The sequence below is a fragment of the Cryobacterium sp. TMS1-13-1 genome, from assembly GCF_004403125.1.
Classification (GTDB): domain Bacteria; phylum Actinomycetota; class Actinomycetes; order Actinomycetales; family Microbacteriaceae; genus Cryobacterium; species Cryobacterium levicorallinum.
On record NZ_SOGX01000017.1, the window covers coordinates 1 to 42,315 of the forward strand.

Here is a 42,315-nt window from a genome sequence, read left to right on the forward strand (position 1 = left end):
ATCCTGACCATTCCCGCGACGGCATGGATCAACAAACCGGCCGACGAACTCACCGAGAACGACGGGCTCGAACTAGCCGCCTAAACTCCCACTGGCCTCATTCACCTTGACAAATTCCGCACCGACGTACCAGACGCAAGGGATCTTCAGGCAGATTCTTGGGCGAGGGTGGCGGTATCAAGTGGGGGAGTGCATGAGGAACACCAACTAGTTGCTTTGATAGATGGCGGCATCGCAACCAACTCGGTTATCACAGCAAATGTCGTAGATTCTTGGGAACCAAGATCCCTTTTAGGAACACCAAGAGGGTCGCATGCGACGGAAGTTGCGGGTCTCATCGCCGGAGAAGGAACCTCTGTAAACGGAACCGTTGACCTCCTAGATGTTCGAGTCTTGGACGAGTCTGGACATGGTAGCCCCGAGGACATCGCCGAGGGCATTCGTTGGGCGATTTCAGCGAAGGCAGAGATTCTGGCCCTGAGCCTAGTCCTCCAAAACGATAACGAAATTGTGCGGAACGCCGTGATGGATGCACACAAAGCTGGAATTGTAGTGGTTGCAAGTGCGTCAAACGACCTCACTGAGGTTCCCTCTTACCCCGCAGAATATGCGCACGTTATCGGGGTCACCAGCATGGACAAACAGTTAGAAAGAGCCCCTCTTGCGCGAGCTCGCGGGGCATCTGTTGTCGCACCAGGCCATGAGGTTCAAACCACCAACGCTGCCGGAGACCTCGTCGTAGTGTCCGGCACCAGCATGGCTACTTGAGTATTCGAGCCTCTGAGCCCCACCCGATCGTGCGGGTGAGCCCCACCGGTCGTGCGGAAGAGCACCGGTGGTGGTGTGGCTCAGCACCACCGGTGCTCCCCGTCACGGATTACGCGGTCGCGAGAGCGGTTTGTTCCCTCATGTTGTAGGTGCCGGTGTCGACCCAGGTGGTGTTGTGGATGATGCGGTCCATGATGGCGTCGGCGTGGACGCCGGCGCCGAGGCGCTGGTGCCAGTCCTTCTGCTGATACTGGGTGCAGAACACCGTGGACGTCTCGCCGTAGCGGCGCTCCATCAACTCCAGCAGCATCGTCCGCATCGATTCCGTCGGCTTGTCCAGCAGTCACTCATCGATGACCAAGAGCGTGAAGGCGGCATACTTCCGCAGGAATTTGCCGGCACCGCCGGTTGTATCCTGGGCGGCGATCCAGGCTTCCTCGAGGTCGGGCATCCGGACGTAGTGGGCGCGGATGCGGTGCTCGCAGGCCCGTTTGGCGAGAGCGCATCCCAGATACGACTTCCCCGACCCGGTGAAGCCCTGGAAGACGACGTTCTGCTGCCGGGTGACGAACGAGCAGGTCCCGAGCTGGGTCAGCACCTGCCGGTTGAGACCGCGCTCGTCGAGCAGGTCGATGCGCCGCAGATCCGCGTTCGGGTAACGCAGTCCCGCCCGCCGGATCAGCCCGTCAACCTTGGAATGCATGAATGTCGAGTAGGCGTCGTCGACGACGAGCCGGACTCTTTCCTCGAAGGTCAGGCTGATCGAGAGTATCTCGTCTTGGAGGTCGATGGCCTGCAGGAGCTCGCCGGCGTTCATCTCGCGGAGCTTGCGCTTGGTCTCGCCGTCCAGCGTGCTCAACGGTTTCCCCCGGCGTAGTAAGCGCTGCCACGAACATAACCGCCGGTGTCCGGTTCCGGTTCCGGTTCCGGAACGTTTCCGGTCTTGTCTTGCCCGGTGTCGAGGATCGGCCGCAAATGCGCATAACGCGGGGAGCGGACCGGGCCTCGCAGCGCGAGTGCGCAGGCGGCCTCGACCCGGGCCGACGGGAACCGGCGCGAGAGTTTCAGCACGGCCAGCGCGGCGTCGAAGCCGGCCTCGTCGATGAAGACGGTCTCGAAGATCTTGGCCGTCACGGTGACCGTTGCTGGCCCGATCCGCGCGGCCCATTCCTCGATCCGGGGTCGGTCCCAGGCCTGGAAGCTGCGCCCCTCGGGCAAGTCCGCATCGTTTGTCCGATACTGGTTGGTCGTGCTGGCCGGCAGCAGCAAATGGCTGGCCAGACGCTCGTCGCGCCGATAGACCTCCAGCATCGTCTCGGTGACGCGCAGGTCTACCAGCGCGCCGATGTGGCTGAAGGGAACGGAGTAGAAATTCTTGGCCCAGACCACGTGGGCGTTGGCGTTGACCTTTCGTTTATAGGACCACGTGCTGATCTCGAACGGTGCCGCCGGGAGCGCCTGCAACAACGGCTTCTCCTCGGTGGTGAACACGCTGAGGCGGGACCCGACGCGTTTCTGGAACGGCTCCCGGTTGTAGGCATCCATCTGTTCCCGGATTCGCAGGCGCAACTGCGCCAGCGAGGTGAACGTCTCCTTCCTCAAACCGGCGATGACCCAGGTCGCGACATGGGCCACCGTGTTCTCAGTGCTACTTTTGTCGCGCGGGTGTCGCACTCTGCCGGGGAGCACCGCGGCCGAGTAGTGCGCCGCCATCTCCCGGTAAGCATCGTTGAGGACGACTTCGCCTTCCTTGGGGTGGGAGATCACTCCGGTCTTCAAATTGTCGGGCACCAGGCGTGGGACGCTGCCGCCGAAGAAGGCGAACATTGCAGTGTGGGCGCGTAGCCACGCCTCCTGCCGCATATCCAGGCACGCTTCCACGAACGCATAACGGCTGAACGGCAGGCAGGCGACGAACAAATACACCTTCGACATCTCGCCCGACGTTGGATCCAGCAGTTGCATCGTGGGCCCGGACCAGTCGACCTCGATACTGCGGCCGGCCTTGTGGCCAACTCGGGATGTCGCACCCGAGACAGTGGCATGCTCGGCATAGAGGCGACAAAACCGGTCGTAACTCATCGTCGCCTGCGCCATCGCGGCCTGGTCGACATACTCCTGATGCAACAGCTTCAGCGTCACTCCCACCCGCGCGAGCTCGGTGTGGACCCGGCCCCAGTCCGGCTGCGCGAAGACGGACTCGTGGACGCCGCGGCCGGGGAACAACGTCGAATACACCGCGGCCTCCGACAACTCGGCGACGTCGTCCCAGCCGAGTCCGAGCCGTTCTGCTGCATCGAGCACAGCTCGAATGCTGTGCCGAGACATCCCCTGGGCGGACTCGATCGCCCGTCGCGACAAGCCCTGATTCCGAAGCTGCAGGATCTGCTTCGCTTTGATCTTCCGTACCATTACCGGTACTCCTTCCACCGTGTGGCGCTCACATGGTGGTAGGAGCTTTTCAGGTGGAGTTCAACCACGCCGGTAGTGGGGCTGAACGATACGAATCGCGCATCTGAACAGTGGGGCTCACTGGCACCAAAGGTGGTGCCCATCGAAGCCAATATTCAGGTGAACGGAAAACCACTGCTCAACACTCGCCTGCACAATCCCAAAAACACGCGGCCCGTTGTGCAGACGAGAACGGAAAATGACATCTGCACTTTTCCCACGATCCGATTTGGGCAGGTTTCGTGTTTTGTAAACCTGCAGCTTTTCGGGACACAGAACCTCTTTATCGTTCTGATGGTGACCTACGTCGTTGAAGGCCGCTCGACAGCGGCTGGCGTTGACTGGCACTCTTCCATTAAGGTATTGCGCCAGGTTCCAGTCCATCCCGTCATTCTCCGGAACCAGATACGCGGATAATGATCGATCCCGCCGTGGTGGCAGAAACAAAAGCACCCCGCCAGGTGGACTGGCGGGGCACTTCAAGCTGGCCCAGGCTCAGGTGTTCGAATTTGAATCCTTTCGGCCTGACTTGAGCCCGCTCCGGTTGGTTCGCGTCCGGATATAGTCGGCAAGCACGAGTCCGCCGAAAAGGATGAGCGAGCCGATGAGGACTTCGCTCGCTGGGGCTCCCGTCAATGTCCAGTATAGGAAGAATGAGACTCCGGAAATTCCGGCTGCCCACATTATCGAGGTCAGCACTTTACCTTTGTAACGTTCCACAGAACGGGCCCACTTCCGTAGGGAAAGTTGATTTGAACGCACTTGCCCTCAGCTGCCGCTTGCTTAATCGGAGCCTGCCAGGTTGCGAGTCGAAGGGTTACCGCGATGACGCATCCGGCCTTGGCTAGGTTGTTGGGAACCCAGATGCAAATTGTACCCGCGGCCGCGTTGTACGAGGTGTTGACCTTGTTGGCGAGACCCCTTGACTCCGCCTTCGTTAGCTTTATCGCGAAGCCCCACCACAATGCCGTGACTTTGGGGTCAGCCACCACAGGGTAGGCGACTCCGCCCGCAGTGTGCTCGACGATCTGGGTGAGCGTGGCGCCAGCGAGCTCATAACGGGTCGCGACGTCGGCCCCGTTGGCATCCTTCGCCCAGGGGGCTGCGATCACGGCAATAACCTGCGTGGCATCGCTGAGGACGAATCCGCCGGAACCGTCCTCAGCGATCGTTGCGCCCTCCGGGAGGGAGAGGGGATAGTCATAGCGGGTGGGTGCGGCTGAGTTGGAGATGACGGTGTTGATCTGGACCGAACCATCGGCCTTGACGACCGGCACGGATACAGAGCCGTTCTGGTTGTCGTAGGAAACAATCCCCTCTGCCTCCACCTCAGCACTCGACGCTTCACTTGAGAAGGGGAGCCCGATCGTGAAAGAAGAGTCGGAGTGGGGAGACTGGGCCACGATTCCTGCCACCGGGTCGACCGGCACGGATATCACGGTCGAGGACAACTCTGCGTCGATCGCAAGCTGGCCAGAGTTAGTCGTTGCGATGCCCGCCACGTCTTCCAGCGTTGACGGTGAGACATTGCCCAGGATTTCAATGACGTCCAAAGCAGGGTCGGCTGCAAACGCAGCACCCCCGCCAGCCATCATCAGCGATGCGGACAATATGCAGCTGGCAACAATTCCAATCATTCCCTGAATACGCGAGTGTTTGGTCATGAATCCCCCGATTAATGCTGCCTTTAATGACAACGACGGTACAAAATTTTCCGGGGCTTGGCCGTTCAATACAAGCCCCCCGATCGGGGCGAAAGCGGCGGACTGACCGCGAAGACCCTGAATCCGAAGGGCTCCACTTTGCCGGCGTCCAGACCAAGCACATTAGGTAACAAGCGATGCCAGCTGAACGCCCGCCCTCGCAGGAAGGCAAACTCAGGCCAAGGTCGATTACCTGGTCAGCAGCACTCAAGGGTGGCTGAACTACGGCCATGGTCTGCTTGCTATAGAGCTGTTGAAACCTCCAACCAAGGAGATCAACATCAGACCGATCGCGTGCGGCACACAGGGACTCGCGCCACAAAACGATCACAGAACGTCGCCAATGAGCGCCAAAAGTCACAGCGTAAGGAAATCCCGCCAAGGCACGTCAACTGCGACAGGCTGAGGACCGCGTTCGGGTCACGTCTGCTCAAGACAACGACATGACTTTCAACGAACTTGATAGCCGGATTGTCCGAAGTAGGTGGCAATAGTCCGAACTGGACTGTAACGCGACAGGTGTGCCCCCAGGCAGATTCGAACTGCCGCCCCTGCCTCCGGAGGGCAGTGCTCTATCCCCTGAGCTATGGGGGCCAGGGTGGTTCAAGGTTAGCAGCTACCCGAGGTGACCGAGCACCGCCGACATGAGGCGCTCGGAGTCGCCCGGCTCGATGAAGGCTGGTGAGCTCAAGGTGACCCAGTAGGTTCCAGTGAAGACCTGTGCTTGGCCGCTGCTGGCGGCGGCGTATTCAAAGAAGCCGTCGACGGTCGGCGGGGTTCCGTAGGTGGGCACGGCCTGGCTGTCGGCATCCGCTTGCTGCTTGAGTGTGGTCATCAAGACGTCGTTCGGCGCCACCAGCGAGAGCTCGATGAGCTCGCCGCTAGTCTGGTTCGAGTAGCCGCAGGCGAGTCCGTTGTAGTCAAGCGCAGACTCGGCCAAGCCACCGGCGGCTGGGGCGAAGCTCGGCGCGGTGCCGTAATTCGGGTTGAAATCGTAGAGATCCTGCAGGGTGAGCAGCTCATCGCAGGCTCGCTCGATCGGAGAACCGGTCGCTTCCGGTGTCGGCGATGACGAGGGCGCTGCACTCTCGGTCGGTTCAGCGGATGCCGTGCTCGTCGCCGCCGCAGAATCCGTCGGCGTCGGCTCGTCACCACTGGCGCAGCCGCTCAGAACGAGCGCGAACAGAGCGCCACCGGCGAGCACCAGGCCTGCCCGACGCCGCGCAAAGCGAGGAGCGGTACGGGCAAATGAGGGGTAGACGCGGGTATCAGTCACGTGTTGACCTTACCAACAGGAGGGGCCGGTACGATTGTTCAGTGACTCCTGCCGAACTCTCCCAGTCCCTTTTCGATCTCATCCAGGACGTCAGCGAACGCCGACGCGAGGCTGACACGGCAAGGGTAGACCTCGGACTCACCCTCGCCGACGTCGCCGTCGAACGCCCGCGCAATCGCGACCACGGTGACTGGGCCTCGAGCATCGCGCTGAAGATCGCCAAGCCGCTCGGCACCAACCCGCGTGAAATCGCTGCGGAGTTGGCCGCCGGTCTCGAACAGCTGAGCGATGTCGCATCCGTTGAAATCGCCGGCCCCGGCTTCATCAATATCCGTCTCGAGGCTGCGGCGGCGGGCGCGCTCGCCAAAACCATTGTCAACCTGGGCGAGGTCTACGGCACCGGCCACCTCTACGACGGCCTCAAAATCAACCTCGAATTCGTCTCGGCCAACCCCACCGGCCCGATTCACATGGGCGGAGTGCGCTGGGCCGCGGTCGGCGACAGCCTCGCCCGCGTGCTGCAAGCCGAGGGCGCCGACGTCACCCGCGAGTACTACTTCAACGACCACGGCTCGCAGATCGATCGCTTCGCCCGCAGCGTGCTCGCGAGCTACCTGGGCGAGCCGACCCCGGAGGACGGCTACGGCGGAGCGTACATTGGCGATATCGCCGCGAACGTGCTCGCGAAGTACGACGGCGACGTCGCTGCCCTGCCCGGCGACGAGCAGCAGGAAGTGTTCCGCTCGATCGGTGTCGAACTCATGTTCACCGAGATCAAGGACAAGCTGCACGGTTTCGGCGTCGATTTCGACGTGTACTTTCACGAAGACTCGCTGCACGAATCCGGCGCCGTCAACCGGGCCATCGAACGCCTCCGCGAACAGGGTCATATTTTCGAAGCGGATGGCGCCATCTGGCTGCGTACCACCACCTTCGGCGACGATCGTGACCGGGTGATCATCCGTTCCAACGGTGAACCCGCCTATATTTCGGGCGACCTCGGCTACTACCTCGACAAGCGTGAGCGCGGATTCGACCAGTGCCTGATCATGCTCGGCGCCGACCACCACGGTTATGTCGGCCGCATGATGGCGATGGTGTCAGCCTTCGGCGACCAGCCCGGCGTGAACCTGCAGATTCTGATCGGACAGATGGTCAACCTGCTCAAAGACGGCGAACCGGTGCGCATGAGTAAGCGCGCCGGCACCATCGTCACCCTGGACGACCTCGTCGACGCCGTCGGTGTTGACGCCGGCCGCTACGCCCTGGTGCGCTCGAACAGCGACTCGCAGCTCGATATCGACCTCGACCTGCTCGGCAAGAAGACGAACGACAACCCGGTCTTCTATGTGCAGTACGCCCACGCCCGCACCTGCTCGGTCGCCCGCAATGCGGCAGCGAGCGGCGTCGAGCGCTCGGTGTTTGCGCCGGAGCTGCTCGTGCACGACAGCGAATCCGCGCTGCTCGGCGTGCTGCAGGAATACCCACGCATCGTCGCCCAGGCCGCCGAATTGCGGGAGCCGCACCGCGTCGCCCGCTACATCGAAGAGGTTGCCGGCTACTACCACCGCTGGTACGACAACTGCCGCGTCATCCCGCTCGGCGAGGAACCGGTCACCGACCTGCACCGCACCCGTCTGTGGCTCAACGACGCGACCAGCCAGGTGATCCGCAACGGCCTCGGCCTGCTCGGCGTCACCGCCCCGGAGCGTATGTAATCGTGGCCAAGTGCAAACGTCGCGGTCTGGTTCCGCTGATAATTCTGGGGACGCTTGCCGTTCTGCTCGTGGTCGCGTTTTTCCTGGTCGATAGCGGACTGCGCGCTTTCGCCCAGGACCGCGCTGAAACCGAAATCAGCAAGCGGATGCCCGCCTCCGTGACCGGGGACATCACCGTCACCATCGGCGGCACCTCGGTGATCGCACAGTTCATCGGAGGCAATTTCGACGAGGTGGAACTGACCGCGCCGAAGCTGACTGTCGACGGCGTGCCGGCATCCGTTCATGTCATTGCCCGCGATGTGTCGACCAATACGGCCAAGGCGATTGGCTCGCTCAGTGCGACCCTTGACCTCGATGAGGCCGCCCTCAATCAGCTCGTTCAGGCCTCCGGCAGCGCGCCGGCCGACGCCGTACTGACCCTCGGCGATGATGACGTTGCCTTGACCGCGTCGGTGAAGTTGTTCGAGTTCGATGTCGGCTACAGCGCCACGGCCACGGCCGGCGCCGCCGGCGATACCCTGAACTTCACCCCGACCGAAGCGACCGTCACCAGCGGCGTCGGCGATATCGACGCGACACCGCTGGTCAATCTCATCCTCCAGCAGGCCCCGATCGGTGTCTGCGTGGCCAGCTACCTGCCCGAGGGAGTCGAACTGAGCGACGTTGACATTTCACCCGAGCGAGCACGCGTTACGCTGGAGTCGAGCACTTTGCGGCTCACCGTGCAGTCGCTGACCACCCTCGGCAGCTGCGCCGACTAATTCGATCGTCGTCACCTGCGGCGGTAGAATTTGGTCAGGCCTGCCCCTCTTGTGGGCTGGCCAATTTTTCCGGCTTCAGGGACCAATCCGGGTTCGCTCGCTGAGATTCCCCTTCGACTCTCGTGAGGTACTCCCCGTGACGACTGAACCTAATTCTCTGGCCCCCGACTGGCTGCGCCTTCCCGCCGACGCGAACGCGCTGGCACCCGGCCTCTGGCCGGCGACGGCCGCCCGCAGCACCAGCGGCGAACTCCTCATCGGCGGGGTGCGGGCTTCGGCCCTAGCCGCCGAATTCGGCACTCCTCTCTATGTCATCGATGAAGCGGATGCCCGCGCCCGCGCGAGCGAGCTGCTCACCGTGTTCCAGGCTGAGTTCGCGCGTATCGGCACGAGCGTCAAGGTGTATTACGCCGGGAAGGCGTTTCTGTCGACCGAGGTCGTGCGCTGGGTCACCGCCGCGGGCCTCAATATCGACGTCTGCAGCGGTGGCGAACTCGCCGTCGCGCTGGCTGGCGGCGCCGAACCGGCCAGGCTCGGCTTTCACGGCAATAACAAGTCCCTCGCCGAACTCGAGCAGGCCACCCGGGTGGGCGTCGGCACGATCGTGATCGACAGCGAGGTTGAAATCGGCCGCGTCGCCGAAGCCGCCGCGCGCAACGGCCGGGTGCAGAACGTGCGGCTGCGCGTGAACAGCGGCGTGCACGCCCATACCCACGAATTTCTGGCCACCTCGCACGAAGACCAGAAGTTCGGAATCGTGCTTACCGATGCACCGAGGTTGGTCGCGCTGATTCGCGCGGAACCCGCGCTCAACTTTGTCGGCCTGCACTGCCACATCGGCTCCCAGATCTTCGGTGCAGACGGATTCGCCGAGTCGGCTGCCCGGCTGCTCGACCTGCACGCGGTCCTGCTCAAAGACGGCCCGGTGCCCGAACTCAACCTCGGTGGTGGCTTCGGCATCGCCTACACGAGCGCCGACGAACCCACGCCGATTCGAGAGCTCGCCGTGGCCCTGGCCGACATCGTCGCCACCGAGTGCGCGCGGCTGAACATCCCGCTGCCGGTCGTCGCGTTCGAACCGGGCCGCGTCATCATCGGACGCGCCGGCGTGAGCCTCTACCGCGTCGGCACCACCAAAGCCGTCGACGTGTCGGGTACGCAGCGCCTCTACGTCAGCGTCGATGGCGGCATGAGCGACAACGTTCGCCCGGCCCTCTATGGGGCCGACTATGCGGTACGCCTCGCCGATCGGGTGTCGACGGCCGAGCCGGTGCTCGTGCGCATCGCCGGCAAGCACTGTGAGAGCGGTGACATCGTCGTCGACGCCGACTATCTGCCGAATGATGTGACCCCCGGCGATTTGCTCGCGGTGCCGGCCACCGGCGCCTACTGCTGGGCTTTGTCCAACAACTACAACTACCAGGGCCGCGCGCCCGTCGTTGCCGTGCTGGATGGCACGGCGCGTGTGCTCGTGCGCGGAGAAACGATAGCCGACCTGCTCGCGCGGGACACCGGGATGCCTTCGACGGGCCCGGCCAATGGAGGAGAATCTTGAAGATCGAATACCGCAATCTGCGCGTCGCGCTCCTCGGCGGTGGCAACGTGGGTGCCCAGGTAGCCCGCCGGTTGCTGGAACAGGGCCCTGAACTGGCCAATCGCGTCGGCGCCACCCTGGAACTGGTCGGCATCGCGGTGCGCGACGTGAACGCGGAACGCACGGTCGACCTGCCCCGCCACCTGTTCACGACCAACGCCGAGGAGCTCATTCTCGGCGCAGACATCGTGATCGAGCTGATGGGCGGCATCGAGCCGGCTCGCAGCCACATTCTGCTGGCGATCAATAGTGGAGCGGATGTTGTCACCGCCAACAAGGCGCTCCTCGCCCAAGCCGGACCCGAGCTGTTCGCGGCCGCCGATCAGGTCGGCGCCCAAATCAACTACGAGGCCGCGGTCGCCGGGGCCATTCCCATCGTGCGTCCGCTGCGGGAGAGCCTCGCCGGCGATCAAGTCAAGCGTATTCTCGGCATCGTGAACGGCACCACGAACTTCATTCTCGACCGGATGGACACCGACGGGTCCAGTCTCAAAGACGCGCTGGCCGAGGCGACCGCGCTCGGTTACGCCGAGGCCGATCCGACGGCCGACATCGGCGGATACGACGCCGCGCAGAAGGCGGCCATTCTGGCGAGTCTGGCATTTCACACGACGGTGCCGCTGGCATCCGTTTACCGTGAAGGCATTGAGTCGGTCACCCCCGCGCAGATTGAATCGGCGCGCAAGGCCGGCTATGTCGTGAAGCTGCTCGCCATTTGCGAACGGGTCACCGATGAAAACGGCGTCGACGGGGTGTCGGCACGGGTCTACCCGGCGATGGTTCCGCGCAGCCATCCGCTGGCCGCTGTGCACGGCGCCAACAATGCCGTCTTCGTCGAGGCGGAATCCGCCGGCAGCCTCATGTTCTACGGCGCCGGAGCCGGGGGAGTGGAGACGGCCTCGGCCGTGCTCGGGGACGTTGTCTCCATCGCGCGGCGTCACGTCGCCGGTGGGCCGGGCGTTGCCGCATCGACCTACGCCGAACTGCCCATCTTTGATATCGGCCGGGTCACCACACGGTACGCGGTGACCCTCGAAGTCACCGACGAACCCGGCGTGCTCGCAACCATCGCGAGCGTCTTCGGCCAACGCAAGGTCTCGTTGGCGCTCGTGGAACAGTCCATGACACCGGCCGTGATGGCAACGAAGAGTCGTGCGGCACGCTCGGCCACGGCTACCCTAGTTATCGGGACCCATGACGCAACGGAGGCCGCACTCGCCGCCACCGTGCAGGACCTGGCCACCAACAGTGTTGTCACCGAAGTCGCATCCGTTTTGAGAGTTGAAGGAGTCTGATGTTTAGCCCAAGCGAGACCAGTACCAATCTGACCAAGCCCGGCGCGATCGTCAGCCGCCAGTGGCGCGGGGTGCTGAACGAATACTCCGACCGACTGAATATCTCCGAGAAGACCCCGATCATCACCCTCGGGGAGGGCGGCACGCCGCTCATCCCCGCCGCAGCGCTCTCCGCGCGCACCGGCGCGAAGGTCTGGATTAAGTTCGAGGGCATGAACCCGACCGGGTCGTTCAAGGACCGCGGCATGACGATGGCCATCTCCAAGGCCATGGAAGACGGCGCGAAGGCCGTCATCTGCGCCTCGACCGGCAACACGAGTGCCTCCGCCGCCGCCTACGCGACCCACGCGGGCATCACCGCCGCTGTGCTCGTGCCCGAGGGCAAGATCGCCATGGGCAAGCTCAGCCAGGCCGTCGCCCACAACGCGCAGCTGCTGCAGGTGCAGGGCAACTTCGACGACTGCCTCGACATCGCCCGTGACCTCGCCACCAACTACCCGGTGCACCTGGTCAACTCGGTCAACCCCGACCGCATCGAAGGCCAGAAGACCGCCGCCTTTGAGGTCGTCGAGGTGCTCGGCGACGCCCCGGACTTTCAGTTCGTTCCGGTCGGCAACGCCGGCAACTACACCGCCTACTTTCGCGGTTACAGCGAAGAGGTCGCCCGCGGCGCCACCACGAAACTGCCGCGCATGTTCGGTTTCCAGGCCTCCGGCAGCGCCCCGATCGTGCTCGGCCACCGGGTCGACAACCCCGACACCATCGCGAGCGCCATCCGCATCGGCAACCCGGCATCCTGGGACCTCGCGCTGAACGCGCGTGAGCAGAGCGACGGCTATTTCGGTGCCATCACCGATGCAAAAATTCTTGAAGCGCACCGCATTCTCTCGGCCGAGGTCGGAATTTTCGTAGAACCGGCATCCGCTATTGGAGTGGCCGGACTGCTCGAGCGCGCCGAGGCCGGATTCATCCCCAAGGGCTCGACCGTCGTGATCACCGTCACCGGCCACGGTCTGAAGGACCCGAACTGGGCGCTGCGCACCGCCGACGGCTCCGACGTCGTACCTACCATCGTTCCGGTGGACACTGCCGAAATCGCCAGCGTGCTCGGCCTGGGCAAGGCATGACCAGTCCGCTCTCGCTGATTGGGCGCGCCGTCTCGGTGCAGGTTCCGGCCACCACGGCTAACCTCGGCCCCGGTTTCGACACGCTCGGGCTCGCGCTGGCCAAGTACGACCAGCTCGAAGTCACCGTGCGCAGCGAACCCGGCGTCTTTGTCGAGGTGCACGGAGTGGGCGCCGGTGAGGTGCCCACCGACGAGAGCAACCTCGTCGTGCGTGCGATCATCCACACCTTCGAGGCCGTGGGTCAGCCCATGCCCGGGCTCAACATCGTCGCGCACAACGTCATTCCGCACGGGCGCGGCCTCGGCTCCTCCGGTGCGGCCATCGTGTCGGGCATCATGGCGGCCAAGGGACTGCTGGAGGGCGTGGTCGACATCGACGCCGAAATGCTGCTCGTACTCGCCACCGAGATGGAAGGGCACCCGGACAACGTCGCCCCCGCACTGTTTGGCGGTTTGACCATCGCCTGGACCACCCCCGAGGGCCCGCGTCACAAAAAGCTCGTTGTGCACCGCGGCGTCAAGCCTCTCGTGTTCGTTCCTGAGCAGGAGATGTCCACCGCGCTCGCGCGCAGCCTGCAACCAGCTTCCGTGCCGCACGAGGACGCCGTTTTCAACCTGTCTCGCTCTGCGCTGCTGATCGCCGCGCTGATTCAGAGCCCGGAACTGTTGCTGGCCGCGACCGAGGACAAGCTGCACCAGAGCTACCGCGCCGCGGCCATGCCGGAGACGAATAAGCTCATCACCCTGCTGCGCGAAGCCGGCTTCGCGGCCGTCGTGTCCGGTGCCGGTCCATCCATTCTGGTGCTGGCGAGTGACCCGGGCCAGCGTCTGGTCGCAGCCGAACTCGTCGCGAGCCAGTCAGACACCCCGTGGCGTGCGCTCATGCTCGCCGTTGATGTGCAGGGTGCCACCGTGCATCCGCTCGCTTCCGCGAGCACGGCCGAGAGCGCCGCGTAACGCTCGTTCTGATCGGGCTGACGTGCCTCGTGCGCGTCGGCCCGACTGGCGATTCGACTGGCGATTCGACTGGTGGTGGAGTGCTATGGTTGAAGCGCACCCGATAGAAACCGCCTCCGGCGACATCCGGTGCATTCCCTGTACCTCACTGCTATTGCGATTTTGTGCGTAGCTGTGTGTGTTTACACCAATCCCCTCCACTTGTCGGATTGGATCACCCGCAGCGCATTCGTCGCTGCATACATCTCCTGGCCTGAATTTTTGTTCGGCAGGGGAAAGGAACCCCCTTCGTGACTGATGTCAACCTCCGCGCCACTGGCTCGGATCTTCCCCGTCTCAGTACCCTTCGCGTGTCAGAGCTTCAGGCTCTGGCCCTCGAGCTGGGAATCTCCGGCGCGTCCAAACTTCGTAAAGGAGAACTGGTGGACGCAATCCAAACGGCTCGGTCCGGCACCGAACAGGCCGATATCGAGCAGACCAGCACTGAACAGGCCAGTAACCCCGCTCCGGCCCTGACCGTTGCTCCCCTCGATACTGCTCCCGCAGTTGAGTCGTCGCCGGCCGAGTCCGCAGCGGTCGAGAGCCTCGCCGAAGCCATCGATGCTGCCCCGCGTAAGCGTGCGCCTCGTCGTGCCAGCACCAGCACCGCCGCTCCCGCCAAATCCCACGTCAATGCCGACGCCAGCTCCGGATTCGGCATCATCCTCCCCGACGCTCCGGCCGCCGGCTCTCGTATTGCACGCAACGCCCGCGGCGCTGCGGCCGCCACGAGCGCGCCGACAGCGGATGCTGCGGAATCCGCTTCTGAAAACACCGGCGAGAACACCGACCCGGTCACCGACAAGCCGGTTCGCCAGGCGCGCAAGCGCGTGCAGGTTGCGCCGGTTCACCTCGATGGTGCGGCCGCCGTCGTCATCAACACCGCTGACAGCGCCCCGACCGACAGCGCAGCCACCGACAGCGCCCCGACCGACAGCACGCCAGCCGAGACTGCGCCGGCAGCCCGCCGTCCGTCCCGTCGGGCGTCGTCGCAGCGCAACGTTCCCGCAGCCGATGCTGGCACCGACAGTGCCGCGCCGGTCGAGGTGCCCGCCGACGCAGCGGCCCCGCAGGTCGTGGCAGTAGACGACTCAAACGAATCGACCGACGACTCCAACGAGACGAATGCGCCGCGCCAGGGCCGCAGCCGCAGCCGTAGCCGCGGTGGCGACCGTGCGCAGGGCGCCGACCGTAACCAGGTTGATCAGAACAACCAGAACGACCGCAACCAGAACGGCTCAAACGACGAGGGCCTGACCCGCGCACAGAGCCAGCGTCAGGCGCGCAATGAGCGCAACCAGGAACGCAATCAGGAGCGCGCGCAGGCGCAGGCCGATCGCAATCAGGACCGTAATCAGGGCCAGGATCGCAATCAGGACCGCAATCAGGGTCAGAACGACCGTGGTCAGGACCGTAACCAGGGTCAGGATCGCAACCAGGGTCCCGACCGTCTCGACGACGACATGAATGGCCGCGGCAACCGCAACCGGTACCGTGACCGTGACCGCAAGCGTCGCGGCCCGAACCAGGGCGATGACTTCGAGCCCGAGGTCAACGACGATGACGTACTCATTCCCGTCGCCGGAATCCTGGACGTGCTCGACAACTACGCGTTCGTGCGCACCTCCGGCTATCTGCCCGGTGCGAGCGACGTCTACGTCTCGCTCGGCCAGGTCAAGAAGTACAACCTGCGCAAGGGTGACGCCGTCGTCGGCTCCATTCGCCAGCCGCACGAGGGTGACCAGTCCGGCCGACAGAAGTACAACGCCATCGTCAAGGTCGACTCGATCAACGGTCAGACCGTTGAAGAGGCCGCGGCCCGTGTCGACTTCCACAAGCTCACGCCGCTGTACCCGACGGAGCGCCTGCGCCTCGAAACCGAGCCGGGCAAGCTCACCCAGCGCATCATCGACCTCGTCGCTCCGATCGGCAAGGGCCAGCGCGGCCTGATCGTTGCACCGCCCAAGGCCGGCAAGACCATCGTCATGCAGCAGATCGCGAACGCCATCGCCACCAACAACCCTGAGGTTCACCTCATGGTCGTTCTGGTTGACGAGCGTCCAGAGGAGGTCACCGACATGCAGCGAACGGTTAAGGGTGAGGTCATCGCCTCCACCTTCGACCGTCCGGCCGAAGACCACACCACCGTCGCCGAACTCGCCATCGAGCGTGCCAAGCGTCTGGTCGAGCTGGGTCACGACGTCGTCGTTCTGCTCGACTCGATCACCCGACTGGGCCGCGCCTACAACCTGGTGGCCCCGGCCTCCGGTCGCATCCTCTCCGGCGGCGTCGACGCATCCGCTTTGTATCCGCCGAAGCGTTTCTTCGGTGCGGCGCGCAATATTGAGAACGGTGGCTCGCTCACCATTCTCGCCTCCGCGCTCGTGGAGACCGGCTCGAAGATGGACGAGGTCATCTTCGAGGAGTTCAAGGGCACCGGCAACATGGAACTGCGCCTGTCCCGCCAGCTGGCCGACAAGCGCATCTTCCCCGCCGTCGACGTGAACGCGTCGGGCACCCGCCGCGAAGAAATGCTGATGAACGCGGATGAAGTCAAGGTCACCTGGAAGCTGCGTCGCGCCCTCGCCGGGCTCGAGCAGCAGCAGGCGCTCGAACTCATCCTCGGCCGTCTCAAGGAGACCTCCTCGAACGTGGAATTCCTCATGCAGGTTCAGAAGTCGATGCCGACCCTGAACGGGTCAGACAAGGATAAGTAATGTTCGAATCCGTCCTCACGCTGCTGGCCGAGCACGATGACCTGCAGTCGCAGTTGGCGGATCCGGAGCTGCACGCGAATCCGGCCCGTTCGAAGAAGGTCAACCGGCGCTATGCCGAGTTGAGTCGCATCATCGCGGCGTACCACGAGTGGAAAGCGGTTGAAGATAACCTCGAAGCTGCTCGTGAACTCGCTGACGAAGACGCTGCCTTCGCCGAAGAGATTCCGGATTTGGTGGAACAGCTTGATGTTACGGCTGAGAAGCTGCGACGCCTGCTGATTCCGCGCGACGAACTCGACGCCCGCGACGTGATCATGGAGATCAAGATGGGGGAGGGCGGTGCCGAATCGGCGCTGTTCGCCGCCGATCTGCTGCGCATGTACCTGCACTACGCCGAGTCCAATCGCTGGAAAACCGAGATCATCGAGCAGACTTCGAGCGATCTTGGCGGCATCAAAGACATCCAGCTCGCCATCAAGGGCAATTCGAGCGACCCCGCCGAGGGTGTCTGGGCGCACCTGAAGTACGAGGGCGGCGTGCACCGCGTGCAGCGCGTGCCGGCGACCGAGTCGCAGGGACGCATTCACACGTCGGCGGCCGGCGTGCTGGTCTTCCCCGAGGTTGACGAGCCCGAAGAGGTCGAGCTGCACCCGAACGACCTCAAGATCGACGTGTATCGTTCGAGCGGTCCCGGTGGCCAGTCGGTCAACACCACCGACTCCGCCGTGCGCATCACCCACCTTCCGACCGGAATCGTGGTGGCCATGCAGAACGAGAAGTCGCAGCTGCAGAACAAGGAAGCCGGGATGCGCGTGCTGCGGGCCCGGGTTCTGGCGCGTCAGCAGGAAGAAATCGACGCGGCGGCCTCGCTCGTGCGCAAGGGGCAGATTCGCACCATGGATCGCTCCGAGCGCATCCGCACGTACAACTTTCCGGAGAACCGCATCGCCGATCACCGCACGGGCTACAAGGCCTACAACCTCGACGCCGTCATGAACGGAGCCCTCGGCCCCGTGATCGACTCCTGCATCCACGCCGACGAGGAAACCCGCCTGGCCGAGCTCGGCGACCCCGAGTAGCACCCGCATTAACCTAACCGGGCCCGGGCCCGGAAAGCGGGCCCACGATAGAACATGGGCCTACTTTCCGGGCCCGGGCCCGGTCGTATTCTAAAGGTAGTACTCGGGCTCCAGGGTGCCTCCGCGGGCGGACTCGACCGTCGCGGGGGTCTGCGGGNCGGGGGTCTGCGGGCGTATCGTCGCCGGCACCCCCACGAGCAGCGACCGCGGCGGGGCATCTTTGGTCACGACCGCGTTCGAGCCGATCGTGCTCCAGGCACCGATGGTGATCGGGCCGAGGACCTTGGCGCCAGCTCCCACGGTGACTCCGTCGTCGAGAAACGGATGCCGCCGCACGCCGCGCGAATGCCCGTGCCGGCTCTTGCCGCCCAGCGTCACCGCGTGGTATAGCATCACATCGTTCCCGAGCACCGCCGTTTCACCGATCACGACACCCATGCCGTGGTCAATGAACAGGCGACGCCCGATGGTTGCCCCCGGGTGAATCTCAATTCCGGTCAGAAACCGGGTCACCTGAGACAGCAGGCGGGCCAGCAGGTGCAGTCCACGCCGCCACAGACGGTTCGCGATCCGATACGACCAGACCGCGTGCAGCCCACTGTAGGCAAGGAAGACCTCGGTGTTGCTGCGCGCGGCCGGGTCGTGGGTGCGCGCCGTCGCGATGTCTTCGCGCAGGCGCCCGAAAACGCTCACTGACTCTGGGGGATTCATGGAGGGGCTGACGGCTTAGTCGAGCAGGTCTTCGTACAGCACGGTTGAGATGTACCGTTCGCCGAAGCCGGGAACGATGACGACGATGGTCTTGCCCGCGTTCTCGGGCAGTTTCGCCTGCTCGAGCGCGGCCCAGACGGCAGCGCCACCGGAGATGCCGCCGAGGATGCCCTCATCGGTGCCGAGCTTGCGTGCCGTGGCGAGCGAGTCGGCCAGGGTCACATCGGTGATCGAGTCGTAGACCTGACGGTCCAGAGTTTCCGGCACGAAGTTCGCACCGAGGCCCTGAATCTTGTGCGGGCCGGGCTTGCCGCCGGAGAGAATGGGAGAGTCAATCGGCTCAACACCAACGACCTTGAGGCCCGGTTTCTGCTCCTTGAGGTAGCCGCCAGTGCCGGAAATGGTGCCGCCGGTACCGATACCCGCGACGAGAATGTCGACGGTGCCCTCGGTGTCGTTCCAGATTTCAACGCCGGTCGTCGCACGGTGGATGGCCGGGTTGGCCGGGTTCGTGAACTGGCTGGCCAGAACGGCGCCCGGGGTGTTGGCAACGATTTCGGCGGCCTTCTCGACCGCGCCGCGCATGCCGTCGGCACCGGAGGTCAGCACGATCTCGGCGCCGTAAGCGCGCATCATGACGCGACGTTCCTTGCTCATCGTCTCCGGCATGGCCAGAATGACGGTGTAGCCACGGGCTGCGCCGACCATGGCGAGGGCGATGCCCGTGTTGCCGCTGGTCGCTTCAACGATGGTGCCGCCCGGCTTGAGCGAACCATCCTTCTCGGCCGCGTTGATGATGGCGACGCCGATGCGGTCCTTCACGCTGCTGGAGGGGTTGTAGAACTCGAGCTTGGCGAGCACGGTGGCGCCGAGGCCTTCGGTCAGACGATTCAGCTTGACGAGGGGGGTCCCACCGACGGCTTCGGTGATGTCGGAATAGATCTTGGGCACGTGAGCAACTTTCATTCGGTGATCTTCGGCAAAATATGGTGTGTAGGGCCTTCTCCACCCTATGGCCCTCGGCCACTAACGGCCGGGTGCGTTACATTTCACTACGTGCCTTCTTCAGATTCTGCCCTGCCCCCCACCGTCACCTCCCTGAGAAACCAGGCGATTGCCCGGCTCGGCGCCGCCGGAATCACCGACCCGGAGGTCGACGCCGACCTGCTGATCGGCCACGTGCTCGGTCAAAGCCGCGGCGAAGTGCAGGCCGCCAGCATCCTGGCTAAACCCGTCAGCAAAGCGGATGCAGCCGCCATCGACCTCCTGCTGGCCCGCCGCAGCGCCCGCGAGCCCCTGCAACACATAACAGGGCGCGCCCCCTTCCGGGCGCTGGCCCTCAACGTTGGACCGGGTGTCTTCGTGCCTCGCCCCGAAACCGAGCAGGTCGCCCAGTTCGCCATCGACGCGCTGCGATCGATGCCCGACGCGGAGCCGATCGGTGTGGACCTCGGCACCGGCAGTGGCGCCATCGCCCTGGCCCTGGCCACCGAGGTGCCGCACGCCCGTATCTTCGCCGTCGAGAACTCGGCGGAAGCGTACCCGTGGACCTCGCGCAACTTCGCCGAGGTCGCTGCCCCCAATGCCACCCTCACCTTCGGTGACCTCGCCGACGCCTTCGTCGAACTCAACGGTACGGTCGCCGTCGTCATTTCCAATCCCCCGTACATTCCAGCGGATGCGATTCCCCGCGACCCCGAGGTGCGCCTGTTCGATCCGGCCCACGCCCTGTTCGGTGGTCCGGACGGCCTCGACGTGGTGCGAAGCGTATCGGCGACCGGCCTGCGCCTGCTGCGACCGGGCGGTGTGCTCGTGATCGAACACGGGGAACTGCAGGGAGCGGCTATCCGGGATCTGCTGGCCGCGGACGGCTGGCGCGCCCCGGCCACCCACCGTGACTACACGAGTCGCGACCGGGCGACCACGGCGTTGCACCCCTGAGCGACGCGCGACGCAACCGGTGGTCGTGGAATCCGCTTCTCACAACCGCGCTGGGTTAGAATTGCCGGAAATGACACGTATCTACGACTGCACGAGCGACTCGGACACGGGCGAGTCCGACACGAGCCAATCGAAATATCAGACGGCCATTGCACTGGCGCGCTCGGCGATCGGCCGCGGGGCCCTCGTCGTCATCCCCACCGACACCGTCTACGGGGTGGCCGCCGACGCGTTCAATGCCGAAGCCGTACAGCTGCTTCTGGACGCGAAGGGGCGCGGGCGCCAGTCGCCGCCGCCCGTGCTGATTCCCGCCGTCAGCACCCTCGATGCCCTCGCCGTCGACGTACCGCAGCCCGTACGCGATCTGGTCGCGGCGTTCTGGCCGGGCGGATTGACCGTCATCGTCCATGCCCAGCCGTCGCTGGTCTGGGATCTCGGCGAAACCCGCGGCACCGTCGCCCTGCGCATGCCGAGCAACCAGGTCGCGCTCGACTTGCTCGATGCAACCGGCCCGCTCGCGGTGTCGAGCGCGAACCTCAGCGGCGCGCCCGCCGCCCTCGACGCGCTTTCCGCCGAGGCCGCCCTCGGCGAAAGCGTTGAGGTCTATCTCGACGGCGGCACGGCCGGCAACACCTATGAAAGCGCCTTCGGACTGGCTGGTGAGGGCTCCTCGACCATCGTCGACGCGACCGGCTTTGAGACTAATGGCGGTCTGCTGCACATCGTGCGCTCCGGGGTCATCTCCCGAGACGCGATCTCCGACGTCATCGGCGAACTGCTGGCCCCGGAGGCGGCACCCGACACAGCGGCACCCGACGCAGCGGTCGATCCCGCCGATGCAGGCGAAACGGATGCGGCACCCACACTCTCCGCACCCTCCCAGGACGATACGGATACCAGCCGGTAGCCCATGACAGTATTCATTCTGCTCGCGCTCGTTTCGGCGATCGTCACCTTCGCGCTGTCGATCGTCGTCTACAAGCTCAGCCACAAGTACCGTCTCTACCCGAAGATTCGGGAACGTGACGTGCACACCCGCCCGACGCCGCGCCTCGGCGGAATCGCCATGTTCCTCGGCATCCTGGTCGCATTCGGTATCGCCTACCTCACAGCCGGGGCATTCGCACCGCTTCGCCTGGTCTTTGCCGACCCGCAGCAGATCCTCGCGATCCTCGGCGCAGCGCTGCTGATCGTGCTGGTCGGGGTGGCCGACGACATCTGGGACCTCGACTGGATGACGAAACTCGCCGGCCAATTCATCGCCGCCGGGCTCGTGGCCTGGCAGGGCGTGCAGATCTACTCCCTGCCGATCGGCGGGCTGACGGTCTGGAGCGGCTGGACGTCGATCGTCGTCACGGTCGTCGCCATCGTCGTTGTCATGAACATGATCAACTTCATCGATGGCCTCGACGGTCTCGTCACCGGCGTCGCCCTCATCGCCAACGGCGTGTTCTTTCTGTACAGCTACCTGCTCGTGCGTGACACCTCGCCGACCAACTACTTCAACCTCGCCTCGCTGATTGCTGCCATCCTGGTCGGCGCCTGTGTGGGGTTCCTGCCGTTGAACTGGCATCCAGCGAAGATGTTCATGGGCGACGCCGGTGCGCTCCTGGTAGGCCTGCTCATGGCCACGAGCGCGATAGCCATAACCGGGCAGATCGACCTGACCTCCCTCAACCGTTCGCAGCTGTTCCCGGCCTTTATTCCCCTCTTGCTGCCCCTGGCGATCATGATCATCCCGCTGCTGGACTTCGGGCTCGCCGTCCTCCGCCGGGTACACGCGGGCAAGTCACCCTTCAGTGCCGACCGAAAACACCTGCACCACCGCTTGCTCGATATGGGACATTCCCACCTGCATGCCGTGCTGATCTTCTATGGGTGGACAGCAGCAGCATCCATCGGATGCCTGCTCTACTACATCCTGCCGGTTTACCTCGGTCTTCCCACCGGCTACGCCACCATCTTCCTGGTGACCTCGCTCCTGATCTGCACCATCGTCACCCTCGCCCCGCTCGGTCGCCGCAAGACCGGCGAATGGGCCAGCCAGTCGGCGGCGCTGCCGGTGGTCGTTCTGAATCAGCTCGACCCGCTCGACGTCGCGGGCCAGGACACCACAGACACACCCGTACTATCAGACCCCGCAACGACACGAGCGACCGCCCCCGCGGCGACGCCTGCCGAGGAGAACGCATGACCAGCACCAACACGCCCGCCCCCACCCAGCCCACCTCGATCCCCGTGCTGCGTCGCATCCTGCTCTACGGCGTCTACGTCGCCGTGGCCATCGCGGTGGTCGGATCCATTGTCGGCTTTGTCGTCGACGGCGGTACCGGGGTGCTGAGCGCTCTGATCGGAACGGCTATGTCGGTCGCCTTCATGGGGATCACGGCCGGCAGTATTCTCCTGGCCAACCGCGTGGCCGGAAACGAATCCGCCATCGGTGGATTCTTTGGCATCATCATGGGGGGCTGGCTGCTCAAATTCGTCGTCTTCCTGGTGCTTTTGGTGCTGCTGCAGGACCGCGCCTGGATCCAGCCGATGGTGCTGTTCTTCTGCATCATTGCCGGAGTGATCGGCTCCCTCGTGGTCGATGCGGTCGTGGTGATGAAGAGTCGAATGCCCTATACGAGTGACGTCACGTTGCCCCCGGCACCCATCGACGACTGACCTTGGCACCCAAGCCTCGACCCATCCCGCTCTCGATTCGGCTCAGCGCCTGATCTTTGCTAGAGTAAACACTGATCCAACCCCGGTTTGCACATGCTTTACAGCGTAGTGAACCTGCCCATATTCGTCGATGCGCGAGCAGAGCTCACCGCCCCGAAACAGGAGAAAGCGCTGCTAAAAATCGCCGTAAACCTGATGGTCCCGTCTGCCACCGACGACGGTGAATTCCACGGTCCCTCCATCAATGAGTTCTTCCCCGATGTAATCTTCTTTGCCGATACTCCGTTCGAGATTAACCGCATCATCCTGATTCGCTTCCTCGCGGTTGCGGTTCTGATGCTGGTGTTCTGGCTTGGTACGCGTCGCATGAAGATCATTCCGACCCGCGGCCAGAGCCTGGCCGAAATGGGACTCGACTTCGTTCGCGTCAATATCGCCGAAGACCTGCTCGGTAAGAAAGACGGCAAGCGTTTTCTGCCGCTTCTGACGACCATCTTCTTCATGGTGTTGTTCATGAACATCACGGGCATCATCCCGTTCCTCAATATCGCCGGTACGTCGGTGATCGGGGTTCCGCTGCTGCTCGGTGTCATTTCGTACGGAACCTTCATCTACGCCGGCATCAAGAAGAGCCCGGGCAAGTTCTTCCGTAACTCGCTCTTCCCGCCCGGAGTTCCGCCGGCCCTGTACATCATCGTGACGCCGATCGAATTTATCTCGACGTTCCTGGTGCGGCCGGTCACTCTGACTCTCCGACTGATGATGAACATGATCGTCGGACACCTTCTGCTTGTGCTGTTCTTCAGCGCCACGCATTTTTTCTTCTTCACTGCCGATGGTGGTTTCAAGCTCTTCGGTGCTGGCACCCTCGTCTTCGGCTTCGCCTTCACGCTGTTCGAAGTGCTGATCGCCGTCCTCCAGGCTTACATTTTTGCCCTACTCACCGCCGTCTACATCCAGCTCGCGCTGGCTGAGGAACACTAGACACTTTACGAATCCGGCGATCGCCGCATTCACCACTACGGAAGGAAACACACGTGGACGCAACAACCGTTCTCGCGGAAATCAGCGGAAACATCGCGACCGTCGGTTATGGCCTCGCAGCCATCGGCCCGGCAATCGGTGTAGGTATCGTCGTTGGCAAGACCATTGAGGGTGTCGCACGTCAGCCTGAACTGGCCGGCCGCCTGCAGGTGCTGATGTACATCGGTATCGCCTTCACCGAGGCGCTCGCCTTCATCGGCATCGCGACCTACTTCATCTTCACGAACTAGTCCTCTTCACTACTTAGTTAGGAGGCATGATGCTTCACGCAGTAATTGCAGCCGCGACGGAAGAAGCGGCGCCAAACCCGCTCATCCCGGAGCCGTACGACATCATTTGGTCGGCGGTCTGCTTTGTCGTGATTTTGTTCTTCTTCTGGAAGCTTGTGCTCCCCAAGATGCAGAAGCTTCTTGACGATCGTGCAGAAGCCATTGAAGGCAACATCGCCAAAGCCGACGACGCCCAGCGCAAGGCCGAAGCTGCACTCGTGCAGTACACGGCTCAGCTCGCTGAAGCTCGCGCCGAAGCCGGTCAGATTCGTGACCAGGCCCGCACCGATGGCCAGCGCATTGTCGCTGAGCACAAGGAAGCGGCCACGGCCGAAGCCGGCCGCATCGCGGCCAGTGCCAAGACGCAGATCGAAGCCGAACGCCAGGCCGCCGTTGTCTCCCTGCGCAGTGAGGTCGGCACACTCGCCATTGACCTCGCCTCGGGTGTCATTGGGGAAAGCCTGTCCGACGACGCCAAGGCCAGCGCCATTGTCGATCGTTTCCTGGCCGAACTTGAAGCCAGCGAAGCGCCAGTAGCAGGAAAGATCTAACCAATGGGAAGCGCCACGAGAGAAGCACTCGCCACATCGAGGGCGGCACTGTCCGTCCCCGGCAGCACGACTGATCTGGCGACGGGCGAAAGCCTCTTCGGCGCCGGTCGAGTGATCGGTTCGTCGTCGCAGCTCCTGTCGGCGCTTGGCGATGCATCAGCGGATGCTGCGGCCAAGGTCACCCTCGTTCGTGCCGTCTTCGGTGCGAGCGTGACGCCTCGGGCGCTGGATCTGCTCGCCGCAGCCGTTGCCGAACGTTGGTCCAGCCACGACGACCTGCTCGCCGGGATCGAAGAACTGGGGCTTCGGGCATCCGCCCTGTCTGTTTCGGCCGAAACGTCGATCGAGGGCGAACTGTTCTCCTTCGGCAAGACCGTCTCCTCTGACGCCGAGCTCGAACTGGCCCTGGCCAGCAAGCTTGGCAAGATCGACGCCAAAGCCGCCCTGGTTGAAAAGCTCCTGGCCGGCAAGGTGTCCGGTCAGACGCTCGCAATTGTTCGCCACCTGGTGCAGCAGCCTCGCGGCCGTCGCATCGGCGAATTGCTGCGGCAGGCGGCATCCGTTGTCGCCGACCAGGCCGGAACGTCGATTGCCACCATCACTTCGGCGAGCGTTTTGACGCCCGCCCAGCTCGACCGTCTGCGCAAGAGCCTCCAGGAACGCCATGGGCGTGCACTCACCATCAATCAGGTCGTTGACCCGGCTCTGGTCGGGGGAGTACGCGTACAGATCGGCGATCTGGTTATCGACGGCAGCATTGCAACCCGCCTGGCCGATTTGAGACTCCAGCTCGCCAGCTGATTTTTGCGCAGTTCGGCAAAACCGGCAGCACCGTAAACCACGCAGTACCAGATTCAGGGCGGCAGCGTCTTGAACAGACAGAACCTGTACAGCCGTACAGAAAAGGGAAGATGATGGCAGAACTAACGATCAGCCCCGATGAGATCCGTGGCGCTCTCCAGGACTTCGTGAAGTCCTATGAGCCGAACAAGACATCGACGACCGAGGTCGGCTACGTCACCACGGCCGGTGACGGTATCGCCCACGTTGAGGGCTTGCCCGGCGTGATGGCCAACGAGCTCATCAAATTCGCCGACGGTACCCTGGGCCTGGCCCAGAACCTCGATGAAGATGAGATCGGCGTCGTCGTCCTCGGCGAGTTCGCCAGCGTTGTTGAGGGCATGGAGGTGCACCGCACCGGCGAGGTTCTCTCCGTTCCCGTCGGTGACGCCTTCCTCGGTCGCGTCGTCGACCCGCTCGGCGCGCCGATCGATGGTCTCGGCGAGATTGTCAGCGAGGCCCGTCGTGCCCTCGAGCTGCAGGCTCCCGGTGTCATGCACCGTAAGAGCGTGCATGAGCCGATGCAGACCGGTATCAAGGCCATCGACGCCATGATTCCGATCGGCCGCGGCCAGCGTCAGCTCATTATCGGTGACCGCCAGACTGGCAAGACCGCGATCGCGATCGACACCATCATCAACCAGAAGGCCAACTGGGAGTCCGGTGACACGAACAAGCAGGTTCGTTGTATCTACGTCGCCATCGGACAGAAGGGCTCCACCATCGCTTCGGTGAAGGGTGCGCTCGAGGATGCCGGAGCGATGGAGTACACCACCATCGTCGCCGCCCCCGCTTCCGACCCGGCTGGCTTCAAGTACCTCGCCCCGTACACCGGTTCGGCCATCGGCCAGCACTGGATGTACGCCGGCAAGCACGTTCTCATCGTCTTCGACGACCTGTCCAAGCAGGCCGAGGCCTACCGTGCCGTTTCGCTGCTGCTGCGTCGCCCGCCGGGACGCGAAGCGTACCCCGGAGACGTGTTCTACCTGCACTCCCGTCTGCTCGAGCGTTGTGCCAAGCTGTCTGACGCCCTCGGCGCCGGTTCGATGACCGGTCTTCCGATCATCGAGACCAAGGCCAACGACGTTGCCGCCTACATTCCGACCAACGTGATCTCGATCACCGACGGCCAGATCTTTCTGCAGTCCGACCTGTTCAACGCCAACCAGCGTCCTGCTGTTGACGTGGGTATCTCGGTCTCCCGCGTCGGTGGCGACGCGCAGGTCAAGTCGATCAAGAAGGTGTCGGGAACGCTCAAGCTTGAGCTGGCTCAGTACCGCTCGCTCGAAGCCTTCGCGATGTTCGCCTCCGACCTCGACGCGGCCAGCCGTCGTCAGCTCGCTCGCGGTGCGCGTCTGACCGAACTTCTGCGTCAGCCGCAGTACTCGCCGTACCCCGTTGAGGACCAGGTTGTCTCAATCTGGGCCGGCATCAACGGCAAGCTCGACGAGGTTCCGGTTCCCGACGTTCTGCGTTTCGAGCGTGAGCTGCTCGACTTCCTCGGTCGCAACACCGAGATCCTGAAGAACCTGCGCGAGACCAACGTTCTCTCCGACGAGACCGTTGCCGCTCTGAGCAAGGGTGTCGACAAGTTCAAGCTCGAGTTCCAGACCGGCGAGGGCAAGCCGCTCGCCTCGGTTGGCAAAGAGAAGTTTGAGGCCATTGCCGCCGAAGACGTCAACCAGGAAAAGATCGTCAAGCACCGCCGCTAGTCGCTTTTCGACTTGCGGTGCCACTGATCTCATTAAACTGAAAGACAAGGAAGCAGACACATGGGAGCGCAACTTCGCGTCTACCGGCAGAAGATCAAGTCTGCCCAGACGACCAAGAAGATCACTCGGGCCATGGAGCTGATCTCCGCCTCGCGCATCCAGAAAGCGCAGGCGCGAGTCGCTGCGTCAACCCCGTACTCGCGTGCAGTGACTCGTGCCGTCTCGGCCGTGGCCACGTACTCGAACGTCGAGCACGTGCTCACAACGGAGCCGGAGAAGATCGAGCGCGCAGCGGTCGTTATCTTCGCCTCCGACCGTGGCCTGGCCGGCGCGTTCAGCTCGCAGGTTCTGCGTGAAGCGGAGTCGCTCAGTGAGCTGCTGCGCGGCCAGGGCAAAGACATCGTCTACTTCCTGGTCGGCCGTAAGGCCATCGCCTACTTCACGTTTCGGGGCCGCGCGTCTGAGCGAGTCTGGACCGGCGGCACCGATCAGCCGCAGTTCGAAACGGCCAAGGAAATTGGCGAGGCCTTGCTCGAGTCGTTCCTCACGGACTACTCCGATGGCGGCGTCGATGAGATTCACATCGTCTACAACCGCTTCGTGAGCATGGTTACCCAGGTTCCCGAGGTCGTTCGACTGCTTCCGCTCGAGGTCGTCGAGGGTGTGGAAGAACCGGGCAACAGCACGGTTCTTCCGCTCTACGAGTTCGAACCCGACGTGGAAACGGTTCTGGACAGCCTCCTCCCGGTGTACATCGAGAGTCGTCTGTTCAACGCCATGTTGCAGTCGGCGGCTTCCGAGCACGCGAGCCGTCAGAAAGCGATGAAGTCGGCCAGCGACAACGCCGACAAGCTGATCACGGACTACACGCGGTTGTCGAACAACGCGCGGCAGTCCGAGATCACCCAGCAGATTTCCGAGATCGTGGGTGGAGCCGATGCGCTCTCATCCGCCAAGAAGTAACCAGAGAAGAGAGAGCAATGACTGACACCGCAACCGCGCCAGTCCGCGCGGAGGATACGGCCGGCTCTGTTGGCCGCATCGCCCGTGTCACGGGCCCTGTTGTCGACATCGAGTTTCCGCATGACTCGATCCCCGGCATCTACAACGCCCTGAAGACCACGATCACCATCGGCGACGAGTCGAACGAGATCACCCTCGAGGTTGCTCTGCACCTCGGCGACGACCTGGTTCGTGCCATCGCACTCAACCCGACCGACGGACTTGTCCGCGGCCAGGAAGTGCGCGATACCGGCAGCCCCATCACGGTTCCGGTCGGAAACGTCACCAAGGGCAAGGTCTTCAACGTCATCGGCGATGTGCTGAACGCCAAGCCGGGCGAGAAGATCGAGATCACGGAGCGCTGGCCCATCCACCGCAAGCCGCCGCCCTTCGACCAGCTCGAGTCGAAGACTCAGCTGTTCGAGACCGGCATCAAGGTCATTGACCTTCTGACGCCGTATGTTCTCGGTGGAAAGATCGGCCTGTTCGGTGGTGCCGGTGTCGGTAAGACCGTTCTGATCCAGGAAATGATCCAGCGCGTTGCGCAGGACCACGGTGGAGTTTCGGTATTCGCCGGAGTCGGTGAGCGTACCCGTGAGGGCAACGACCTCATCGCCGAGATGGAAGAAGCCGGCGTCTTCGACAAGACCGCACTGGTCTTCGGCCAGATGGACGAGCCGCCGGGAACGCGTCTGCGCGTCGCGCTGTCTGCCCTCACCATGGCGGAGTACTTCCGCGATGTCGAGAAGCAGGACGTGTTGCTCTTCATCGACAACATCTTCCGCTTCACGCAGGCCGGTTCAGAGGTCTCCACGCTGCTTGGCCGTATGCCGTCCGCGGTGGGCTACCAGCCGAACCTCGCCGACGAAATGGGCATCCTGCAGGAGCGCATCACGTCGACGCGTGGCCACTCGATCACCTCCCTTCAGGCGATCTACGTTCCTGCCGACGACTACACCGACCCGGCTCCGGCGACCACGTTCGCCCACCTCGACGCCACGACCGAGCTGTCGCGTGAAATCGCGTCGAAGGGCCTCTACCCGGCCGTCGACCCGCTCACCTCGACCAGCCGTATCCTCGACCCCCGCTACTTGGGTGCCGATCACTACAACACGGCCGTTCGCGTGAAGGCCATTCTGCAGAAGAACAAGGAACTCCAGGAGATCATCGCGATCCTCGGTGTTGACGAGCTGTCTGAAGAAGACAAGGTCACGGTTTCCCGTGCCCGTCGTATTCAGCAGTTCCTTTCCCAGAACACCTACATGGCGAAGAAGTTCACCGGTGTTGAGGGCTCCACGGTTCCGCTGAAGGACACCATCGAGTCGTTCACGGCGATCGCCAACGGTGACTTCGACCACGTCGCCGAGCAGGCATTCTTCAACGTCGGTGGCATCAACGACGTCGAAGAGAAGTGGGCTCAGATTCAGAAAGAGAACGACTAAGCATGGCAAAGTCGCTGTCCGTCAGCGTTGTGTCGGCCGACCAACAGGTCTGGACCGGCGAAGCGACGATGGTTGTCGCCAAGACCGTCGAGGGCGAGATCGGTATTCTTGCCGGTCACGAACCGATGTTGGCGATTCTGGCCGCAGGCGATGTTCGCCTCACCCTGGCCGATGGTTCCAAGGTCGTCGCGAAGGCTGAAGACGGCTTTCTGTCCGTCGACAACGACATTGTGACCGTCGTGGCTCGCAAGGCTGAACTCGTCTAACAACGGAACACCTTTGCTCATACTGCTACCGCCGTCGGAGACGAAACGCTCCGGCGGCGAAGCTGTACCCTTGGACTGGTCGCTCCTGGCTTACCCGGCCCTCAGCGTCAAGCGCCGATCCCTCGCCCGGGCGCTGGTGAGCCTGTCGCGGCACCCGGAAGCGGCGATGGCCGCCCTGAAACTCGGTCGCACCCAGTTGTTCGAACTGGACCGCAACCGTGAGCTTCTGCGGTCGCCGACCATGCCAGTCATTGACCGTTATACCGGGGTGCTCTTCGATGGGTTGGATGTTGCCACCCTGACGGTCCCGCAGCGCGAGTTCGCGCAGGCCCACCTCGTCGTGCATTCCGCGCTGCTCGGGCCGCTCGCGGCACTGGACCCGATTCCGGCCTACCGGCTGTCGCATGACTCCCGGGTACCGGATCTGACCTTGAACAAGCATTCGCTCAAACAACATTGGGCCGCCGACGTGCAGAAGCTCCTCGGCCGAACCGAGGGCCTGTTGCTTGATTTGCGCTCGGAGGCCTATGTCGCCCTGGGCGCCCGGCCGGTGCGCCCGAACTCGATCTACCTGCGGGTTGTCGCCGACAGCGGCGACGGCCAGAGACGCGCTCTCAATCACTTCAACAAGAAGTCCAAGGGGGAATTCACGCGGGCCCTGATCGACAACGGGCACAACTTCGGGACCGTTGCCGACCTGATCGACTGGGCCCGATCGGTCGGTATCAGGCTGGCACCCGGTGCGCCCGGTGAACTTCAGCTTCTCGTCGAGCAGCATCTGGCCAGCAAGGGCCAGCCGGCGAAGTCGACGATCTACACGGCCCGGTAGCACGCAGACGCGTCTTCGGAAGCAGACTAGTGGTGCACGATGCCCTCGTGGTCGAGCAGCCAGGCCTTGGTGGGGATGCCCTGACCGGCACTGTAACCGGTGATTCGCCCCGTGGTCGCGAGCACGCGGTGGCAGCCGATGATGATCGGCACTGGGTTGGCGCCGACAGCTCCACCGATGGCGCGGCCCGATGCGGCGCGCCCGATGTCAGTGCCGAGCGCACCGTACGCGATGACCTCGCCGAAGCCCAGAGTTGAAAGGCGAGCCCACACGCTGCGTTGAAATTCGGTGCCGCGGGTCAGGTGCACCGGAAGGTCGAACGAGTGTCGGGTCCCCGCAAAATACTCGTCCAGCTGCTTGGCCGCCCGTCGCAGTACCGGGGAGGGGTTCTCGGCGGATTCCTCGAGCGGAAGGTGACCGTCGGTTTCGATCGAGAGCGAGAGGATGCCGTCATCATCGGCGGTGAGCTCAAGCCGCCCGAGGGGGCTCGGCAAGCGAAGGAGCGCGGGAGGCATGGTGGTCATATTTCGACTGTAGCCGCACCCAAATGAGCGTACTCGCGGGTTTCGGACATCGGTGCCGAACGCCCGCAACGGTGCGGCTGTGCAGGAGACGGTCGGTTTGCCCCGAGCCGGCCGAACGGTCCTAGTCTAAAGGGATGGCTCAGATTGAATATCGCAGACTTGGCTCCTCCGGACTGACCGTTTCAACGATCGGACTGGGTTGCAACAACTTCGGCCGCAGCGGTACGGCGTCGGAGGGACAGGACGGCACGACCGCCGTCATTGATGCGGCATTCGAGGCCGGGGTGACGCTCTTCGACACGGCAGACATCTATGGTGCCGAGCGAGGGCTGAGCGAGACCCTGATGGGTCACTCGCTGCGCGGCAAACGCGACCAGATTGTGCTCGCGTCCAAGTTCGGCATGGACATGGGCGGGTTGAACGGTCCGGACTGGGGCGCGCGCGGCTCGCGCCGGTACATCCGTTTGGCCGTTGAGGCATCGCTTCGACGTCTGCAGACCGACTGGATCGACCTGTATCAGCTGCACGTCGCCGATCCATTGACACCGATCGAGGAAACGCTGTCCACGCTCGATGATCTCATCACCGAGGGCAAGATTCGCTACATCGGCCACTCCAATCTGGCCGGCTGGCAGATCGCGGAGGCGGAGTTCACCGCGCAAATGAACGGGCATCCCAAATTCATCTCGAGCCAGAACGAGTACAGCCTGCTGGTGCGCGATGTCGAAGAGGATGTCCTTCCGGCCGTGAACGCTTACGGCCTGGGCTTTCTCCCGTTCTTCCCCCTCTATAACGGACTGTTCACGGGCAAGTTCTCCCGCGCGGGTGGGCCAGCTGACAGTCGCATCATGATGATCCGGCGCCACCTCGCTGACGATGCTCCCTGGGACGTGATCGAGCAGTACCAGGAGTGGTGCGACGCGCGTGGCGTTAATATGTTGGCGGCGACGTTCGCCTGGCTGCTCGCCCAGCCCGGGCTGACGAGTGTGATTGCCGGCGCGACCAAGCCTGAACAGATCCGTCAAAATGCCAGCGCGGCGACCGCGTGGGAGCCGAGCGCCGACGAGGTGGCCTACATTTCGGACCTCTTTGCCTGAACGTCTGATGTGAAGTTGTGCCGAAGTCGGCGATTTTTGCGTAGGGCGCAATATTTCGGTCGAGGACGTGTCGTAAAGAGTGCACTATGGCATCAGAGGTATCTGCGCCGACCCCTCGGTCTGGGCGGCGCCTATTCACGCATCTAGACGGTTCAGTAGGAGAGTTTCGTGCTTTGGTCCTTGCTCGTGAGTTTTCTGCGGCCGTACTGGCAACTGCTCACCGGGGTGATCGTCTTTCAACTGGCCCAGTCGATCGCTTCCCTTTTTCTGCCCACTCTAAACGCCGACATCATCGACGAGGGCGTCGCCACCGGCGACACCGGCTACATTCTGCGTGTGGGCGGGCTGATGTTGCTCATCACGCTCGCCCAGATCGGGTGCGCGATCGTCGCCGTGTACTTCGGTGCCAAGGTGGCGATGAAGGTCGGTCGTGACCTGCGCGGGGCGGTCTTCAGCCGGGTGGGGGAGTTCTCCGAGCAGGAGGTCACCCGGTTCGGCGCTCCGTCGCTGATCACCCGCTCCACCAATGACGTGCAGCAGGTGCAGATGCTCGTGCTCACCACCTGCACACTGCTCGTCTCCGCGCCCATCCTCAGCATTGGCGGCGTGATCATGGCGATCCGCCAGGATGTGCAGCTGTCCTGGCTGATCGCGGTGAGCGTGCCGATACTGCTCATCGCGGTTGGTCTCATCGTCGTACGAATGGTTCCCCTGTTTCGCAAGATGCAGACTCGCATCGACACCGTCAACCGGGTGCTGCGGGAACAGCTCACCGGCATCCGTGTTGTGCGCGCGTTTGTTCGTGAGACGCAAGAGATTTCCCGGTTCGCCAAGGCTAACCAGGACGTCACCGACGTGGCCCTGGGCTCGGGCCGGCTGATGGCGCTCATGTTTCCCATCGTTATGCTCGTGCTCAACGTGTCGAGCGTCGCCGTGATCTGGTTCGGCGCGTTCCGCATCGAAGACGGTTCGATGCAGGTCGGCACACTGATTGCCTTCCTCAGCTACCTCATGCAGATTCTGATGGCGGTCATGATGGCCACGTTCATGGCCGTGATGATTCCGCGGGCCGCCGTCTCGGCCGACCGCATCGGCGAGGTGCTGGCCACCGCGTCGAGTGTCGTGCCGCCGGCAAACCCGGTGAACGTGACCGTCGGCCACGGCGAGCTCGAACTGCTCGACGTGGGCTTCGCCTATCCCGGCGCCGAACAACCGGTGCTGCGCAACGTGAGCTTCATCGCTCGCCACGGCGAGACCACGGCGATCATCGGCAGTACGGGGAGTGGCAAAACCACCCTAGTGAACCTGTTGCCGCGACTGTTCGACGCCACAAGCGGTTCCGTTCTGGTGGACGGCGTGAATGTGCGCGAGTTGAACCCCGACCTGCTCTGGGGCAATATCGGTCTCGTACCGCAAAAGCCCTACCTGTTCTCCGGCACTGTGCGCAGCAACTTGCTCTACGGCAAACCAGATGCGACGCAAGAGGAACTCTGGCAGGCGCTCACCATCGCCCAGGCCCGGGATTTCGTCACTGAAATGGAGGGCGGGCTTGATGCGAAGATTACCCAGGGCGGCACCAATGTGTCGGGTGGGCAGCGCCAGCGCCTCGCGATTGCCCGCGCCCTGGTGAAACAGCCGGAGCTGTACATTTTCGACGACTCGTTCTCGGCCCTCGACCTCGCGACGGATGCCCGGCTGCGGCTCGCGCTCAAACAGAGCGCCAATGGCGCCACCATGGTCATCGTCGCCCAGCGGGTGTCGAGCATCATCGACGCCGACCAGATCCTGGTGCTGGAAGACGGCCGGATCGTCGGCCGCGGAACCCACGAGCAGCTGCTCGAGTCCAATGCGACCTACCAGGAAATTGTGTCATCCCAGCTCACCGCGGAGGAAGCAGCATGAGCGAGACGCACCCTGACGACAAGCCGGCTCCGCGCCCGCAGCGCGGCGGTGGGCCCTTCGGGGGGATGAATCTGCCGGCCGAGAAATCCCTGAATTTCACGGCCTCGGGCAAACGGCTGCTCGGCAAGCTGCGGCCGGAACGCCTGTTGCTCGTGCTCGTGTTCGCCCTCTCGGTGATCAGCGTGACGTTCTCGGTGCTTGGGCCGCGCCTGCTCGGCGAGGGCACCAACCTGATCTTCTCCGGCGTGGTGTCGAAATTGCTGCCGAGCGGCAGCAGTCAGGCCGACGTGATCGCGGGGCTGCGGGCATCCGGTGACAGCGCGCAGGCCGACATGCTCAGCAGCATGACGCTCACGCCGGGGCTCGGAATCGACTTCGCCATGCTTTCTACCGTGCTGTTCTGGGCGCTCGCGCTCTACGTACTCTCGAGCGTGTTCAGCTGGATGCAGGCCTACGTACTCAACGGAGTCGTGCAGCGCACCGTCTACCGGCTGCGCGAAGAGATCGAGGCGAAAATCAATCGCCTGCCGCTGAGCTACTTCGATAAGAAGCCGCGCGGTGAACTGCTCAGCCGGGTCACCAACGACGTCGACAATATCTCGCAGAGCCTGCAGCAGTCGCTCAGCCAGGTAGTCACGAGCCTGCTCACCGTGATCGGCGTCATCGTGATGATGCTCATCCTGTCGCCACTGCTCGCCCTGATCGCGCTCGTCACCGTGCCGCTGACCCTCGTGATCACCGCTTTCATCGCCAAGCGTTCACAGAAGCTGTTCGTGGCCCAGTGGGCGAACACCGGGGAGCTGAACGGTCAGATTGAGGAGACCTTCACCGGCCATGCCCTGGTCAAGGTGTTCGGCCGGCAGAAGGAAGTCGACGCCCGGTTCAAGGCCAAGAACGACGAACTCTATGAGGCCAGCTTCGGCGCGCAGTTCATCAGCGGCCTGATTATGCCGGCGATGACCTTCATCGGCAACCTCGTCTACGTCGCCATCGCGGTCGTCGGCGGCCTGCAGGTCGCCTCCGGTGCCATGCAGCTCGGTGACGTGCAGGCGTTCATTCAATACTCCCGCCAGTTCACCCAGCCGCTCGCGCAGCTCGGGTCGATGGCCAACCTGCTGCAGTCGGGCGTCGCATCCGCTGAACGGGTCTTCGACCTGCTCGATGCCGAGGAGCAGAGCGAAGACCCGGACTTGGCGCAGACGCCGACTGAAGCGCACGGCCGGTTGGTCTTCGAGAACGTGTCGTTCCGTTATAGCGCCGAGAAGCCGCTGATCGAAGAGCTCAGCCTCGTCGCCGAACCCGGGCAGACCATCGCGATCGTCGGCCCGACCGGGGCCGGCAAGACCACCCTCGTGAACCTCATGATGCGGTTCTACGAGATTGATTCCGGGCGCATCCTGCTCGACGGCGTTGACGTGGCGACCATGACCCGGCACGACCTGCGCAGCCGTATGGGAATGGTGCTGCAGGACACCTGGTTGTTCGGCGGCACCATCCGCGACAATATCGCCTACGGCCGACCGGATGCGACGGAGCAAGACATTCTCGCTGCCGCCACAGCCACCTACGTGGACCGGTTCGTGCACTCGCTTCCGGACGGATATGACACCGTGCTCGACGACGAGGGAGGCAACGTGAGCGCGGGGGAGATGCAGCTGCTCACCATTGCCCGGGCGTTCCTGGCCAAGCCGAGCGTTCTTATCCTCGACGAGGCGACGAGCTCGGTCGACACCCGCACCGAGGTGCTCGTGCAGAAGGCGATGAGCGCGTTGCGGGCCGAACGCACAAGCTTTGTCATCGCGCACAGGCTATCGACTATTCGCGACGCCGACCTGATTCTCGTGATGGAGTCTGGCCGCATCGTGGAGCAGGGCAACCATGTGCAGTTGCTCGCCGCGAACGGTGCCTACCAGGCGCTGTATGCGGCGCAGTTCGCGGCCCCGGTCGCCGACGAGGTTTAGAGCGTCTCCTCCACAGGGAGCCTGCCGCCGAGGTGATCCCCAGATACGCGGTCGGTAGTGTCGGGTTTACGCGCGACCGGGCACAGTGGCGGCATGCAACCAACCCGTGTTAAAGCCCAGAAGGCCCAGGACTTTCTGGCACTCGTTCCCCAGCTGCTCGGGTTTCTGCCCGAGACCAGCGCGGTTCTCGTCGCGTTTCGCGGCAATCGCACCTGCGGCGCCTTGCGCTTCAACCTGCCCGAGGATGGCGCACCGCAGAAGGTGTATCAACGCATCGCCACGACACTGGCCGGGATGCTCTGCAAGATTCCCGGCGTCGACGCTGTCGTTCCCGTCATCTACACGGACGACTCCTTCGTCGAAGCCCGCGGAATCCCACGGGAGGGTTTTGCGGAGATACTGAACCGGCGGCTCGAACTCAGCGGTTTTCTGTTGCGTGATTCGCTCTGCGTGTCAGTGGATGCCTGGGGCAGCTATCTCGACCCGCAGTGCCCGGCGGGCGGGCATCCGCTCAGCGACATTGCCGAGTCCCCACTGAACGACGAGGCGACCGATCCGGCCGAGCGACCGCTCGGCACTTTGCAGAATGGCGCGGAACCGGTCGGCGTCAATCTGGCCACCAAGGAACGCCTCGCCCGGGTCTACCGGCGCTACCGCCACCTGATCGCGCGGGCCGAAAATGCCCCGGAGTTGTTTCCTACCCTCGGCGCGCTGCTCGACCCGGTCGCGATCGCGGAGGAAGCGCTGACCTGGAGCAATCCGCCCACCGAGGATGACGCGGCAGCGCTGCTCGTGCTCGTGCAGTCACCGCCCAATCGCGACCAGATCATGGTGCAGTTCGCCTTCGGCCGTGAGGAAGGCGTTCGCGCCCACAAGGTCAACCTACACTACGTCCTGCTCCAGCACGAGACCGGGCGCAGCCTCGACGATCTCGTGGCCGAGGAGATGGACTCCGGCGACTCGAGCGCCCAACATACCGGGGACATCATGCTCGGGCTGCGGCAGGAACGACCGGATGTCGAGCGGATCCGGATGGCCATCACCCTGTTGCGCACCGTGGTTGCGCTGGCGCCGCGTTCCGCCAGACCGGCGCCGCTCTGCATGCTCGCCTGGCTGTCCTGGGCCCTCGGCAGTGGCTCCGTTGCCGGATTCTTCGTGGACCAAGCGCTCGCCATCGACCCGCGGTACAGCATGGCGAACCTGCTGGAAGTGCTGCTCGGGTCGGGACACCTGCCGGAGTGGGCGTTCGCGGTTCCGCGCCGGGACGACGAGGAGAGCGACGATTTCGGCTACGAAAACGACGAAGACTTTGGCGAAGATGCCGCGCTCAGCGACGACGCTCTGTGGTCCTTCGAGGGCGAGAACAACGAAGACGACGACGAGGCGAGGGCCGCCGGCGGTTGAGGCAGGTGCTGCCCGACGGCGACCCGGTCGCGCATTCGTTTGGAGGCGAGACCGGGTCCCGGCGAACGAACTACAGGTGCTTTGGTGCCTCCGAGAGCACGCCGTGCAGAATCTCGCTGATCTCGGCGAATTCCTTCGGGCCAATGGTCAGCGGGGGAGCGAGCTGAATCACCGGGTCGCCGCGGTCATCGGCGCGGCAGTACAGGCCCGCGTCATACAGCGCCTTGGACAGGTAGCCGCGCAGCAGACGCTCGGACTCGTCGTCGTTGAACGTTTCCTTGGTGCCCTTGTCCTTGACCAGCTCGATGCCGAAGAAGTAGCCGGCACCGCGCACGTCGCCGACGATCGGTAGGTCGAGCAGCGTCTCCAGCTCCTTGCGGAACAACGGCGAGTTCTCGCGCACGTTCTCGTTGAGCTTCTCCTCCTCGAATATGTCGAGGTTGGCCAGGGCGACGGCCGAGGAGACCGGGTGGCCGCCGAAGGTGTAGCCGTGGTAGAACGTCGTATCGCCGTGCTTGAACGGTTCGTAGATGCGGTCGCTGATGATGGTCGCACCGATCGGCGAGTATCCGCTCGTCATGCCCTTGGCACAGGTGATCATGTCGGGCTGAATGTCATAGGTCGTCGATGCGAACATGTTGCCGATGCGACCGAAAGCCGTGATGACCTCATCGGCGACCAGGAGCACGTCGTACTTGTCGCAGATCTCCCGCACGCGCTTGAAATAGCCTGGAGGCGGCGGGAAGCAGCCACCGGAGTTCTGCACCGGCTCGAGGAACACGGCGGCCACGGTCTCCGGCCCTTCGAACTCGATCATTTCTTCGATGCGGTTGGCGGCCCACTGGCCGAACATCTCGAGGTTGTCGCCGAGGCCAAGGCCCGGGCTCATTTCGTCGGCGCGGTAGAAGTTGGTGTTGGGAACACGGAAGCCGCCGGGGGTGACCGGTTCGAACATTTCCTTCATTGTCGGAATGCCGGTGATGGCCAGCGCACCCTGCGGGGTGCCGTGGTAGGCGACGTTGCGGGAGATGACCTTGTGCTTGGTCGGGCGTCCCATGAGTTTCCAGTAGTACTTGGCGAGCTTGAATGCGGTTTCAACGGCTTCGCCGCCACCGGTCGAATAGAACACGCGGTTGAGGTCGCCGGGCGCATAGGAGGCGAGGCGGTCAGCGAGCTCGATCGCGTTGGGGTGGGCATACGACCAGATCGGGAAGAATGCGAGTTCTTCGGCCTGCTTGGCTGCGACCTCGGCCAGGCGCTTGCGTCCGTGTCCGGCGTTGACGGTGAATAATCCGCTCAAGCCGTCGATGTACTGCTTGCCCTGGGAATCCCAGATGTGGTGGCCCTTGCCTTTGACGATGATGGGCACTCCGGCACCGGATTCCATCACCGACTGACGGGAGAAGTGCATCCAGAGATGATCCTTGGCCTTTTGTTGCAACTCGGCGTTGTGCGCGTCGCTGAAGGCAACCGGTGAATCGATGGGTGTGGTGAGCGTCATTTTCTTTACCGTGTTCCCCAGTTATAGAACTGTTTGTGGAGTTTGAGATAAACGAAGGTCTCGGTGGAGAGAACCCCCTCGAGGTTGCGGATCTTGGAGTTGAGCAGTTCAAGTAATTCGTCGTCGTCTTCGCAGACGACCTCGGCGAGAATGTCAAAGGTGCCGGCCGTGAGTACGACATAGTCGACGGCGTCAATCGCAGCGAGTTGCTCGGCGAGAATGCGGGTGTCGGCCGAGGCTCGAATGCCGATCATCGCCTGGCGAAAGAAGCCCAGCTGCATCGGGTCGGTTACGGCGACAACCTGCATGACGCCGGAATCGGTGAGCTTTTGCACCCGCTGCCGTACGGCCGCCTCGCTGAGGCCGACAGCTTTGCCGATCTCCGCGTACGACCGGCGTCCGTCGACCTGCAGTTGTTCGATGATCTTCTTCGACACATCGTCGAGCTGGGCCGGCTTGGGCGGGTGACCACGCCTTTGTCCATTCATGCATCGATTGTGTCAGTCGAAATGCACTTCAGCAAGCGAATCCGTAGCAGTCTTCGCAAAAAACTGCGGATTTCATTTGTGAATCTGGGTGTGCTTCAAACCGAAATCGGTACACTGGGCCGCATGAGCGCCCCCGAACTACGTAACTTCATCAATGGCCAGCACTCCGAGTCGACGTCGACGGAACGGTTTGACCTGATCGATCCGGCGACCGAATCGGTCTATGCCTCGAGCCCGGTCTCGAACGCGACCGACGTCGATGCTGCCTACCGCGCCGCGGCATCCGCTTTCGAAATTTGGGGCGAAACGACCCCGGCGGTACGGCAGCTCGCACTGTTTCGCATAGCGGATGCGATGGAGGCGCGTGCCGAGGAATTCGCCGACGCCGAGTCGCTCGACACCGGCAAGCCACGTTCGACCCTCGTCGACGACGAGATTCTGCTCTCGGTCGATCAGATTCGGTTCTTCGCCGGAGCCGCCCGCAATCTGGAGGGCCGTGCGGCCGGCGAGTATCTGACCGACCACACCTCCTTCATCCGCCGCGAACCGATCGGTGTCGTCGGTCAGGTCACCCCGTGGAACTACCCGCTGAACATGGCGGTCTGGAAATTCGCGCCCGCGCTCGCCGCCGGCAATACGACCGTGCTCAAGCCCTCCGACACGACGCCGAGCGCGACCCTGCTGCTCGCCGAGATCGCCGCGGAGTTCCTGCCGAAGGGCGTGCTCAACGTAATCACCGGTGACCGCACGACCGGTGCGGCCATGATCGACCACAAGACTCCCCAGCTGGTGTCGATCACCGGATCGGTGCGGGCCGGTATGGCCGTCGCCGAAGCTGCCTCACACGATCTCAAACGGGTTCACCTTGAACTCGGTGGCAAGGCACCAGTGATCGTCTTCGACGATGCCGACATCGAGCTCGCCGTGGCCGGCATCGTCGCCGCCGGCTTCTTCAACGCCGGCCAGGATTGCACCGCTGCGACCCGGCTGCTTGTGCAGGCCGGCATTCACGACGAATTCGTCGCCGCGCTCACCGCCTACGCCAGAGAGAACGCGCGCACCGGAGCTCCCAGCGCACAGGGAATCCTGTTCGGCCCGGTGAATAACGTCAACCAGCTCGCTCAGGTCTCCGGTTTCGTCGACCGGCTGCCCGACCACGCCGTGCTCGAACTCGGCGGTCATCGCGTCGGCCAGGCCGGCTATTTTCACGAAGCGACCATCGTGAGCGGGCTGCTGCAGACCGACGAGGCCGTGCAGCAAGAGATTTTCGGCCCGATGATGACCGTGCAGCGATTCACTGACGAGGCCGAGGCGCTGCGCTGGGCGAACGACGTGCAGTATGGTCTTGCGTCGTCGGTGTGGACCCGGGATCACGGTCGGGCGATGCGCTTTGCCAAGCACCTTGACTTCGGTTGCGTCTGGATCAACACCCACATACCGATCGTGGCCGAGATGCCGCACGGCGGTTTCAAGCACTCCGGGTACGGCAAGGACCTCTCGATGTATGGCTTCGAGGACTACACCCGGATCAAGCACGTGATGAGCTACATCGGACATTAGGTGCGGTACGGTGCCAACGGACGGTGCCGTTATTATGGTGCAAGTCCTTCGGTGAACGTTGGAACGGCGGGGCCGGCTTCGCGCCCCACACTCGGAAGGCACTACCCGTGACCCAGATTGGTCAAGGTTCGACCGAATTTCGTGTCGAACTGCCCAGCGTTGGAACGTCGTTGACGCTGGCGTGGGCTGCCCTGACCGACGTTGGTCATCGCCGGGAGGTCAACGAAGACAGCCTGCTCGCCGCGCCACCGCTGTTCGCCGTCGCCGACGGTATGGGGGGGCATTCGGCCGGCGATGTCGCCAGTGCCGCCGTCGTCACAAGGCTGGCCGAGCTGTCCGGAACGCTCGTCGCCGAGGCCGGTTCGATTGACCGCGCCCTCGTGCTGGCCGTCGAGGATATGGCGCAGGGTGTCGGAGTCACCGACCAGGGCACCGGAACAACGGTGACCGGGGTTGCACTGGCCCTGGTTTCGGATGCCGTCAGTTGGATCGTCTTCAACATCGGCGACTCCCGGGTTTATCAGTTGTCCAACGGTGTCCTCGAGCAGGTCACCAACGACCACTCGGTCGTGCAGGAACTCGTCGATGCGGGGCGCATTACCCGCGAAGAGGCCGACGTGCACCCGCACGGCAATATCATCACCCGGGCGGTCGGCTTTCACGAACCGCCTATTCCCGACTATCGCATTCTGCCGATCCAGGCCGGCATGCGCATCCTGGTCTGCTCAGACGGGCTCACCAAGGAACTGACCTCGTACGGTATTCGTCATTTTTTGCTCGAAAAGAAGCTGGCAGCGGATGCCGTCTCAGCGATGGTCGACGCGGCCCTCGAAAACGGTGGTCGCGACAACGTCACCGCGATCGTAGTCGACGTGCTGGCGGTCGACCCCTACGAGGCACCCACGGGCTAATTGCCCCGCGTTCGGGCTTCTAAGCGATCTTTTGTGGGTGCCGGCGCGTGCCTTCCCTAACGTGGCCTGTTTGTGGAACGCGACTCGTGCCGTTGGTTGAGCTTGCCGAGACCGCCATGGACTGGCCTGCGCCGGTCTCGAGAACGCGGGGTCTGCCCGAATGCGTATTCGCACATAAATCCAAACATATCTGAGAATCTCTCGAC

Annotated in this window: 37 protein-coding genes, 1 tRNA gene and 1 pseudogene; 28 read left to right on the forward strand and 11 right to left on the reverse strand. The window is 63.6% G+C overall.

Going from position 1 to position 42,315, the window contains the following annotated elements:
- Nucleotides 1-189 precede the first annotated feature (189 nt).
- Nucleotides 190-768, forward strand: a complete 579-nt coding sequence (locus tag E3T31_RS18800) for a S8 family serine peptidase (protein WP_166788524.1) — start codon at nt 190-192, stop codon at nt 766-768.
- A 109-nt stretch (nt 769-877) separates the two neighbouring features.
- On the opposite strand, the pseudogene E3T31_RS14880 reads toward E3T31_RS18800, so the two are convergent.
- From E3T31_RS14880 to E3T31_RS14905, 6 genes and pseudogenes are all read right to left on the reverse strand, one after another.
- Nucleotides 878-1,585: pseudogene (locus tag E3T31_RS14880) on the reverse strand (ATP-binding protein).
- Nucleotides 1,586-1,623: 38 nt separating this feature from the next.
- Nucleotides 1,624-3,180: an IS21 family transposase gene (gene istA / locus E3T31_RS14885; protein WP_134469825.1), complete on the reverse strand. Its 1,557-nt coding sequence runs from the start codon at nt 3,178-3,180 to the stop codon at nt 1,624-1,626.
- Between the two features lie 117 nt (nt 3,181-3,297).
- A complete protein-coding gene (locus tag E3T31_RS14890) occupies nt 3,298-3,603 on the reverse strand; it encodes a hypothetical protein (RefSeq protein ID WP_134469827.1) in 306 nt (101 codons plus the stop codon).
- Nucleotides 3,604-3,911: 308 nt separating this feature from the next.
- Nucleotides 3,912-4,952: a hypothetical protein gene (locus E3T31_RS14895; RefSeq protein WP_134469829.1), complete on the reverse strand. Its 1,041-nt coding sequence runs from the start codon at nt 4,950-4,952 to the stop codon at nt 3,912-3,914.
- Nucleotides 4,953-5,444: 492 nt separating this feature from the next.
- A tRNA-Arg gene (locus tag E3T31_RS14900) sits at nt 5,445-5,516 on the reverse strand.
- A gap of 22 nt (nt 5,517-5,538) precedes the next feature.
- On the reverse strand, nt 5,539-6,198 hold the full coding sequence (locus E3T31_RS14905; RefSeq protein WP_134469831.1) for an iron ABC transporter ATP-binding protein: 660 nt from the start codon (nt 6,196-6,198) through the stop codon (nt 5,539-5,541).
- A gap of 41 nt (nt 6,199-6,239) precedes the next feature.
- Between E3T31_RS14905 and argS the strand changes: the two genes are divergently transcribed.
- The 8 genes from argS (at nt 6,240) to prfA (ending at nt 17,487) form a co-directional block, all read left to right on the forward strand.
- Entirely contained in the window at nt 6,240-7,916 is a 1,677-nt protein-coding gene (gene argS, locus E3T31_RS14910) for an arginine--tRNA ligase (RefSeq protein WP_134469833.1), read from the forward strand.
- Nucleotides 7,917-7,918: 2 nt separating this feature from the next.
- Nucleotides 7,919-8,680, forward strand: a complete 762-nt coding sequence (locus tag E3T31_RS14915) for a DUF2993 domain-containing protein (RefSeq protein WP_166788525.1) — start codon at nt 7,919-7,921, stop codon at nt 8,678-8,680.
- A gap of 136 nt (nt 8,681-8,816) precedes the next feature.
- Complete coding sequence (gene lysA / locus E3T31_RS14920) at nt 8,817-10,235, forward strand: diaminopimelate decarboxylase (protein ID WP_134469837.1); 1,419 nt, start codon at nt 8,817-8,819, stop codon at nt 10,233-10,235.
- Entirely contained in the window at nt 10,232-11,569 is a 1,338-nt protein-coding gene (locus E3T31_RS14925; RefSeq protein WP_241978029.1) for a homoserine dehydrogenase, read from the forward strand. The genes lysA and E3T31_RS14925 overlap by 4 nt, the downstream gene beginning before the upstream one ends.
- A complete protein-coding gene (gene thrC / locus E3T31_RS14930; RefSeq protein ID WP_134469839.1) occupies nt 11,569-12,696 on the forward strand; it encodes a threonine synthase in 1,128 nt (375 codons plus the stop codon). Before E3T31_RS14925 ends, thrC begins: the two co-directional genes overlap by 1 nt.
- Complete coding sequence (gene thrB / locus E3T31_RS14935) at nt 12,693-13,652, forward strand: homoserine kinase (RefSeq protein WP_134469841.1); 960 nt, start codon at nt 12,693-12,695, stop codon at nt 13,650-13,652. The genes thrC and thrB overlap by 4 nt, the downstream gene beginning before the upstream one ends.
- Nucleotides 13,653-13,942: 290 nt before the next feature.
- Nucleotides 13,943-16,408, forward strand: coding sequence for a transcription termination factor Rho (rho, locus tag E3T31_RS14940; RefSeq protein WP_134469843.1), 2,466 nt, complete (start codon nt 13,943-13,945; stop codon nt 16,406-16,408).
- Nucleotides 16,408-17,487, forward strand: a complete 1,080-nt coding sequence (prfA, locus tag E3T31_RS14945) for a peptide chain release factor 1 (protein ID WP_092448756.1) — start codon at nt 16,408-16,410, stop codon at nt 17,485-17,487. Before rho ends, prfA begins: the two co-directional genes overlap by 1 nt.
- A gap of 90 nt (nt 17,488-17,577) precedes the next feature.
- On the opposite strand, the gene epsC is transcribed toward prfA, so the two are convergent.
- Complete coding sequence (gene epsC / locus E3T31_RS14950; RefSeq protein WP_134469845.1) at nt 17,578-18,180, reverse strand: serine O-acetyltransferase EpsC; 603 nt, start codon at nt 18,178-18,180, stop codon at nt 17,578-17,580.
- A 33-nt stretch (nt 18,181-18,213) separates the two neighbouring features.
- Complete coding sequence (gene cysK / locus E3T31_RS14955; RefSeq protein WP_134469847.1) at nt 18,214-19,164, reverse strand: cysteine synthase A; 951 nt, start codon at nt 19,162-19,164, stop codon at nt 18,214-18,216.
- Between the two features lie 90 nt (nt 19,165-19,254).
- On the opposite strand from cysK, the gene prmC reads away from it, so the two are divergent.
- From prmC to E3T31_RS15020, 13 genes are all read left to right on the forward strand, one after another.
- Entirely contained in the window at nt 19,255-20,139 is an 885-nt protein-coding gene (gene prmC / locus E3T31_RS14960) for a peptide chain release factor N(5)-glutamine methyltransferase (protein WP_134469849.1), read from the forward strand.
- Between the two features lie 70 nt (nt 20,140-20,209).
- Nucleotides 20,210-21,046, forward strand: coding sequence for an L-threonylcarbamoyladenylate synthase (locus E3T31_RS14965; protein WP_134469851.1), 837 nt, complete (start codon nt 20,210-20,212; stop codon nt 21,044-21,046).
- Between the two features lie 3 nt (nt 21,047-21,049).
- Complete coding sequence (locus E3T31_RS14970) at nt 21,050-22,333, forward strand: MraY family glycosyltransferase (RefSeq protein ID WP_134469853.1); 1,284 nt, start codon at nt 21,050-21,052, stop codon at nt 22,331-22,333.
- Nucleotides 22,330-22,806: a hypothetical protein gene (locus E3T31_RS14975; protein WP_134469855.1), complete on the forward strand. Its 477-nt coding sequence runs from the start codon at nt 22,330-22,332 to the stop codon at nt 22,804-22,806. Before E3T31_RS14970 ends, E3T31_RS14975 begins: the two co-directional genes overlap by 4 nt.
- A 195-nt stretch (nt 22,807-23,001) precedes the next feature.
- Complete coding sequence (atpB, locus tag E3T31_RS14980; protein WP_233195466.1) at nt 23,002-23,790, forward strand: F0F1 ATP synthase subunit A; 789 nt, start codon at nt 23,002-23,004, stop codon at nt 23,788-23,790.
- Nucleotides 23,791-23,843: 53 nt separating this feature from the next.
- Complete coding sequence (atpE, locus tag E3T31_RS14985) at nt 23,844-24,080, forward strand: ATP synthase F0 subunit C (protein WP_092448748.1); 237 nt, start codon at nt 23,844-23,846, stop codon at nt 24,078-24,080.
- A 29-nt stretch (nt 24,081-24,109) separates the two neighbouring features.
- Nucleotides 24,110-24,670: a F0F1 ATP synthase subunit B gene (locus E3T31_RS14990; RefSeq protein ID WP_092448970.1), complete on the forward strand. Its 561-nt coding sequence runs from the start codon at nt 24,110-24,112 to the stop codon at nt 24,668-24,670.
- 3 nt (nt 24,671-24,673) lie between these two features.
- The gene (locus E3T31_RS14995) at nt 24,674-25,471 is read left to right on the forward strand and encodes a F0F1 ATP synthase subunit delta (protein WP_134469857.1); all 798 of its coding nucleotides are present in this window, start codon (nt 24,674-24,676) and stop codon (nt 25,469-25,471) included.
- 113 nt (nt 25,472-25,584) lie between these two features.
- A complete protein-coding gene (gene atpA, locus E3T31_RS15000; protein WP_134469859.1) occupies nt 25,585-27,222 on the forward strand; it encodes a F0F1 ATP synthase subunit alpha in 1,638 nt (545 codons plus the stop codon).
- Between the two features lie 60 nt (nt 27,223-27,282).
- Entirely contained in the window at nt 27,283-28,185 is a 903-nt protein-coding gene (locus tag E3T31_RS15005; protein ID WP_134469861.1) for a F0F1 ATP synthase subunit gamma, read from the forward strand.
- 17 nt (nt 28,186-28,202) lie between these two features.
- A complete protein-coding gene (atpD, locus tag E3T31_RS15010) occupies nt 28,203-29,666 on the forward strand; it encodes a F0F1 ATP synthase subunit beta (protein ID WP_092448745.1) in 1,464 nt (487 codons plus the stop codon).
- 2 nt (nt 29,667-29,668) lie between these two features.
- Nucleotides 29,669-29,932: a F0F1 ATP synthase subunit epsilon gene (locus tag E3T31_RS15015; protein ID WP_134469863.1), complete on the forward strand. Its 264-nt coding sequence runs from the start codon at nt 29,669-29,671 to the stop codon at nt 29,930-29,932.
- 13 nt (nt 29,933-29,945) lie between these two features.
- Nucleotides 29,946-30,761, forward strand: coding sequence for a YaaA family protein (locus E3T31_RS15020; RefSeq protein ID WP_134469865.1), 816 nt, complete (start codon nt 29,946-29,948; stop codon nt 30,759-30,761).
- A gap of 26 nt (nt 30,762-30,787) precedes the next feature.
- Here E3T31_RS15020 and E3T31_RS15025 read toward each other — a convergent pair whose 3' ends face one another.
- Nucleotides 30,788-31,285: a methylated-DNA--[protein]-cysteine S-methyltransferase gene (locus tag E3T31_RS15025; RefSeq protein ID WP_134469867.1), complete on the reverse strand. Its 498-nt coding sequence runs from the start codon at nt 31,283-31,285 to the stop codon at nt 30,788-30,790.
- Between the two features lie 134 nt (nt 31,286-31,419).
- Here E3T31_RS15025 and E3T31_RS15030 point away from each other — a divergent pair, with 134 nt between their 5' ends.
- The 4 genes from E3T31_RS15030 to E3T31_RS15045 all read left to right on the forward strand — a co-directional run bounded on the left by E3T31_RS15030 (nt 31,420) and on the right by E3T31_RS15045 (nt 37,649).
- On the forward strand, nt 31,420-32,382 hold the full coding sequence (locus E3T31_RS15030) for an aldo/keto reductase (protein WP_134469869.1): 963 nt from the start codon (nt 31,420-31,422) through the stop codon (nt 32,380-32,382).
- A 168-nt stretch (nt 32,383-32,550) separates the two neighbouring features.
- Complete coding sequence (locus E3T31_RS15035; protein ID WP_134469871.1) at nt 32,551-34,284, forward strand: ABC transporter ATP-binding protein; 1,734 nt, start codon at nt 32,551-32,553, stop codon at nt 34,282-34,284.
- Nucleotides 34,281-36,245 carry an ABC transporter ATP-binding protein gene (locus E3T31_RS15040; protein WP_134469873.1) on the forward strand — a complete coding sequence of 655 codons (1,965 nt, stop codon included), beginning with the start codon at nt 34,281-34,283 and terminating at the stop codon, nt 36,243-36,245. The genes E3T31_RS15035 and E3T31_RS15040 overlap by 4 nt, the downstream gene beginning before the upstream one ends.
- Nucleotides 36,246-36,338: 93 nt before the next feature.
- On the forward strand, nt 36,339-37,649 hold the full coding sequence (locus E3T31_RS15045; protein WP_134469875.1) for a DUF4192 domain-containing protein: 1,311 nt from the start codon (nt 36,339-36,341) through the stop codon (nt 37,647-37,649).
- A gap of 70 nt (nt 37,650-37,719) precedes the next feature.
- Here the strand turns inward: E3T31_RS15045 and E3T31_RS15050 are convergent, their stop codons facing one another.
- Nucleotides 37,720-39,150, reverse strand: coding sequence for an aspartate aminotransferase family protein (locus tag E3T31_RS15050; protein WP_134469877.1), 1,431 nt, complete (start codon nt 39,148-39,150; stop codon nt 37,720-37,722).
- A 5-nt stretch (nt 39,151-39,155) separates the two neighbouring features.
- Entirely contained in the window at nt 39,156-39,638 is a 483-nt protein-coding gene (locus E3T31_RS15055; protein WP_134469879.1) for an Lrp/AsnC family transcriptional regulator, read from the reverse strand.
- Nucleotides 39,639-39,761: 123 nt separating this feature from the next.
- Between E3T31_RS15055 and E3T31_RS15060 the strand changes: the two genes are divergently transcribed.
- Together E3T31_RS15060 and E3T31_RS15065 are read left to right on the forward strand one after the other, a co-directional pair.
- Nucleotides 39,762-41,198, forward strand: a complete 1,437-nt coding sequence (locus E3T31_RS15060) for a gamma-aminobutyraldehyde dehydrogenase (RefSeq protein WP_134469881.1) — start codon at nt 39,762-39,764, stop codon at nt 41,196-41,198.
- 107 nt (nt 41,199-41,305) lie between these two features.
- Nucleotides 41,306-42,109: a PP2C family serine/threonine-protein phosphatase gene (locus E3T31_RS15065; RefSeq protein WP_134469883.1), complete on the forward strand. Its 804-nt coding sequence runs from the start codon at nt 41,306-41,308 to the stop codon at nt 42,107-42,109.
- Nucleotides 42,110-42,315 lie beyond the last annotated feature (206 nt).

Excerpts from the sequence above, each read along its gene's own strand:
- prfA (WP_092448756.1), top strand. The coding sequence starts at position 16,408 with ATGTTCGAATCCGTCCTCACGCTGCTGGCCGAGCACGATGACCTGCAG.
- E3T31_RS15055 (WP_134469879.1), bottom strand. The coding sequence starts at position 39,638 with ATGAATGGACAAAGGCGTGGTCACCCGCCCAAGCCGGCCCAGCTCGAC.
- istA (WP_134469825.1), bottom strand. The coding sequence starts at position 3,180 with ATGGTACGGAAGATCAAAGCGAAGCAGATCCTGCAGCTTCGGAATCAG.
- thrB (WP_134469841.1), top strand. The coding sequence starts at position 12,693 with ATGACCAGTCCGCTCTCGCTGATTGGGCGCGCCGTCTCGGTGCAGGTT.
- E3T31_RS14890 (WP_134469827.1), bottom strand. The coding sequence starts at position 3,603 with ATGGACTGGAACCTGGCGCAATACCTTAATGGAAGAGTGCCAGTCAAC.
- E3T31_RS15040 (WP_134469873.1), top strand. The coding sequence starts at position 34,281 with ATGAGCGAGACGCACCCTGACGACAAGCCGGCTCCGCGCCCGCAGCGC.
- E3T31_RS15060 (WP_134469881.1), top strand. The coding sequence starts at position 39,762 with ATGAGCGCCCCCGAACTACGTAACTTCATCAATGGCCAGCACTCCGAG.
- atpD (WP_092448745.1), top strand. The coding sequence starts at position 28,203 with ATGACTGACACCGCAACCGCGCCAGTCCGCGCGGAGGATACGGCCGGC.
- E3T31_RS14975 (WP_134469855.1), top strand. The coding sequence starts at position 22,330 with ATGACCAGCACCAACACGCCCGCCCCCACCCAGCCCACCTCGATCCCC.
- E3T31_RS14965 (WP_134469851.1), top strand. The coding sequence starts at position 20,210 with ATGACACGTATCTACGACTGCACGAGCGACTCGGACACGGGCGAGTCC.
- E3T31_RS15030 (WP_134469869.1), top strand. The coding sequence starts at position 31,420 with ATGGCTCAGATTGAATATCGCAGACTTGGCTCCTCCGGACTGACCGTT.
- thrC (WP_134469839.1), top strand. The coding sequence starts at position 11,569 with ATGTTTAGCCCAAGCGAGACCAGTACCAATCTGACCAAGCCCGGCGCG.
- E3T31_RS15025 (WP_134469867.1), bottom strand. The coding sequence starts at position 31,285 with ATGACCACCATGCCTCCCGCGCTCCTTCGCTTGCCGAGCCCCCTCGGG.
- atpA (WP_134469859.1), top strand. The coding sequence starts at position 25,585 with ATGGCAGAACTAACGATCAGCCCCGATGAGATCCGTGGCGCTCTCCAG.
- E3T31_RS14990 (WP_092448970.1), top strand. The coding sequence starts at position 24,110 with ATGCTTCACGCAGTAATTGCAGCCGCGACGGAAGAAGCGGCGCCAAAC.
- E3T31_RS15005 (WP_134469861.1), top strand. The coding sequence starts at position 27,283 with ATGGGAGCGCAACTTCGCGTCTACCGGCAGAAGATCAAGTCTGCCCAG.
- atpB (WP_233195466.1), top strand. The coding sequence starts at position 23,002 with ATGGTCCCGTCTGCCACCGACGACGGTGAATTCCACGGTCCCTCCATC.
- cysK (WP_134469847.1), bottom strand. The coding sequence starts at position 19,164 with ATGAAAGTTGCTCACGTGCCCAAGATCTATTCCGACATCACCGAAGCC.
- E3T31_RS15015 (WP_134469863.1), top strand. The coding sequence starts at position 29,669 with ATGGCAAAGTCGCTGTCCGTCAGCGTTGTGTCGGCCGACCAACAGGTC.
- E3T31_RS14970 (WP_134469853.1), top strand. The coding sequence starts at position 21,050 with ATGACAGTATTCATTCTGCTCGCGCTCGTTTCGGCGATCGTCACCTTC.
- E3T31_RS15050 (WP_134469877.1), bottom strand. The coding sequence starts at position 39,150 with ATGACGCTCACCACACCCATCGATTCACCGGTTGCCTTCAGCGACGCG.
- E3T31_RS15045 (WP_134469875.1), top strand. The coding sequence starts at position 36,339 with ATGCAACCAACCCGTGTTAAAGCCCAGAAGGCCCAGGACTTTCTGGCA.
- E3T31_RS14995 (WP_134469857.1), top strand. The coding sequence starts at position 24,674 with ATGGGAAGCGCCACGAGAGAAGCACTCGCCACATCGAGGGCGGCACTG.